Annotated in this window: 20 protein-coding genes, 2 tRNA genes and 2 rRNA genes (2 of these 24 only partly in view); 8 read left to right on the top strand and 16 right to left on the bottom strand. The window is 48.8% G+C overall.

Annotated elements, in window-relative coordinates:
• The 3 genes from K7B67_RS17940 to K7B67_RS17930 all read left to right on the top strand — a co-directional run.
• Positions 1-1,429, top strand: a 23S ribosomal RNA gene (locus K7B67_RS17940); it begins 1,618 nt to the left of the window's first position.
• A 215-nt stretch (positions 1,430-1,644) separates the two neighbouring features.
• Positions 1,645-1,760: ribosomal RNA gene (gene rrf, locus K7B67_RS17935) — 5S ribosomal RNA — on the top strand.
• A gap of 485 nt (positions 1,761-2,245) precedes the next feature.
• Positions 2,246-3,628, top strand: a complete 1,383-nt coding sequence (locus K7B67_RS17930) for a transposase (RefSeq protein WP_252177243.1) — start codon at positions 2,246-2,248, stop codon at positions 3,626-3,628.
• Here the strand turns inward: K7B67_RS17930 and K7B67_RS17925 are convergent.
• The 11 genes from K7B67_RS17925 to K7B67_RS17875 form a co-directional block, all read right to left on the bottom strand.
• The gene (locus tag K7B67_RS17925; protein ID WP_252177242.1) at positions 3,609-7,286 is read right to left on the bottom strand and encodes a hypothetical protein; all 3,678 of its coding nucleotides are present in this window, start codon (positions 7,284-7,286) and stop codon (positions 3,609-3,611) included. The genes K7B67_RS17930 and K7B67_RS17925 overlap by 20 nt on opposite strands.
• A 53-nt stretch (positions 7,287-7,339) precedes the next feature.
• Positions 7,340-8,593 carry an ISL3 family transposase gene (locus tag K7B67_RS17920; protein WP_252176868.1) on the bottom strand — a complete coding sequence of 418 codons (1,254 nt, stop codon included), beginning with the start codon at positions 8,591-8,593 and terminating at the stop codon, positions 7,340-7,342.
• A gap of 205 nt (positions 8,594-8,798) precedes the next feature.
• Complete coding sequence (locus K7B67_RS17915) at positions 8,799-9,908, bottom strand: hypothetical protein (RefSeq protein ID WP_252177241.1); 1,110 nt, start codon at positions 9,906-9,908, stop codon at positions 8,799-8,801.
• An 8-nt stretch (positions 9,909-9,916) separates the two neighbouring features.
• Positions 9,917-14,467, bottom strand: coding sequence for a hypothetical protein (locus tag K7B67_RS17910; RefSeq protein WP_252177240.1), 4,551 nt, complete (start codon positions 14,465-14,467; stop codon positions 9,917-9,919).
• Positions 14,468-14,476: 9 nt separating this feature from the next.
• Complete coding sequence (locus K7B67_RS17905) at positions 14,477-20,206, bottom strand: hypothetical protein (protein WP_252177239.1); 5,730 nt, start codon at positions 20,204-20,206, stop codon at positions 14,477-14,479.
• Positions 20,207-20,215: 9 nt separating this feature from the next.
• Positions 20,216-24,649, bottom strand: coding sequence for a hypothetical protein (locus tag K7B67_RS17900; RefSeq protein WP_252177238.1), 4,434 nt, complete (start codon positions 24,647-24,649; stop codon positions 20,216-20,218).
• A gap of 164 nt (positions 24,650-24,813) precedes the next feature.
• Entirely contained in the window at positions 24,814-25,731 is a 918-nt protein-coding gene (locus K7B67_RS17895) for a hypothetical protein (RefSeq protein ID WP_252177237.1), read from the bottom strand.
• Positions 25,732-25,740: 9 nt separating this feature from the next.
• Entirely contained in the window at positions 25,741-30,702 is a 4,962-nt protein-coding gene (locus tag K7B67_RS17890; RefSeq protein WP_252177236.1) for a hypothetical protein, read from the bottom strand.
• Complete coding sequence (locus K7B67_RS17885) at positions 30,699-36,230, bottom strand: hypothetical protein (protein ID WP_252177235.1); 5,532 nt, start codon at positions 36,228-36,230, stop codon at positions 30,699-30,701. The genes K7B67_RS17890 and K7B67_RS17885 overlap by 4 nt, the downstream gene beginning before the upstream one ends.
• 207 nt (positions 36,231-36,437) lie before the next feature.
• Positions 36,438-36,941, bottom strand: coding sequence for a hypothetical protein (locus tag K7B67_RS17880; RefSeq protein WP_252177234.1), 504 nt, complete (start codon positions 36,939-36,941; stop codon positions 36,438-36,440).
• A gap of 2 nt (positions 36,942-36,943) precedes the next feature.
• Positions 36,944-39,229 carry a S8 family serine peptidase gene (locus K7B67_RS17875; RefSeq protein ID WP_252177233.1) on the bottom strand — a complete coding sequence of 762 codons (2,286 nt, stop codon included), beginning with the start codon at positions 39,227-39,229 and terminating at the stop codon, positions 36,944-36,946.
• Between the two features lie 328 nt (positions 39,230-39,557).
• Between K7B67_RS17875 and K7B67_RS17870 the strand changes: the two genes are divergently transcribed.
• On the top strand, positions 39,558-40,583 hold the full coding sequence (locus K7B67_RS17870; protein WP_252177232.1) for a hypothetical protein: 1,026 nt from the start codon (positions 39,558-39,560) through the stop codon (positions 40,581-40,583).
• Positions 40,584-40,695: 112 nt separating this feature from the next.
• Here K7B67_RS17870 and ahpF read toward each other — a convergent pair whose 3' ends face one another.
• A complete protein-coding gene (ahpF, locus tag K7B67_RS17865; protein ID WP_252177231.1) occupies positions 40,696-42,285 on the bottom strand; it encodes an alkyl hydroperoxide reductase subunit F in 1,590 nt (529 codons plus the stop codon).
• 66 nt (positions 42,286-42,351) lie between these two features.
• Positions 42,352-42,915 carry an alkyl hydroperoxide reductase subunit C gene (gene ahpC, locus K7B67_RS17860; protein ID WP_252177230.1) on the bottom strand — a complete coding sequence of 188 codons (564 nt, stop codon included), beginning with the start codon at positions 42,913-42,915 and terminating at the stop codon, positions 42,352-42,354.
• A gap of 306 nt (positions 42,916-43,221) precedes the next feature.
• On the opposite strand from ahpC, the gene rmuC reads away from it, so the two are divergent.
• The 4 genes from rmuC to K7B67_RS17840 all read left to right on the top strand — a co-directional run bounded on the left by rmuC (position 43,222) and on the right by K7B67_RS17840 (position 45,244).
• Entirely contained in the window at positions 43,222-44,577 is a 1,356-nt protein-coding gene (gene rmuC / locus K7B67_RS17855; RefSeq protein ID WP_252177229.1) for a DNA recombination protein RmuC, read from the top strand.
• A 204-nt stretch (positions 44,578-44,781) separates the two neighbouring features.
• Positions 44,782-44,869, top strand: a tRNA-Ser gene (locus tag K7B67_RS17850).
• A gap of 19 nt (positions 44,870-44,888) precedes the next feature.
• A tRNA-Arg gene (locus tag K7B67_RS17845) sits at positions 44,889-44,965 on the top strand.
• Positions 44,966-45,019: 54 nt separating this feature from the next.
• Positions 45,020-45,244, top strand: a complete 225-nt coding sequence (locus tag K7B67_RS17840) for a hypothetical protein (RefSeq protein WP_252177228.1) — start codon at positions 45,020-45,022, stop codon at positions 45,242-45,244.
• Between the two features lie 71 nt (positions 45,245-45,315).
• Here the strand turns inward: K7B67_RS17840 and K7B67_RS17835 are convergent, their stop codons facing one another.
• The 3 genes in view from K7B67_RS17835 to K7B67_RS17825 are tightly spaced (each overlapping or abutting the next) and all read right to left on the bottom strand, a layout consistent with a single transcriptional unit that may run on beyond the window.
• Positions 45,316-45,741, bottom strand: coding sequence for a hypothetical protein (locus tag K7B67_RS17835; RefSeq protein ID WP_252177227.1), 426 nt, complete (start codon positions 45,739-45,741; stop codon positions 45,316-45,318).
• Complete coding sequence (locus K7B67_RS17830) at positions 45,732-47,093, bottom strand: recombinase family protein (RefSeq protein WP_252177226.1); 1,362 nt, start codon at positions 47,091-47,093, stop codon at positions 45,732-45,734. The genes K7B67_RS17835 and K7B67_RS17830 overlap by 10 nt, the downstream gene beginning before the upstream one ends.
• Positions 47,062-47,195, bottom strand: the final stretch of a protein-coding gene (locus K7B67_RS17825) for a DUF2924 domain-containing protein (RefSeq protein WP_252177225.1). Its footprint extends 346 nt past the window's final position; 134 of the gene's 480 nt are visible here — the last part of the coding sequence; the start codon falls outside the window, past its right edge — the gene reads right to left on this strand; the stop codon is at positions 47,062-47,064. Before K7B67_RS17825 ends, K7B67_RS17830 begins: the two co-directional genes overlap by 32 nt.

Genomic DNA, 47,195 nt, shown 5'->3' with positions numbered 1-47,195 from the left:
GTCGTAGGCTGTGGACTCAGGAAAATCCGGGTTCACAAAGCCGAGAACTGATGACGAACCCACCAAGGTGGGGAAGTGGTTGATGCCAGGCTTCCAGGAAAACCTTCTAAGCATCAGGTCAAAAGGGACCGTACCCGAAACCGACACAGGTGGTCAGGTAGAGAATACCAAGGCGCTTGAGAGAACCTGGGTGAAGGAACTAGGCAAAATGGCACCGTAACTTCGGGAGAAGGTGCGCCGCTGCTGGTGAAGGGACTTGCTCCCTAAGCTGGCGGCGGTCGAAGATACCAGGTGGCTGCGACTGTTTATTAAAAACACAGCACTGTGCTAACACGTAAGTGGACGTATACGGTGTGACGCCTGCCCGGTGCTCGAAGGTTAATTGATGGGGTTATCTTCGGAGAAGCTCTTGATCGAAGCCCGAGTAAACGGCGGCCGTAACTATAACGGTCCTAAGGTAGCGAAATTCCTTGTCGGGTAAGTTCCGACCTGCACGAATGGCGTAACGATGGCCACGCTGTCTCCACCCAGGACTCAGTGAAATTGAAATCGCTGTTAAGATGCAGTGTATCCGCGGCTAGACGGAAAGACCCCGTGAACCTTTACTACAGCTTCACAGTGGATCTTGATGTTGCTTGTGTAGGATAGGTGGGAGGCTTTGAAGTGTGGACGCCAGTCTGCATGGAGCCAACCTTGAAATACCACCCTGGCAATATTGAGGTTCTAACCCAGGTCCTTTACCAGGATCGGGGACATTGTGTGGTGGGTAGTTTGACTGGGGCGGTCTCCTCCCAAAGAGTAACGGAGGAGCACGAAGGTTGGCTAAGCACGGTCGGACATCGTGCGGTTAGTGTAATGGTACAAGCCAGCTTGACTGCGAGAGGTACATCTCGAGCAGGTACGAAAGTAGGTCATAGTGATCCGGTGGTTCTGAATGGAAGGGCCATCGCTCAACGGATAAAAGGTACTCCGGGGATAACAGGCTGATACCGCCCAAGAGTTCACATCGACGGCGGTGTTTGGCACCTCGATGTCGGCTCATCACATCCTGGGGCTGAAGCCGGTCCCAAGGGTATGGCTGTTCGCCATTTAAAGTGGTACGCGAGCTGGGTTTAGAACGTCGTGAGACAGTTCGGTCCCTATCTGCCGTGGACGTTGGAAGTTTGAGGAGAGCTGCTCCTAGTACGAGAGGACCGGAGTGGACGAACCACTGGTGTTCGGGTTGTGTCGCCAGACGCATTGCCCGGTAGCTAAGTTCGGACGGGATAACCGCTGAAAGCATCTAAGCGGGAAGCCCCCTTCAAGATGAGACTTCCCTGGCCTTAAGGCCCATAAGAGACGTTGAAGACTACGACGTTGATAGGCGGGGTGTGTAAGCGTTGTGAGGCGTTGAGCTAACCCGTACTAATGACTCGAGAGGCTTGACCATATAACGCCAAAGCGATTTGCGCAGCGCAGCGAAGCTGCGGGTTTTAAGGCTTTAAAGCTGTAAGGCTGTAAGGTTTTAAGACAAGCCATACATGAAGAGTGTGAAGCAAGAAAAAGCTTATTTAGACAGGATTCCAGAACCGGATTGAAATAAACTTTAAAGCCTTAAAGCCTTAAAGCCTTACGGCTTTGAACCTCCGGTTCAAACCAGTTTTGCCTGGTGACCATAGAGCGTTGGAACCACCCGATCCCATCCCGAACTCGGTAGTGAAACGACGCATCGCCGATGGTAGTGTGGGGTTTCCCCATGTGAGAGTAGGTCATCGCCAGGCATTGAATACAGCAGAACCCCAGTTGAGAGATCGACTGGGGTTTTTGTTTATTCCTTGCTTATTTTTCATTCTACTACCTCAAAGCTCGCTGGAAGGCTTGATCGAAATGCTGGCGCAAACCCGTTCCTTCAGGGGCGGGTCTAGCCAGCGCAAGGTGTTAGCCTTGCTGTGACAGTCGCTTAGAAGTTTTAACAGACTTTTCTGAAGGCGGTGTTTTCTGGCTTTCTCCAGAAGTGTTTCCCCCATAACATCGGCTTTATGTGCTCCCAGTATTCACGCCTTAATGTATAAGACGACTTTCCCTTTGGCTTGCCTACCATTTCCCTGCTGAACTCGTTTCTACGGTATTTAGTAACAAATACTAGATGTACGTTATTCCTAAATACACATGATCTACCGATCTCCATTCGTACATAAAAACCTCATATTTGACAGATATTTCTAGCCAGACTAGCATGAAGCCATTCAATTCAACAGGTTATGTAATGCTGCAAGGTATCCGACTCAAAGCCAATCCAACAGATCAGCAAAAGTTGGTTCTGTCTCAGTGGATGGGTTGCGCTCGGTTTATCTGGAATGCGAAATGTGATGAACATCGTTATTACAGCACTTACGCAAAAAAATACTGCCCCATAGGTACGCATGCCCCTGTTGACACAAAGGCAGCCCAATTCAAAAGCGAAGAGTTATCACCCTGGTTATCCGATTGTCCCAGTCAGATAATCAGAAACTCGGCTACCAACTGGTATAAGACCTACCGGAAGTACATGAATGGCTTGTGCGGTAATCCAAAGAAAAAAGCCAAGACAGACAAGGGTAGCATTTACCTCACCAATGAAGTGTTCCGGTTCGATATCTGTGAAGATGGTGTAACCCGTCTTTTCATTGGTACAAAGACCAATAATATTGGTTATTTGTCGTTTAAAACTCACCGTCCATTCAGCGAACCAAAATCCATTTACATTAGAAAAGAGGCTGGTCAGTACTCTGTTTCTTTCTGTTATGACGATGGATCAGAAGAACCAGCAACAGAAAAAGAGCATTTGGAATACCTCAAAGGTGCTTCCAAAGTGTGGCTGGAAGCGCATGTTATCGGCGTCGATCGAGGTGTTGTTATACCTGTTCATACTGGCGTTAAGCCTTACGACTTTACAGAAAACCAGACAAAGAGCATGGATAAGCGCAAGCGATACCTGAAGAGGTTTCAGCGCCGTTTGTCTCGCCAAACCAAAGGCTCTAACCGTCGTCAGAAAACAAAGAACAGGATTAGCAGGCAGCACAAGAAAGTAGCCAACATTCGGCAAGATTTCTGTCACAAAACCAGCCGTAAAATGGTTGACAGCAAGGCCAGGGTCATTGTTTTCGAAGATCTGAAAACCTCAAAAATGACTCGCAGGCCAAAGGCAAAAAAAGATCAAAACGGAAAGTTCATCTCCAACAAGGCGAAACAAAAAGCCGGACTGAACAAGGCCATTCTCAACGTAGGATGGCACTTCTTGGAGACCTACACCCGATATAAAGCAGCAAAAGCAGGCAAAGCAGTCTTCAAAGTGCCTGCACCCTTTACGAGTCAAGAGTGTGCTAATTGCGGTCACACTCACCCCGACAACCGCAAGACACAAGAACGGTTTCTTTGCGGTCAATGTGGACACTTTGACAACGCTGACAGAAACGCCAGCATCGTAATCAAGAAACGAGCAATTAAGTTTTTCATGGACTCTGGAACGGAGTTGGTTGGCAAAGGAATTCCTGTGCTGACTAAAGGACGTGGAGCGAAATGTAAGTCGGAAAAGGGCAAGCCCTCTTCCGCAGCTCGCAGTGAAACGTCAAAAAAGAAAAGAACGGTAACTACTCCGGTAGTTGCTTAGTATTGGAAGCTTGCTCCTTTAGGGGCGAGTAGTTCACTGGGGGCGGATTGTTTTTATCATCGGCCCGTTCCGATTGGTAGAAAAGCCCAGCAGTGTAGGTGTAAGGAACACTTTCTGCGTGGGAGAACGACCATTTAGGGACATTGTTTTTAAAGTACTGCTCCCAGCCATTCTCATAGAGTTTCATGGTGCGATCACGGCGTTCGCGGAATTGCAGGTAATTTTCGTGCCGCGTCCAGCCAGGTATTATGTTGCTGACTTTCACACGGTCGGCATAGGCTTCATCGGTTTCATTGAAGCCTTGAGGCGTGGCAACAGCGGTACGTTTCAGATAGTCATGGTTCGTTTCCCCCGCACCCCGCCAGCGGTTAATCCTGTCAAGACTTCGACCCAAAGGTCCACCCAGCCATTGAGTGAGCAGCTTGTTGTCGTTCATAAAGAAGTCGAACGTGAGACTCGACGCCAGGGCAAAGCCTAAGGTTTGGGCGTAGGTAAACCCGGATATAAGACCGTGGGCGTATGCTCCGACAGTGGCAATGGGGCCCAGCATCAGGCCGGTCGTGGCAGAGGCCAGTGTTTTTGCTGTTTGTGGTGTCACCCGGTGTAGCAGTGGTATTTGAATCCCTCGTCTGTAACCCATGGATTTCACCATTTCTGGCACCAGACGGGCAATGCTGCGATACATCCGGGGGTTGGCATTGTACTGTCTGGTAAACAGTTCGGAGCCGGTTTTCAGCAGAATCGCCGAGGAAGCGGCCTTGCCCAATGGCATGGCCAGCCCGCCCACTTCAGCGATTTGTTCAATTCCGCTGTGGAAGTCATACTGTTCGGTTCGGTTGCTATTAACACCATAGTACTCCAGCCAGTGCTGGAACGGTGTGAGCATCCGGTGCAGATAATCACCCCGGTTGGTCAGGTCCAGATAATAGAGACAGGCCATGTGCTCGAGGGAATGCTCGGCAGCCTGCCAGGCAGTATGGATCGCCAGCAGAGGTCTGTAATGGGAGTAGTACCAGGTGAAGGCCTGTACCAGAGAGGCAGAAGGTTTGATCCAGTAATCGAACAACTGTCGTCCAAAATCTGCGACATGAGCTTGCATCAATGTGTCGTGGATAACCATGATAAATTCTGACTCAGATATTCCCGCAGCATTGGCATAAGGTGTCAGGGTGTCCTGAAGATTGCTCAGGAAGGCTGCCGTCCTGCGACCGTTGTCAAAGGCAATATCATCAAGGACAAAGTTGGCGATGATCGCCGCTGCGTACTCTTTCAGGCCGACAACGGATTCTTTCATGCCTGCCGGACCGGTTGCAGTGACAGTCACTGGCGTAAAGGCACTTTGCATGAATGCCCCTGCACCTTCATCGGACAGCATCCGGACAGCCTTCTTGAACTCAGGCATCCGGACGCCGTGTTTATCACCAAGGAAGTGTTTAAATTCAGCCACTGTCTGATAACCGTCTGCACCTCTGATGGCCTTGATGTAGTGCTCAAGTTCAACCTTGCTGATCAGACCTTCACGCAGCAGAGTTATGATCTTGTTACCGGTGGCAGAATGGGTATCGAAGTATTCCGAGAAGCTTTTTAAGTCCTCTGGTTGATGCTCGACGAAGGCTGAGCCCATGCGGCAAATTTCATCGTCGTATTCTTGTGCCCCTTTTTCTATGTAAATCCATGCTCTGGCCGCCAGAATTTCGACTGTAGTAATGATATCCCGGGGATCAGCTTCTTCAGACGTAGAGGGTTCCGGGTAGGCCGCCTCCAAGCTCTTGAAAGTTTCTACAATCTGGCTGGTCTGTTCAAACGTCAGTTTGCCTCCTATTCGTGCCTGCAAGCGAATCGGTGCCAATTCATTGTCAAAATCGAAAAACATAAGGAGTAGTGTTCCCTTACCGCTTTTCACTGCTGCTTTTTTCAGGCCAATGGTGGCTTCCAGAGCTTGTCTTTTGAGAGGGTGTAGCGTGAATTTGTGAATATCTTTCAGAACTTCTGCCTGTTCCGGCGTGTACTGGAAGGAACCACCGTCCTTTTTGACGGCTTCTTCGGCAGCCTGCCGGGCTTCCCTCATGATCTCAATGTTCGCTTCCCCGCTTGCAATCTCCTCTTGCAGATCGCGCTGTTCCCACATCAGTTGCCGGGTCTTAGGGTCAGTAAAATAAGAATCGCTTGTTTGTTGCAGCTGCTTGTTTATCAGGGCAGTAACCCGTTGTTCATGAGTGTCAGAAGGGGCAGGTTTAAGGCCCAGGGCTTTTTCAGCAGCGTCGATAACCGACTCCTGCTCGTCTTCAGCTCCTTTCTCTGCCCGTCTGGCTGCGGCCAGCTCACGATCAAGAATGTATCGGGGTTTAGGTCCCAGACGGTCCATTTGCCTGTCAAGCTTATCTTCAATGACTGTGGTACGATCATATATTAGAGGCCGACCCGCAAAGTCAACCTCTTCATCCAGCTCCCTGAGTACTTCTTCAATATGTTCGACCTGATCATCTACAGAAGCATCACTCTCATAGTCCTCAATGCCAAGTTGACGAGCAATTTCATTGTTTGTCTCTCTAGTGAAATGATCATTGTCACAGAGGTCGTTTACTCTTCCTATTAATGCCTGAATTTTGCCTCTCAGGGCATTCTTCTGGTCATTGAGACTGGTACCTTTTTCAAAGTCTACTTCCAGACACGAAGACAGTTTGGTAATAAGATCTACACCTTTTTTTCTGGCATAAGGGTTTTCACTGATGTCGATGTTCAGCTCGTTCTCTACCGTTTCAAGCATCCTTCTCACGTGTCTTGGGACAAGCATCGATGGGTTTTTGATCAATAAGTTAAGACGCCTCGGGAGCCTTCTGAGTTCTATTTTCCTTGTTGCTTTGCTAATAACCGGGAGCTCTTTTTTCAAGAGGGCATGCTCTACCGTAGCCAGTACCGATTCTGAGGGGTCATCGCTTCTAAGTTTTCCAAGAACCCTGTCAAGCCTTGCTGCTTTGTGATCATCTTTATCGACTTCCATTCCGAGCGACTTTTCTATTGTTTCCAGTATTTCCAGAGCCTCTTTCTCTGCCTCCAGTCTGGCTACCTTTATGCTGTAAGTCTTAATTTTCATGGAGATGGCGTTACGACGGTAATACGCATCCTGCTCGCTATCGACGAGGTCATCCATCTTCAGGGCTTTTGCCACGGCATTCAGTTTCTCAAGGACTTCAGGCCTGGCTTCGTCGGCGGGTGTTTTGATGTAATCAATTTCTTCTTGCAGGTCTGCAATGGTCTTAGCTTGTTGACGTAGGCGTGTTTCCTGATCAGCCACCGTTTTAATGTATAAAACATCGGTTTCGGCGACAACGGGTGCATGATTCAGAATATTCTGAACAAAATCCTGATCAGCCATAAACTTTCTAAGTACGGGTTTAAAGCTGAACTGCGCTTCGAGTTGATGATGCATCCAGGCTGGCGTGACGGTGGACGAAGCGGCTCTGATGTGTTCCAGTGTGAACTCAAATTCATGGGCTCCGTACATTCTATCTGGAATCATGCTGGCCAATGCCTGATGGAGAGACTCGTAATAGGCAAGCGCACGCACTGCCTGTTTATCCTGGTTTGCAAGCGTCGCCGGTTGCTCTTTGTTAACGCCAGCATTGTGCCGTGCAACAAACTCTTCCAGCACTGCCATCTGCCTGCTTCGAATGACGTACTGGTAGCTTTTGATCTTATATTTTTGCCTCGTCAGTAAAATCTGTGGGTCATTTCTGGTTCAGGCAGATGGCCCAGTGCATGATATAAAGCAATTTCTGCACATTTGTAGGTCCTAAAACCGTACGATTTTCTCGTAGTGAGTTTTACCTTGGTGTTCAGACCTTCAACAATTCCGCTGGAAAATGCCTTTTTTGCCTTGAACCAATTCAGAATCAACGGCCTGTGTCGTCGAACAGTTTTGGCTACTTTCTTCATGGGTTCTATCTTTGACCTCATGACTCTTGTGCACCACCGATCCAGATACTTCCCTGCCCAGTGTGGTGATATGTAGTCCCAGAACACTTGAAACTCTTCCTTGAGCAGATAAGCCCTGACACTTTTGAGGTTATACTGGAGTACCGTATTTAACTTGATCTCCTCTTTCTCGGTCAGGTTCTCCTTCCGTTTGAGGAGACACCAACGAGTCTTCTTCAAAACAGGCTCATAACCATCAGCCTGAAGCTGTTTTTGTTCTGATGCCCTGACCTCATCGATAGCTTTGTTCAGCATGGAGACAATATGAAATCGATCCAGAATATGCAGCGCCTGACTGGCAAACTCAGTGATTGCTTTTACGTAGGGCTTCCACATGTCAGAGCAGACATACTCCAATCGCTCACTACGTTCGGGGCCAAAGAAAGAGAAAAAGCTACGAATCGTCGCTTCTGTACGGTCCTTACCAACCCACAACAGCCGGGTACAACCACGATCAATCTGGTAAACCACTGTCAGGTATTTGTGCCCAACCTGGTAAGACACTTCATCAACCCCAATAGCCTTGATATGGTCGAGTGAGCGATTTGCTTTGCCCCACTCAACCATGTACTCCACAGCATGAAATACTTTTTCCCACGAAGTATTGAAAGTACTGGCAACCTCCTTCCAGGAAAGTTTTCTGGCCCAGTTTGCCAGGAATTGCATGTAGACTTTGGTCAGTTCCTTTTTACCTTCAGCCCATGGAACTTGCTCAACCTTTACGCCGCATGTCTTACATTCCACTCGGCGCATTCTATAGAGCAAGAAAACTCTGATTCCCCAGAGGGGAACAAACTCGAAACGGCGTTCAGTAAGGTGATCATAGCCTGGTGCTGGTTTTTGGCAGCCAGAGCAGAGAGCCCGACTGTTCTTCCTTGGAACCACGGTGACATTGAACACATCTTCACCCTGATAATTGCCGAATTGGACATCCTGATAAACAAATGACTTGAGTTTATGCACTTTATTTAGGATAGTTTTTATTAGCATCAGCGGTCTCTTCTGTTTTTTTGTCTGCTAACAAAAAACTACCAGAAATCAGCCGCTGGTGCTTCTACCTTTAAGTTTGATCATTCTTACCCGCGGATACCTCTTAAGAACTGGTTTGCTAACCTCAGGGCGCTGATAGCGTTGCAAACTGGTTTGCAGAGTCAGCGGTTTCCAATCCTTCATGTGCCGACTATTTGTTTCCAACTTAGAGGTTACTCTGTAGCTTTATCCTCACAGGCTGGCTGGTTTTACCCACAGATATCCCTGAAGAGCCATATTTTTTAACCTGTGCTACTACTGTCGGGGTGGGGTTAATACCTTCAGCTTCTTGCCAGAGGCTATGGAGGGTTTCTACAAAAGCGATATCATGGGGATTCTGCATCTGACCATGGAAAACAATCACCTCCCCCGGCGCTTGCGCTACTGCCAGTTTTGGATAACCCGCAGGTACAAGATAAGTGTCGTCTTCGGCGTGTACAACGTAGCCGACGGGTTTGCTGTGCGCTAACAGATCATTAAGAGCCTGCTGCTGTAACTCTTCTCCCAGAACATGAACCTGGATATAGGCCGAGGTGGCCGCTGCCAGAAGTGCCTCATCGTTGACGAAAAGCGATTTACCCAGGTGCGTCAGCTCAGGAGGCTGGTCACCCCCTGAGATAAGACGCATAAAGGTACGGTCATTCACTTCAACCTTGTCTACTTCAATGGTGGCAAGGGCAACATAGTCACCAGTTGTGCCGAGGTTTCCTGCTCTTTTATCGACAGTTTCCAGCAGCCCGAACAGCTGATCGGGTCTGGCGATTTTCGTTAATGGTTCTAATGACAGTATGACAGACCATTGAGCACGAATAGCCTTAACTAAATCCCGATGGGTCATTCCGTCTCTGACTTCAATGACCAGTTGCTTTTCTGCAAGGTCATGGGTGAACCTGAAGACGCTCTTATCACCCACCTTCACGACTTTAGTGTATTTCCGGGCAACGTTATTCTCGCCTGTTTCAAACAGATCAACACTGGTAACGTCACTATCAATACTATAAAGAATGTCTGTAAAGCCCATAGAAGGAGAGGCACAGGTCAAAACATCTTGAGCCTTATAGGTGGTGGTAAAGGAGTTGGGTATTGGCTGTTGGTCATCATCTAAAGTGGGCTGAACCGTGACCTCACTGTGAATAAACTCCACCTGTTCATTGTCCCCAACATCGACAGGCCTTATTTGCAGCCTGCGCTCAGCCAGTACCTGAGTAGCAATGACGGAAGAGCCGATGGCAATAGCCACTGCAAGGCTTAATGCATTGGGGTTAACATTTCTCATTGTACTGCTTAAAGCTCGGTAGAAGGCTTGATTGGGGGCACCTTGTACTTATTATGATTGTTATGACTGTGAACTTTTTTATCGTCGCCCCGTTGCGATTGGTAGAAAAGCCCAACAGTGTAGGTGTAAGGAACACTTTCTGCGTGGGAGAACGACCATTTAGGGACATTGTTTTTAAAGTACTGCTCCCAGCCATTCTCATAGAGTTTCATGGTGCGATCACGACGTTCGCGGAATTGCAGGTAATTTTCGTGCCGTGTCCAGCCAGGTATTATGTTGCTGACTTTAACACGGTCGGCATAGGCTTCATCGGTTTCATTGAAGCCCTGAGGCGTGGCAACAGCGGTACGTTTCAGATAGTCATGGTTCGTTTCCCCCGCACCCCGCCAGCGGTTAATCCTGTCAAGACTTCGACCCAGAGGTCCACCCAGCCATTGAGTGAGCAGCTTGTTGTCGTTCATAAAGAAGTCGAACGTGAGACTCGACGCCAGGGTAAAGCCTAAGATTTGGGCGTAGGTAAACCCGGATATAAGACCGTAGACGTATGCTCCGACAGTGGCAATGGGGCCCAGCATCAGGCCAGTCGTGGCAGAAGCCAGCGTTTTTACTGTTTGTGGTGTCACCCGGTGCAGCAGTGGTACCTGAATCCCTTGTCTGTAACCCATGGATTTCACCATTTCTGGCACCAGACGGGCAATGCTGCGATACATCCGGGGGTTGGCATTGTACTGTCTGGTAAACAGTTCGGAGCCGGTTTTCAGCAGAATCGCCGAGGAAGCGGCCTTGCCCAATGGCATGGCCAGCCCGCCTATTTCAGCGATTTGTTCAATTCCGCTGTGGTAGTCATACTGATCGGTTCGGTCAGTATCAACACCACAGTGTTCCAGCCAGTGCTGGAAAGGTGTCAACATCCGGTGCAGATAATCGCCCCGATTGGTCAGATCCAGAAGATAGAAATCCGCCATGTTGGCGAGGGACTGGTCGGTAGCCTGTTGGGCAGTACGGGTCGCCAGCAGAGGTTTGTAACTGGCGTAGTACCAGGTGACGGCCTGTACCAAAGAGGCGGAAGGTTTGATCCAGTAATCAAACAACTGTCGTGCAAAAGCTGCGACATGGGCCTGCATCAATGTGTCATGGATAGCCATGATAAATTCTGACTCAGTTATTCCCGCAACATTGGCATAAGGTGTCAGGGTGTCCTGAAGATTGCTCAGGAAGGCTGCCGTCCTGCGACCGTTGTCAAAGGCAATGTCGTCAAGAAAATAGTTGGCGATGATTGCCGTCGTGTACTCTTTCAGGCCAGTCACCGATTCTTGCATGCCTGCCGGATCGGTTGCAGTGACAGTCACGGGCGTAAAGGCACTTTGCATGAATGCCTCTGCACTTTCATCGGACAGCTTCTGGATAGCCTCCTTGAACTCAGCCACCTTGACGCCGTGTTTATTACCAAGGAAGTGTTTAAATTCAGCCACTGTCTGATAACCGTCTACACCTCTGATGGCCTTGATGTAGTGCTCAAGTTCAACCTTGCTGATCTGACCTTCACGCAGCAGAGTTATGATCTTGTTACCGGTGGCATGTAGCGTGAATGTGTGTATATCTTTCAGAACCGCTTCTTGTTCCGGCGTGTACTGGGAGGAACCACCGTCCTTTTCGACGGCTTCTTCAGCAGCCTGCCGGGCTTCCCTCATTATCTCAATGTTTGTTTCCTCGTTTGCTTCTTGTTCCGACGTGTACTGGGAGGAACCACCGTCCTTTTCGACGGCTTCTTCGGCAGCCTGCCGGGCTTCCCTCATTATCTCAATGTTTGTTTCCCCGTTTGCTTCTTGTTCCGACGTGTACTGGAAGGAACCACCATCCTTTTCGACGGCTTCTTCGGCAGCCTGCCGGGCTTCCCTCATTATCTCAATGTTTGTTTCCCCGTTTGCAATCTCCTCTTGCAGATCGCGATATTCCAGCATCAGTTGCCGGGTCTTAGGGTCAGTAAAATAAGAACCGATTGTTTGTTGCAGCTGCTTGTTTGACAGGGCAGTAGCCCGTTGTTTATGAGTGTCAGAAGGGGCAGGTTTAAGGCCCAGGGCTTTTTCAGCAGCGTCGATAAGCGACTCCTGCTTGTCTTCAGCCTCTTTCTCTGCCCGTCTGGCTGTGGCCAGCTCACGATCAAGAATGTATGGGGGTTTAGGTCCCAGACGGTCCATTTCCCTGTCAAGCTTACTTTCAATGACTGTGGTACGATGATGTATTTCAGGTTGACCGGCAGAGTCAACGTCTTCATCCAGGTACCTGAGTTCATTTTCAATAAGTTCGACCTGATCTTCTACAGAGGCATCACTGTCATACTCAATGCAAAGTTGACGAGCAATTTCATTGTTTGTCGCTTTGTTGACTTTATAATTGTCACAGCGGTCGTTTACTTTTTCCCTAAATGCCTGAATTTTGCCTCTCAGGACATTCTTCTGGTCATTGAGGCTGGTACCTTTTTTAAAGTCTACTTCCAGATACGAAGACAGTTCGGTAATCAGATCTACACCTTTTTTTCTGGCATAAGGGTTTTCACTGGTGTCGATGTTCAGCTCGCTCTCTACCGCTTCAAGCATCCTTTTCACGTGTCTTGGGACAAGCGACGATGGGTTTTTGATAAATAAGTCAACACGCCCCGGGAGCCTTTTGAGTTTTGTTTTCCTTTTCTCTTTGTTAATAATTGGGAGCTCTTCTTTCAAGAAGGCATTTTCTATCGTAGCCAGTACCGATTCTGAGGGGTCATCGCTTCTAAGTTTTCTAACAACCCTGTTAATCCTTGATGCTGTGTAATCATCTTTATCGACTTCCATTCCGAGCGACTCTTCTATTGTTTCCAGTATTGCCAGAGCCTCTTTCTCTGCCTCCAGTCTGGCTACCGTTATGCTGTAAGTCTTAATTTTCATGGAGATGGCGTTACGACGGTAATACACATCCTGCTCGCTATCGACGAGGTCATCCATCTTCAGGGCTTTTGCCACGGCATTCAGTTTCTCAAGGACTTTAGGCATGGCTTCGTCGGCGGGTGTTTTGATGTAATCAATTTCTTCTTGCAGGTCTGCAATGGTCTTGGATTGTTGACGTAGGCGTGTTTCCTGATCAGTCACTATCTTAGTGTAAAAAACATCGGTTTCGGTGACGACGGGTGCATGATTCAGAATACTCTGAACAAAATGCTGATCAGCCATAAACTTTCTAAGTACGGGTTTAAAGCTGAACTGCGTTTCGAGTTGATGATGCATCCAGGCTGGCGTGACGATCGACGAAGCTTCTCTGATGCGTTCCAGTGTCAACTCAAATTCATGGGCTCCGTACATTCTATCTGGAATCATGCCGACCAATGCCTGATGGAGAGACTCGTAATAGGCAAGCGCACGCACTGCCTGTTTATCCTGGTTTGCAAGCGTCGCCGGTTGCTCTTTGTTAACGCCAGCATTGTGCCGTGCAACAAACTCTTCCAGCACTGCCATCTGTCTGCTTCGAATGACGTACTGGTAGCTTTTGATCTTATATTTTTTAACCTGTGCTACTACTGTCGGGGTGGGGTTAATACCTTCAGCTTCTTGCCAGAGGTTATGGAGGGTTTCTACAAAAGCGATATCATGGGGATTCTGCATCTGACCATGGAAAACAATCACCTCCCCCGGCGCTTGCGCTACTGCCAGTTTTGGATAACCCACAGGTACAGGATAAGTGTCGTCTTCGGCGTGTACAACGTAGCCGACGGGTTTGCTGTGCGCTAACAGATCATTAAGAGCCTGCTGCTGTAAATCTTCTCCCAGGACATGAACCTGGATATAGGCCGAGGTGGCCGCTGCCAGAAGTGCCTCATCGTTGACGAAGAGCGATTGACCCAGGTGCGTCAGCTCAGGAGGCTGGTCACCCCCTGAGATAAGACGCATAAAAGTACGGTCATTCACTTCAACCTTGTCTACTTCAATGGTGGCAAGAGCCACATAGTCATCACTTGTGCCGAGGTTTCCTGCTCTTTTATCGACAGTTTCCAGCAGCCCGAACAGCTGATCGGGTCTGGCGATTTTCGTTAATGGTTCTAATGACAGTATGCCAGTCCATTGAGCACGAACAGAATTAACTAAATCCCGATGGGTCATTCCGTCTCTGACTTCAATGACCAGTTGCTTTTCTGCAAGGTCATGGGTGAACCTGAAGACGCTCTTATCGCCCACCTTCAGGACTTTAGTGTATTTCCGGGCAACGTTATTCTCGCCTGTTTCAAACAGATCAACACTGGTAACGTCACTATCAATATTATAAAGAACGCCTGTAAAGCCCGTAGAAGGAGGGGCACAGGTCAGAACATCTTGAGCCTTATAGGTGGTGGTAAAGGAGTTGGGTATTGGCTGTTGGTCATCATCTAAAGTGGGCTGAACCGTGGCCTCACTGTGAATAAACTCCACCTGTTCATTGTCCCCAACATTGACAGGCCTTATTTGCAGCCTGCGCTCGGCCAGTACCGGAGTAGCAATGACGGAAGAGCCGATGGCAATAGCCACTGCAAGGCTTAATGCATTGTTTCTCATTGTACTGCCTCAAAGCTCGGTAGAAGACTTGATTGGGGGTACATTGTACTTATTATGACTGTGAACTTTTTTATCGTCGCCCCGTTGCGATTGGTAAAAAAGCCCAACAGTGTAGGTGTAAGGAACACTTTCTGCGTGGGAGAACGACCATTTAGGGACATTGTTTTTAAAGTACTGCTCCCAGCCATTCTCATACAGTTTCATGGTGCGATCACGGCGTTCACGGAACTGCAGGTAATTTTCGTGCCGTGTCCAGCCGTACATCTTGTTGCTGGCTTTCACACGGTCGGCATAGGCTTCATCGGTTTCATTGAAGCCTTGAGGCGAGGCAACAGCCGTACGTTTCACATAGTCATGGTTCGTTTCGCCCAGGCCCCGCCAGCGGTTAATCCTGTCAAGACTTCGGCCCAGGGGGCCACCCAGCCATTGAGTGAGCAGCTTGTTGTCGTTCATAAAGAAGTCGAACGCGAGACTCGACGTCAGGGTAAATCCCAGGGTTTGGGCGAAAGTAAGCCCGGATATAAGACCGTGGGCGTATGCTCCGACAGTGGTAATCGGGCCCAGCACCAGACCGGTCGTGGCAGAGGCCAGCGTTTTCACTGTTCGTGGTGTCACCCGGTGCAGCACTGGTACCTGAATCCCTTGTCTGGAACCCATGGATTGCACCATTTCAGGCACCAGACGGGAAATGCTGCGATACATCCGGGGGTTGGCGTTGTATTGTCTGGTAAACAGTTCGGAGCCGGTTTTCAGCAGAATCGCCGAGGAAGCAGCCCTACCCAATGGCATGGCCAGCCCGCCCACTTCAGCGATTTGTTCAATTGTGCTGTGTTCGGCATACCGATCGGTTCGGTCAGTATCAACACCATAGTGTTCGAACCAGTGCTGGAAAGGTATGAACAACCGGTGCAGATAATCGCCCCGGTTGGTCAGATCCAGAAGATAGAAATACTCCATGTTGGCGAGGGACTGCCAGGTAGCCTGCCAGGCAGTACGGGTCGCCAGCAGAGGCTTGTAACTGGTGTAGTACCAGGTGACAGCCTGTACCAGAGAGGCGGAAGGTTTGATCCAGTAATCAAACAACTGTCGTGCAAAAGCAGCGACATGGGCCTGCATCAAGGTGTCATGGATAGCCATGATAAATTCTGACTCAGTTATTCCCGCAACATTGGCATAAGGTGTCAGGGTGTCCTGAAGATTGCTCAGGAAGGCTGCCGTCCTGCGACCGTTGTCAAAGGCAATGTCGTCAAGAACATAGTTGGCGATGATTGCCGTCGTGTACTCTTTCAGGCCAGCCACCGATTCTTGCATGCCTGCCGGATCGGTTGTCGTGACCGTCACTGGCGTAAAGGCGCTTTGCATGAATGCCTCTGCACTTTCATCAGACAGCTTCTGGATAGCCTCCTTGAACTCAGCCACCTTGACGCCGTGCTTATCACCAAGGAAGTGTTCAAATTCAGCCATTTTCTGATAACGGTCTATACCTTTGACGGCCTTTATGTAGTGCTCAAGTTCAACCTTGTTGATCAGACCTTCACGCAGCAGAGTTATGATCTTGTTACCGGTGGCAGAACGGGTTTCGAAGTATTCCGAGAAGCTTTTCAAGTCCTCTGGTTGATGCTCGACGAAGTGAAGGCCATCCGAACGCATTCGGAGAATTTCTTCGTTGTATTCTTGTGGCCCTTGGTTTAAGAAACTCCATGCCCTGTCCGCCAGATGTTCGACTTCTGTGATGATATTCCCAGGATAAGATGGATGTGTAGAGGTTTCCGGGAAGGTCGTCTTCAGGCCCTTGAAAACTTCCACAGCCCCGCTGGCCTGTTTAAACGTCAATTTGTGTCCCACTTCTGCCTGCAAGTGAATCGGTGCCAAGTCATCGTCAAAATCGAAAGTGGCAAGGGATAGTCCTTTTAACTTACCGCTTTTCGCTGCTGTTTGTTTCAGGGCAATTGAGGCTTTCAGAGCTTGTTTTTTGAGAGGGTGCTGGGTGAATGCGTAAATGTCTTTCAGGACTTTTTCTTGTTGCAGCGTGTACTGGAAGGAACCTCCGTCCTTTTTGATCGCTTCTTCGGCAACCTGCAGGGCTTCCCTTATTTTCTCATGGTCTGTTAGTCTGGTTTCAATCTTGCCTTTCAAACGGGCCTGTTTCTCAGTCAGTTGCGCATCGCCCAGTTGCAGCCACTTGTTTCTCAGGGCGGTAACCCGTTGTTCATGAGTGTCAGAAGGGGCAGATTTAAGGTCCACGTCTTTTTCAGCATCGCCAAGAAGCCACTTCAGCCAGCATTCATCTCTCTTTACTGCCTGTCTGGCAATGGCCGCTTCACGATCAAGCACGAATCGGGGTTTAGGCCCCAGACGGGCCACTTGTCTGTCAAGCTCATCATTAATGGTTGTAACACGCTCATTAATGTTGGGATCAGATGCTTTGAAAACGTCCTGATCCAGTTGTTGGAGTTTTGCTTCAATCAGGCGATTCTGGTCGTTGATCGTGGCATCGTCTTTATAGTCTTCAATGTTGAGTTGATGAGCCATTTGTTGGTTCCAGACTCTCCTAGCCTGTTCATCTTCATAGGTTTTGTCTACTTCATTCCGAAGTTCCTGAATTTTGTTTCTTAGCGCATCGGACTGTTCAGGCAGGTCGGCGTCGTCTTCAAGTGCTATCTGCAGATCACCGGCCAGCTGAGCTATGAACCTTTTGCCTCTTTCTATAGCGGCAGGGTTTTCATAAGGGTTGATATTCAGCACATCTTCTATAGCCTCGAGACGCTCTGTCTTTTGTTTTCTGACCCACTGGTCCCGTTCGCCAAGTCCTGTAGCTTTGTCACCCCCTTCCTCTGACTCTTTGATGTTTATCCTCAAGTAGCTAGAAATGGCTCGATGATGGAGGTACACATCGTCCTCTGTATCAAACCAATCTCCCATCAGAAAAGCTCTCACGGCACGAAGTTTGCTCGCTACTTCAGTCATGGCTTTGGGGTGCCCCGGCGTCCTGATGTCTTCCAGTTCTGATTTCAGCTCTTCAAGCTCGTAGCGCTGTTCAGCTGCCTTTATATATTGTCTGTCGAGCTGATGACTCACTGTCTTAAGTTGTTGATCCAGACCTTCTTTTTGAGCAATCACTGTGTTAATGGTTTCAAGCAGGCGTTGTTGCTGAATCTCAAGATCTGCATCGCTATTAAAACCATCAAGGTTTAAGTGTGTGGCAATGGTTGCAAAGCGAGCTTTGGTTGCCGCTATTTTTTCAGCTTCTGTTCTGATGTCCAGTTGCTGAAGGTATTCTTGCTTGACCTGAGCTATCTCTTGCCTCAGGTGCCGTTTAAGGGCGTATTGACGGTATCCCAGGTGATAATTGTTATCCGAAAGTTCGAGCTGACTTTCAAACTCAGCCACTTTGTCGCGGATGACCTCCTCGATCACAACTGTCTCTTGTTCCATTTGCTGTTTCAGGCACTGCTGAATGGACTGAAATCGGGCAGCCAGATCGTTTTCATTGTCTGGAGTAATATCGTGCTTGCTTTCAATAGAGGCCAGTACGTTTTTTACAGCCTCATTTACCGCCTCATTCGGAGGCTGGCCCGGTCTGCTGATTTTATGAATTTTCTTTTCGATGAGTTCGGTGGGTGTGAGTCCTTCATCTGAAGAATCGACCCCATTCCAGTCGTCAATATCAAGCACATGGGCCAGTTGGTTGTTGTAATTTCCTATGGTTTTCCGTATAGGACCAAGAACGTCTTCTCTCAGCCTTAGCGTTCGATCGATTTGCTGCTCAAGTTCCTGCAACCAGTTTTTGCGTTTTTCCAGCTTTTGCAGATGCTCGAGATGATGTAGTCGGGCTTCAGGGTTAGCCAGTTTGTTCCAGATGGCCTTATCGGTTAATTCTTCTTCTTGTTGCAGATGCGGCTCTGGTTCTTCTGTTATGACAGCGGCTCTGACGTTTTTAATTAACGTTTTTTTGATGCGTGCGGCTTGCTCTTCTTCTGGCAGGGTATCATCCCAGTCATTTATGCCAAGCCTTGTTGCTCTTTCAGAATTGTAAACATTTCTGGCATTACTGAACTGTTGTTCCAGGCTCGGAATGCTTTTGCTCTCCTCCTGAAGTTGTTGTTCCTGGTTTTCCAGGATTTCCTGCCTGGCACGAAGCGTTGCAAGCTCATCTTCGATTTGTTGGGCGGCCTCTGTAGCCGTTGTTTGCGGCAACTGATTTTTAATGTGGAGGAGTTTGGCTTCTTCTATCTGTAAATCTTCCAGCCTTTTGTACATTTCAGGTAGCTGTTCGGCCATGTCGCTGATGACTTTGGCGGTAAACTGTCCTTCGTCCTCAAGATCCCCAAAATGATTGACACTGGTTGCGCTGATAATAGTGTTGGTGACAGATCTTAGCGTCTCAACAAAGCGTTGATTGGTCAGAAGGTTTTTTATTACGGGGTTGAAACTGAAGTGTCTTTCGAGTTGAAACTGTAACCAGGTGGGCGTGATAACAGTCGCAGCTGCTCTGATGTGTCCTATTGTGAATTCAAATTTATAGACGCCATCCAGAGTCGCACTGGTTAATGCTTGGTAAAGATATTCATAGTATACAATCTTTGCCAGTGTATCGAATTTAAATTCAGTTTTGTGCTGTTGGTAATAGGCCGCTGACTCCTCCAGCAGTGCCATCTGCCTGCTCCGAAGGACGCACCGGTAGCTTGGGGTGTCATAGCTTACAACCTTTGTTTTTACTGTATTAGCCGGTTTAACAGTCAGCGATTTTTGCCAGAGATCATGGAGGCTTTCTATAAAAGCGACATCAGGCGTATACTGTATCTGGCCACGAAAAACAATCACCTCCCCCGGAGCTTCTGTTACCTCCAGCTTTGGATAGCCCTCGGGCACAGGGTAAATTTGCGTGTCATCTTCGACGTGCACAACATACCCGACCGGTTTGCTGTGCGCTAATAGTTTATTAAGCGCCTGCTGTTGTATATCCCGTTCCAGAACATGAACCTGAAAATAGGCAGAGGTGGCTGCTGTCAACAGCGCCTCATCATTAACAAAGAGCGATTGGCCCAGCTGCTTGAGTTCAGGAGGTTGGTCGCCCCCTGAAATAAGACGCATGAAGGTACGCCCCTTTACTTCAATCTTGTCTACATCAAGGGTGGCAAGGGCAATATAGTCATCACTTGCGCCGAGTTTTCCTGCTCTGTCTCTGGCAAGTTTGAGCACCTCGTCGAATATACCACTGGGTTTGGCAATTTCTGATAAGGGTTCCAGTATGTCCATGCTGGTTTCGTCACGCAAAGCTTCAAGCGCATCCTGATCGGTCATTGCGGCCCTGACTTCAATAACCAGTTCTTCTTGTTCGAGGTTATGGCTGAACCTGAAGACGCCCTCATCACCCACTTTCAGGATTTTGGTGTATTTCCGGGCAGCGTCATTCTCGTCTGTTTCAAACAGATCAACAATGGAAACGGCAGCGTTGGTGGACATAATGTCTATGAAAGTAGGAAAACTAAAGTGCGCGCTGTCTGGAGCTCGTTCAGGGTAAGTGGTGGTAAAGGATTTAGGTATTGGCTGCTGGTTATCATCCAGAGTCGGCTTAACTACGGCCTCACTCTGGAAAAGCTCCGTTTGTTTATTGTTCCCAATACCGGCAAACTTTGTCTGAAGCCTGCGCTCGGCCAGTGCCTGTGTACTGATGAAGGAAGCGCTGATGGCAATGGCCACTGCAAGGCCTAATGCGTTGGGGCGAGCGTTTGTCATTCCACCACCTCAGAGTTCAGTAGAAAGCTTGATTGAGGGGGCATTGTTCTTGTTGTGAACTGTTTGATCATCGCCCCGTTGCGATTGGTAGAGAAACCCGAGAGTGTAGGTGTAAGGAACACTTTCTGCGTGGGAGAACGACCATTTAGGTACATTGTTTTTAAAGTATTGCTCCCAGCCCTTCTCATACAGTTTCATGGTGCGATCACGGCGTTCGCGGAACTGCAGGTAATTCTCGTGTCGTGTCCAGCCGTACATCTTGTTGCTGGCTTTCACACGGTTGGCATAGGCTTCATCGGTTTCATTGAAGCCTTGAGGACTGGCAATCGCCGTGCGTTTCACATAGTCATCGTCCGTTTCACCTACGCCCCGCCAGCGGTTAATCCTGTCAAGACTTCGGCCCAGGGGGCCAGCCAGCCATTGAGTGAGCAGCTTGTTGTCGTTCATAAAGAAGTCGAAAGCGAGACTTGAGGTCAGGGCAAAGCCGAAAGTTTGGGCGTAGGTAAACCCGGATATAAGACCGTGGGCGTATGCTCCGACAGTGACTACCGGGCCCAGCACCAGACCGGCCGTGGCAGAGGCCAGGGTTTTTACTGTTCGTGGTGTCACCCGGTGCAGCAGTGGTACTTGCACTCCTTGTCCGAAATCCATGGAATTCAGCATTTCTGGCACCAGACGGAAAATGCTGCGATACATCTGGGGGTTAGCGTTGTATTGTCTGGTAAACAGTTCGGAAGCGGTTTTCAGCAGAATCGCCGAGGAAGCGGCCTTGCCCAATGGCATGGCCAGCCCACCCACTTCAGCGATTTGTTCAACGGCTCTGTGGTAGGCATATTGCCCGGTTCGGTCAGTATCAACACCATAGTGTTCCAGCCAATGCTGGAAAGGTGTCAACATCCGGTGCAGATAATCACCCCGGTTGGTTAGATCCAGAAGATAGAGATGCGCCATGTTCGCGAAAGCCTGGTTGGTAGCCTGCTGGGCATTACGGGTCGCCAGCAGGGGTCTGTAATTGGAGTAGTACCAGGTAACGGCCTGTACCAGAGAGGCGGAAGGTTTGAGCCAGTAATCGAACAACTGTCGTCCAAAAGCTGCGACATGGGCTTGCATCAAGGTGTTATGGATAGCCATGATAAATTCTGACTCAGAGATTCCCGCAGCATTGGCATAAGGTGTCAGGGTGTCCTGAAGATGGGTCAGGAAGGCGGCCGTCTTGCGACCATTTTCAAAGGCAATGTCGTCAAGAACATAGTTGGCGATGATCGCCGCTGCGTACTCTTTCATGCCAGCAACCGATTCTTCCATGCCTGCCGGACCGGTTGCAGTAACGGTCACTGGCGTAAAGGCACTTTGCATGAATGCCTCAGCGCTTTTATCGGGCAGATCCCGGAGAGCACCCTTGAACTTAGGCACTTTGATGCCGTGTTTATCGCGAAGGAAGTATTCAAATTCAGCCACTATCTGATAACCGTTTTTACCTCTGACTGCCTTTATGTAGTGCTCAAGTTCGACCTTGCTGATCAGACCTTCACGCAGCAGAGTTATGATCTTGTTACCGGTGGCAGAATGGGTTTCGAAGTATTCCGAGAAGCTTTTCAAGTCCCTCGGTTGATGCTCGAGGAAGGCTGAGCCCATGTCGAGAATTTTTTTGTCGTATTCTTCTGGCCCGTCATTTGTGTACTGCAATGCTGTTTCCGCCAGATGTGTGGCTGTTTTGATGGGGGGATCAGCTTCTTCAAACACAGAGGGGTCCGGGGGGACCGTCTTCAGGCTTCTGAAAACTTCCACAATCCGGCTGGTCTGTTCAAGCGTCAGTGTGTTTTCCATTCGCGCATGGAAGTGAACCGGTGCCCATTCATCATCAAAATCGGTATAGATAATGACGGGTGCTGCCTTACCGTTTTCTCTTGCTGTTTTTATCAGGCCAATGGCGGCTTGCAGAGCTTGTTCTTTGAGAGGGTGCTGCGTGAATGTGTGAATTTCGTTCAGAACTTGTACTTGTTTCGGCGTGTACCGGAAGGAGCCACCGTCCTTTTTGACGGCTTCTTCGACAGTCTCTAGGTCATCCTTTATTCTATCAATGTTCTCCAGCCTGGCTGTAATCTTCTTCATCCAATGGGTATATTTCTCTAACGGGTACCCGGGCTCGCCGTTGGTAAGACCAGGAGCGAGCATTTGCGGCCATTTTTTTATCAGGGCAATAACCCGTTCTTTAGTAGTGTCAGAAGGAGCAGGTGTAAGGCCAAAGTCTTTTTCAGTAGTGCCAAGATCCGACTCCAGATAGCTTTCAGCTTCTTTTAATGCCTGCCTGGCTTGGGCCTCCTCACGATCAAGAACGAATCGGGGTTTAGGTCCCAGACGGGCTACTTGTCGGTCAAGCTCATTATCAATGGCTGCCTTACGCTTATTAACGTCAGGGTTTTGAGGCTCGATATTCAGCTCGTGCTCTATAGCCAGAAGATATTCTGTCTGTTTTTCTCTGGCTCGCTGATCCGATTCTTCGACTTTATAGGTAAGACGTGCACGAATCCTGTCTTTTCCCTGAAGATCCTTTGTAGCTGGACTGTCATCTTTCCAAAGTTTTCTATCGCTATCGTACAACAGGTAGTTAGAGAAACCGTAGTAATCAAGTTTTGCACGAACTGCACGAAGTCTTGTCGCTTTGTCATATGCTCCATTGGTGTTGACCGTGAAAAATCGTTCTAAAACTCCCAGTGTTTCCAGAGCCTCTTCCTCTGCCCGCTGTCTGGCTTCTACGATGTGTGTCTGCATGAGGCTGGAAATAACCTGACGACGGAGGTACACATCGTCATTTTCATCAAACCCCCCTGCCTTCAGAGCATTTGCCACGGCACGAAGTTTGCCCAATACTTCAGGCATGATTTTGGGGTGCCCCGGTGTTCTCATGTCTTCCAGTTCTGATTTCAGCTCTGCAAGCTCGGAGAGCTGTTCAGCTGTCTTTACATTCTCCCTGTCGAGCTTATGAGTCACTGTCTTAACTTGTTGGTCCAGACTGTCTTTTTCAGCCATCATTGCGTGAATTGTTTCAAGCAGGAGTTTTTGCTGAGTCTCAAAATCTGCATCGCTATTAAAACCCTTAAGGTTTAAGTGTGTGGCAATGGTTGCAAAGCGATCTTGGGTTGCAGCTATTTTTTCAGCTTCCGTTCTGCTGCCCAGTTGCTGAAAATACTCTTGCTCGACCTGAGCTATCTGTTTTCTCAGGTGCTGTTTAAGAGCGTATTGACGGTGTTCCAGGTGATCATTGTTATCCAGAAGGTCGAGCTGACTTTCAAAGTCAGCCAGTCTGTTGAGGATGTACTCCTCGACCAGAGCTGTCTTTTGTTTCAGGTGCTGCTGAATGGACTGAAATCGAGCAGCCAGATCGTTTTCATTGTCTGGAGTAATATCGTGCTTGCTTTCAATGGACGCCAGTATGTCTTTTACAGCCTCATTCGGAGGCTGCCCTGGTCTGCTGATTTCATGAATTTTCTTTCTGATAAGTTCGGTTTGTTGTTCAATTGGATAATCGGTCTCGTCCCAGTCCTCAATATTAAGCGCCTTTGCCAGTTGATCTTTGTACTCTTCTATGGTTTTCCCCAGGGGATCATGAATCTCTTCTCTCAGCTTTAGCGTTCGATCAATTTCCTGCTCAAGTTCCTGCAACCATTTTTTACGTTTTTCCAGTTTTTGCAGATGCTTGAGATGATGTTGCCGGGCATCAGGATTAGCCAGTTTGTTCCAGATGGCCTTATCGGTTAATTTTTCCTGTTGTTGCAGATGCGGCTCTGGCTCTTCTGTTCTTGTTGCTCTTTTAGAATGGTAAAGATTTCTGGCATTAAGGAATGGTTCTTTCAGGCCCGGAATTCTTTTGCTCTCCTCCTGAAGTTGTTGTTCCTGGTTTTCCAGGATTTCCTGCCTGGCACGAAGCGTTGCAAGCTCATCTTCGATTTGTTGGGCGGCCTCTGTAGCCGTTGTTTGCGGCAACTGATTTTTAATGTGGAGGAGTTTGGCTTCTTCTATCTGTAAATCTTCCAGCCTTTTGTACATTTCAGGTAGCTGTTCGGCCATGTCGCTGATGACTTTGGCGGTAAACTGTCCTTCGTCCTCAAGATCCCCAAAATGATTGACACTGGTTGCGCTGATAATAGTGTTGGTGACAGATCTTAGCGTCTCAACAAAGCGTTGATTGGTCAGAAGGTTTTTTATTACGGGGTTGAAACTGAAGTGTCTTTCGAGTTGAAACTGTAACCAGGTGGGCGTGATAACAGTCGCAGCTGCTCTGATGTGTCCTATTGTGAATTCAAATTTATAGACGCCATCCAGAGTCGCACTGGTTAATGCTTGGTAAAGATATTCATAGTATACAATCTTTGCCAGTGTATCGAATTTAAATTCAGTTTTGTGCTGTTGGTAATAGGCCGCTGACTCCTCCAGCAGTGCCATCTGCCTGCTCCGAAGGACGCACCGGTAGCTTGGGGTGTCATAGCTTACAACCTTTGTTTTTACTGTATTAGCCGGTTTAACAGTCAGCGATTTTTGCCAGAGATCATGGAGGCTTTCTATAAAAGCGACATCAGGCGTATACTGTATCTGGCCACGAAAAACAATCACCTCCCCGGAGCTTCTGTTACCTCCAGCTTTGGATAGCCCTCGGGCACAGGGTAAATTTGCGTGTCATCTTCGACGTGCACAACATACCCGACCGGTTTGCTGTGCGCTAATAGTTTATTAAGCGCCTGCTGTTGTATATCCCGTTCCAGAACATGAACCTGAAAATAGGCAGAGGTGGCTGCTGTCAACAGCGCCTCATCATTAACAAAGAGCGATTGGCCCAGCTGCTTGAGTTCAGGAGGTTGGTCGCCCCCTGAAATAAGACGCATGAAGGTACGCCCCTTTACTTCAATCTTGTCTACATCAAGGGTGGCAAGGGCAATATAGTCATCACTTGCGCCGAGTTTTCCTGCTCTGTCTCTGGCAAGTTTGAGCACCTCGTCGAATATACCACTGGGTTTGGCAATTTCTGATAAGGGTTCCAGTATGTCCATGCTGGTTTCGTCACGCAAAGCTTCAAGCGCATCCTGATCGGTCATTGCGGCCCTGACTTCAATAACCAGTTCTTCTTGTTCGAGGTTATGGCTGAACCTGAAGACGCCCTCATCACCCACTTTCAGGATTTTGGTGTATTTCCGGGCAGCGTCATTCTCGTCTGTTTCAAACAGATCAACAATGGAAACGGCAGCGTTGGTGGACATAATGTCTATGAAAGTAGGAAAACTAAAGTGCGCGCTGTCTGGAGCTCGTTCAGGGTAAGTGGTGGTAAAGGATTTAGGTATTGGCTGCTGGTTATCATCCAGAGTCGGCTTAACTACGGCCTCACTCTGGAAAAGCTCCGTTTGTTTATTGTTCCCAATACCGGCAAACTTTGTCTGAAGCCTGCGCTCGGCCAGTGCCTGTGTACTGATGAAGGAAGCGCTGATGGCAATGGCCACTGCAAGGCCTAATGCGTTGGGGCGAGCGTTTGTCATTCCACCACCTCAGAGTTCAGTAGAAAGCTTGATTGAGGGGGCATTGTTCTTGTTGTGAACTGTTTGATCATCGCCCCGTTGCGATTGGTAGAGAAACCCGAGAGTGTAGGTGTAAGGAACACTTTCTGCGTGGGAGAACGACCATTTAGGTACATTGTTTTTAAAGTATTGCTCCCAGCCCTTCTCATACAGTTTCATGGTGCGATCACGGCGTTCGCGGAACTGCAGGTAATTCTCGTGTCGTGTCCAGCCGTACATCTTGTTGCTGGCTTTCACACGGTTGGCATAGGCTTCATCGGTTTCATTGAAGCCTTGAGGACTGGCAATCGCCGTGCGTTTCACATAGTCATCGTCCGTTTCACCTACGCCCCGCCAGCGGTTAATCCTGTCAAGACTTCGGCCCAGGGGGCCACCCAGCCATTGAGTGAGCAGCTTGTTGTCGTTCATAAAGAAGTCGAACGCGAGACTTGACGTCAGGGTAAATCCTAAGGTTTGGGCGAAAGTAAACCCGGATATAACACCGTGGGCGTATGCTCCGACAGTGGCAATGGGGCCCAGCATCAGGCCGGTCGTGGCAGAGGCCAGCGTTTTCACTGTTTTTGGTGTCACCCGGTGCAGCAGTGGTACTTGAATCCCTTGTCTGGAGCCCATGGATTTCACCATTTCAGGCACCAGACGGGAAATGCTGCGATACATCCGGGGGTTGGCATTGTACTGTCTGGTAAACAGTTCGGAGCCGGTTTTCAGCAGAATCGCCGAGGAAGCAGCTTTGCCCAATGGCATGGCCAGCCCACCCACTTCAGCGATTTGCTCAATTCTGCTGTGTTCGGCATACCGATCGGTTCGGTCAGTATCAACACCATAGTGTTCGAGCCAGTGCTGGAAAGGTATCAACATCCGGTGCAGATAATCGCCCCGGTTGGTCAGATCCAGAAGATAGAAATACGCCATGTTGGCGAGGGACTGCCAGGTAGCCTCCAGGGCATTACGGGTCGCCAGCAGAGGTTTGTAACTGGCGTAGTACCAGGTGACGGCCTGTACCAGAGAGGCGGAAGGTTTGATCCAGTAATCAAACAACTGTCGTCCAAAAGCGGTGCCATGGGCTTGCATCAAGGTGTCATGGATAGCCATGATAAATTCTGACTCAGAGATTCCCGCAGCATTGGCATAAGGTGTCAGGGTGTCCTGAAGATTGCTCAGGAAGGCTGCCGTCCTGCGACCGTTGTCAAAGGCAATGTCGTCAAGAAAATAGTTGGCGATGATTGCCGTCGTGTACTCTTTCAGGCCAGCCACCGATTCTTGCATGCCTGCCGGACCGGTTGCCGTGACCGCCACGGGCGTAAAGGCACTTTGCATGAATGCCTCTGCACTTTCATCGGACAGCTTCTGGATAGCCTCCTTGAACTCAGCCACATTGACGCCGTGTTTATTACCAAGGAAGTGTTTAAATTCAGCCACTGTCTGATCACCGTCTACACCTCTGATGGCCTTGATGTAGTGCTCAAGTTCAACCTTGCTGATCAGACCTTCACGCAGCAGAGTTATGATCTTGTTTCCGGTGGCAGAGTGGGTTTCGAAGTATTCCGAGAAGCTTTTTAGGTCCCCTGGTTGATGTTTGAGGAAGTGAAGGCCATCCGAGCCCATGCGGTGAATTTCCTGGTCGTATTCTTCTGGCCCATCGTCTAAGAAAATCCATGCTTTTGTCGCCAGATGTTCGACTTCTCTGATGATCTTATGGGAATAATATTGATACGTAGAGGTTTCCGGGAAGGTCGTCTTCAGGCCCTTGAAAAATTCCACAGCCTCGCTGGCCTGTTTAAACGTCAATGTGTCTCCCATTCGTGCCTGCAAGTGAATCGGTGCCAAGTCATCGTCAAAATCGAGATTGGCAAAGGCTGGCATGTTCTTATTGTTTTCCACTGCTGCTTTTATCAGACCAATGGTAATTTCCAGAGCTTGATTTTTGAGAGGGTGCTTCGTGAATGCGTAAATGTTTTTCAGGACTTTTGCTTGTTGCAGCGTGTATTGGTAGGAACCACCGTCCTTTTCGATGGCTTCTTCGGCAGCCTGCAGGGCTTCCCTCGCTTGCTCAAATTGTATTAGTCTGGTTTCAATAATGTCTTTCACATGGGCCTGTTTCTTAGTCAGTTGCGCATCGCCCAGTTGCAGCCACTTGTTTCTCAGGGCAGTAACCCGTTGTTCATGAGTGTCAGAAGAGGCAGATTTAAGGTCCATGTCTTCTTCAGTAACGTCAAGCAGCTTCTTCAGCCAGCGTTCAGTTCGCTTTGCTGTCTGCCTGGCTCCGGCCGCCTCACGATCAAGAACGAATCGGGGTTTAGGCCCCGGGCGGGCAATTTGTCTGTCAAGCTCATTAGTAATGGCTGCGACACGCTCATTAATGTTGGGATAAGGATAAGATGCTTTGAAAACGTTCCGACCCAGTTTTTGGAGTTTTGCTTCAATCAGACGATTCTGGTCGTCGATCGTGGCATCGTCTCTATAGTCTTCAATGTTGAGTTGATGAGCCATTTGTTGGTTCCAGACTCTCCTGGCCTGTTCATCTTCATAGGTTTTGTCTACTTCATTCTGTAGTTCCTCAATTTTGATTCTTAGCGCATCGGACTGTTCAGGCAGGTCGGCGTCGTCTTTAAGCGCTATCTGCAGATCACCGGCCAGCTGAGCCATCAACTTTTTGCCTCTTTCTATAGTGGCAGGGTTTTCAAAAGGGTTGATATTCAGCACCTCTTCTATAGCATCGAGGCGCTCTGTCTTTTGTTTTCTGACCCACTGGTCCCGTTCGCCAAGTCCTGTCGCTTTGTCACCCTCTTCCTCTGACGGCTGTGTGGCTTCTCTGATGTATATCCTCAAGTAGTTAGAAATGGCCCGATGATTGCGGTACACATCGTCCTCTGGATAAAACCACTCCGGCATCAGAATAGCTCCCACGGCACGAAGTTTGCTCGCTATTTCAGGCATGGCTTTGGGGTGCCCTGGTGTCCTGATGTCTTCCAGTTCTGATTCCAGCTCTTCAAGCTCGTAGAGCTGTTTAGACATCTTTGTATATTGCGTGCCGAGCTGACGATGCACTGCCTTAAGTTGTTGATCCAGACTTTCTTTTTCAGCAATCACTGTGTTAATGGTTTCAAGCAGGCGTTGTTGCTGAATCTCAAGATCTGCATCGCTATCAAAACCATCAAGCTTTAAGTGTCTGGCAATGGTTGCAAAGCGAGCTTTGGTTGCCGCTATTTTTTCAGTTTCTGTTCTGATGTCCAGTTGCTGAAGGTATTCTTGCCTGGTCTGAGCTATCTCTTGCCGCAGGTGCTGTTTAAGGGCGCATTTACGGTATCCCAGGTGATAATTGTTATTCGAAAGTTCGAGCTGACTTTCAAACTCAGCCACTTTGTCGCGGATGACCTCCTCAATCAGAGCTGTCTCTTGTTCCATTTGCTGTTTCAGGCACTGCCGAATGGACTGAAATCGGGCAGCCAGATCGTTTTCATTGTCTGGAGTAATATCGTGCTTGCTTTCAATAGAGGCCAGTGCGTTTTTTACAGCCTCATTTACAGCCTCATTTACCGCCTCATTCGGAGGCTGGCCCGGTCTGTTGATTTCATGAATTTTCTCTCCGATGAGGTCGATGAGTTCTTCATCTGAATAATCGGTCTCATGCCAGTGGTCCATATTAAGCGCATCGACCAGTTGCTCGTTGTACTTTCCTATGGTTTTCCATATAGGATCACGAACGTCTTCTCTCAGCCTTAGCGTTCGATGGATTTGCTGCTCAAGTTCCTGCAACCATTTTTTACGTTTTTCCAGCTTTTGCAGATGCTCAAGATGATGTAGTCGGGCTTCAGGGTTAGCCAGTTTGTTCCAGATGTCCTTATTGGTTAATTCTTCCTGTTGTTGCAGGTCCGGCTCTGGCTCTTCTGTTCTTGTTGCTCCTTTAGAATTGTAAAGATTTCTGGCATTACGGAATGGTTCTTCCAGGCCCGGAATTCTTTTGCTCTCCTCCTGAACATCGGGCGGATACTGTATCTGGCCACGGAAAACAATCACCTCCCCCGTAGCTTCTGTTACTTCCAGTTTTGGATAGCCCTCGGGCACAGGGTAAATTTGCGTGTCATCTTCGACGTGCACAACATACCCGACCGGTTTGCTGTGTGCTAACAGTCTATTAAGAGCCTGCTGTTGTATATCCTGTTCCAGAACATGAACCTGAAAATAGGCAGAGTTGGCTGCTGCCAGCAGCGCCTCATCATTGACAAAGAGCGATTGGCCCAGTCGTTTGAGTTCAGGAGGTTGGTCACCCCCTGAGATAAGACGCATGAAGGTACGCCCCTTGACTTCAATCTTGTCTACATCAAGGGTGGCAAGGGCGATATAGTCATCACTTGCGCCGAGTTTTCCTGCTCTGTCTTTGGCAAGTTTGAGTACTTCGTGGAATACAGCATCGGGTCTGGCAATTTCTGATAAGGGTTCCAGTGTGTCCATGCTGGTTTCGTCACGCAAAGCCTCAACCGAATCCTGATCGGTCATTCCGGCCCTGACTTCAATGACCAGTTCTTCTTGTTCGAGGTTATGGCTGAACCTGAAGACGCCCTCATCACCCACTTTCAGGATTTTGGTGTATTTCAGGGCAGCGTCATTCTCGTCTGTTTCAAACAGGTCAACAATGGAAACGCCAGCGTTGTTGGACATAATGTCTATGAAAATAGGAAAACTATGGTGTTCACTGTATGGATCCCGGACAGGGTAAGTGGTGGTAAAGGATTTAGGTATTGGCTGCTGGTTATCATCCAGAGTCGGCTTAACTACGGCCTCACTCTGGAAAAGCTCCGTTTGTTTATTGTTCCCAATACCGGCAAACTTTGTCTGAAGCCTGCGCTCGGCCAGTGCCTGTGTACTGATGAAGGAAGCGCTGATGGCAATGGCCACTGCAAGGCCTAATGCGTTGGGGCAAGCATTGGTCATTCCACTACCTCAGAGTTCAGTAGAAAGCTTGATTGGGCATTGTTCTTATTGTGAACGGTTTGATCATCGCCCTGTTGCTGTTTGTAGAAAATCCCAAGAGTGTAGGAGTAAGGAATACTTTTTGCGTGTGAGAACGACCATTTAGGTACATTGTTTTTAAAGTATTGCTCCCAGCCATTCTCATACAGTTTCATGGTGCGATCACGGCGTTCGCGGAACTGCAGGTAATTTTCGTGCCGTGTCCAGCCGTACATCTTGTTGCTGGCTTTCACACGGTTGGCATAGGCTTCATCGGTTTCATTGAAGCCTTGAGGACTGGCAATCGCCGTGCGTTTCACATAGTCATCGTCCGTTTCACCTACGCCCCGCCAGCGGTTAATCCTGTCAAGACTTCGGCCCAGGGGGCCAGCCAGCCATTGAGTGAGCAGCTTGTTGTCGTTCATAAAGAAGTCGAAAGCGAGACTTGAGGTCAGGGCAAAGCCGAAGGTTTGGGCGTAGGTAAACCCGGATATAAGACCGTGGGCGTATGCTCCGACAGTGACTACCGGGCCCAGCACCTGACCGGCCATGGCAGAGGCCAGGGTTTTTACTGTTCGTGGTGTCACCCGGTGCAGCAGTGGTACTTGCACTCCTTGTCCGAAATCCATGGAATTCAGCATTTCTGGCACCAGACGGAAAATGCTGCGATACATCTGGGGGTTAGCGTTGTATTGTCTGGTAAACAGTTCGGAAGCGGTTTTCAACAGAATCGCCGAGGAGGCGGCCTTGCCCAATGGCATGGCCAGCCCTCCCACTTCAGCGATTTGTTCAATTCTGCTGTGGTAGGCATATTGCCCGGTTCGGTCAGTATCAACACCATAGTGTTCCAGCCAGTGCTGGAAAGGTGTCAACATCCGGTGCAGATAATCACCCCGGTTGGTCAGATCCAGAAGATAGAGATACGCCATGTTCACGAGGGACTGCTCGGTAGCCTGCTGGGCATTACGGGTCGCCAGCAGGGGTCTGTAATTGGAGTAGTACCAGGTAACGGCCTGTACCAGAGAAGCGGAAGGTTTGAGCCAGTAATCAAACAACTGTCGTCCAAAAGCTGCGACATGGGCTTGCATCAAGGTGTCATGGATAGCCATGATAAATTCTGACTCAGAGATTCCCGCAACATTGGCATAAGGTGTCAGGGTGTCCTGAAGATGGGTCAGGAAGGTGGCCGTCTTGCGACCGTTTTCAAAGGCAATGTCGTCAAGAACATAGTTGGCGATGATCGCCGCTGCGTACTCTTTCATGCCAGCAACGGATTCTTCCATGCCTGCCGGACCGATTGCCGTGACAGTCACTGGCGCAAAGGCACTTTGCATGAATGCCTCAGCGCTTTCATCCGGCAGATCCCGGAGAACATCCTTGAACTCAGCCACCTTGACGCCGTGTTTATCACCAAGGAAGTGTTCAAATTCAGCCACTATCTGATAACCGTCTATACCTCTGACGGCCTTTATGTAGTGCTCAAGTTCAACCTTGCTGATCAGACCTTCACGCAGCAGAGTTATGATCTTGTTACCGGTGGCAGAATGGGTTTCGAAGTATTCCGAGAAGCTTTTCAAGTCCCATGGTTGATGCTCGAAGAAGACTGAGCCCATGCCGAGAATTTTTTCGTTGTATTCTTTTGGCCCCTCGTCTAGGTACTTCAATGCTCTTTCCGCCAGATGTCTGGCTGTTTTGATGAGATTCTGGGGGTCAGCTTCTTTAAACACAGAGGGATCCGGGGGAACCGTCTTCAGGCTCCTGAAAACTTCCACAATCCGGCTGGTCTGTTCAAGCGTCAGTGTGTTTTCCATTCGCGCATGGAAGTGAACCGGTGCCCATTCATCGTCAAAATAGCTAATGGATGGTACTCCTAATTCACTGTTTTCCTCTAATGCTTTTAACAGGCCAATGGTGGCTTGCAGAGCTTGTTTTTTAAGAGGGTGCTGTGTGAATGCGTGAATTTCTTTCAGAACTTGTACTTGTTTCGGCGGGTACTGGAAGGAGCCACCGTCCTTTTTGACGGCTTCTTCGGCAGTCTGTAGGTCTTTCTTTATTCTATCAATGTTCTCCAGCCTGGCTGTAATCTTCTTCATCCAACGGGAATATTGCTTAACCAGTTGGTCGGACTCGTCCTCGCCGATGGTAAGGTCAGGACTGGCCATTTTCGACCATTTTTGTAACACGGCAATAAACCGTTGCCTATGAGTGTCAGAAGGAGCGGATTTAAGGCCAAGGTCTTTTTCAGCAATATCAAGATCCTCCTCCAGATAGCTTTCCGCGCCTTTTAATGCCTGCCTGGCTTGGGCCACCTCACGATCAAGAACGAATCGGGGTTTAGGCCCCAAGCGGGCTACTTGTCGGTCAAGTTCATTATCAATGACTGCCTTACGCTTATTAGCGTCAAGGCTTTGAGGCTCGATATTCAGCTCGTGTTCTATAGCCAGAAGATATTCAGTCTGTTTTTCTATGGCTCGCTGATCCGATTCTTCGACTTTATAGGTGAGGCGTGCACGAATCCTGTCTTCCCCCTGAAGATCCTTCATAGCTGGACTGTCATCTTTCCAAAGCTTTTTATTGCTATCGTCCATCAGGTATTTAGAGAAACTGTGGTAATCAAGCTTTGTACGAACTGCACGAAGTCTTGTCGCTTTGTCATCCCCTTTATTGATTTTGACTTTGAAATATCGTTCAAAGTCTTTAAGAGTTTCCAGAGCCTCACGTTCTGACCGCTGTCTGGCTTCTACGATGTGTGTCTGCAAGAGGTTGGAAATGACCTGACGACGGAGGTATACATCGTCATCGTTATCAAAGTCCACTGTCTTCAGAATACTTGCCACGGCACTAAGTTTGCCCAATACTTCAGACATGATTTTGGGGTGCCCCGGTGTTCTCATGTCTTCCAGTTCTGATTTCAGCTCTGCAAGCTCGGAGAACCATTCGGTTGTCTTTAAATTCTCCCTGTCTAGCTCATGAGTCATTGTCTTAATTTGTTGGTCCACACTGTCTTTTTCAGCCATCATTGCGTTGATTGTTTCAAGCAGGAGTTCTTGCTGAATCTCAAAATCTGCATCGCTATTAAAACCCTTAAGGTTTAAGTGTTTGGCAATGATTGCAAAGCGATCTTGGGTTGCAGCTATTTTTTCAGCTTCCGTTCTGCTGCCCAGTTGCTGAAAATGCTCTTGCTCGACCTGAGCTATCTGTTTCCTCAGGTGCTGTTTAAGGATGTGTTGACGGTATTCCAGGTGCTCATTGTTATCCGGAAGGTCGAGCTGGCTTTCAAATTCAGCCAGTCTGTTGAGGATGGCCCCCTCGACCAGGGCTATCTTTTGTTCCAGATGCTGCTGAATGGACTGAAATCGGGCAGCCAGGTCGTTTTCATTGTCTGGAGTAATATCGTGCTTGCTTTCAATGGACGCCAGTATGCTTTTTACAGCCTCATTCGGAGGCTGCCTCGGTTTGCTGATTTCCTCCATTTTCATTCCGATGAATTCAGTTCCTGCTTCAATTGAATAATCGGTCTCATCCCAGTCGTCAATATTAAGCGCCTTTGCCAATTGATCGTTGTACTTTCCTATGGTTGCCTCTATAGGATCACTAACCTCTTCTCTCAGTTTTAGCGTTCCATCGATTTCCTGCTCAAGTTCCTGCAACCATTTTTTACGTTTTTCCAGCTTTTGCAGATGCTTGAGATGATGTTGCCGGGCATCAGGGTTAGCCAGTTTGTTCCAGATGGCCTTATCGGTTAATTCTTCCTGTTGTTGCAGGTCCGGCTCTGGCTCTTCTGTTCCTGTTGCTCTTTTAGAATGGTAAAGATTTCTGGCATTAAGGAATTGTTCTTTCAGGCCCGGAATGCTTTTGCTCTCCTCCTGAAGTTGTTGTTCCTGGTTTTTCAGGATTTCCTGCTCGGCACGAAGCGTTGCCAGCTCATCTTCGATGTGTTGGGTGGCCTCTGGAACTGCCGTTTGCTGCAACTGATTTTTAAGGCGGAGGAGTTTGGCTTCTTTTATCTGTAAATCTTCCAGCCTGTCGTACATTTCAGGCAGTTGCTCGGCCATGTCGCCCATGACTTTGGCAGTAAACTGTCCTTCGTCCGCAAGATCTCCAAAATGATTGACGCTGGTTTTGCTGGTAATCATGTTGACGGCGGACCTTAACGATTCAACAAAGCATTGATTGTTCAGAATGTTTTTGATTACGGGGTTGAAGCTGAAGTGTCTTTCGAGTTGAAACTGTAACCAGGTGGGTGTGATAACCGACGAAGCGGCTCTGATGTGTCCCAATGCGAATTTAAAGGTATAGGCATGATACGGTGTAGCACTGGTCAATGCCTGATAAAGGTATTCATAGTATGCAATCCTCCACAGTGTATAGAGTTTAAAGTAATCGTTGTGTTGGTAATAAGCCGCTGATTCTTCCAGCAGTGCCATCTGCCTGCTCCGAAGGACGTATCGGTAGCTTGTGGTGTCATAGCTTTCAACCTGTGTCTCTACTGCATCGACGGGTTCAGTATCCAACAATTTTTTCCAGAGAACATGGAGGTTTTCTATAAAAGCGACATCGGACGGATACTGTGTCTGGCCACGGAAAACAATAACTTCCCCCGGTGCTTCTGTTACTTCCAGCTTTGGATAGCCCTCGGGCACTGGGTAAATCTGAGTGTCATCTTCGACATGTACAACATATCCGACCGGTTTGCTGTGCGCTAACAGTTCATTAAGAGCCTGCTGTTGTAAGTCCTGCTTCAGGACATGAACCTGAAAATAGGCGGAGGTGGCTGCTGCCAGCAGCGCCTCATCATTGATAAAGAGCGATTGGCCCAGGCGCTTGAGTTCAGGAGGCTGGTCACCCCCTGAGATAAGACGCATGAAGGTGCGCCCATCGACTTTAACCTTGTCTACTTTAATGGTGGCAAGGGCAGTATAGTCATCATTGGTGCCGAGTTTTCCTGCTCTGTTTCTGGCCGCTGAGAGCAATTCGTCGAATATATCGGGTCTGGCAATTTTTGATAAGGGTTCCAGTGATTCCGTGAAATCCATTTCATCATCCACAGCCTCAAGAGAATCCTGACCGGTCATTCCGGTCCTGACTTCAATGACCAGCTCTTCTTGTTCAAGGTTATGGGTGAACCTGAAGATGCCCTGATTACGCACCTTCAGGATTTTGGTGTATTTCCTGGCCGCATCATTCTCGTCTGTTTCAAACAGGTCAACCATGGAAATGGCTTTGTTACTGCCAGAAAGGCTGTCTATGAAAGTAGGAATAAAATGGTTCGCGTCGTATGGAGCCCGGTCAGGGTAGGTGGTGGTAAAGGATTTAGGTATTGGCTGCTGGTTATCATCTAAAGTCGGCTTAACTACGGCCTCAGTCTGGAAAAGCTCCGTTTGTTCATCGCTGCGAATACCGACAAACGTTGTCTGAAGTATGCGATCGGCCTGTGCCTGTGTACTAATGAGAGAGGAGCCGATGGCAATGGCTACAGCAAGGCCTAATGCATTGGGGCGAGTCGTCATACCACTACCTCGGAGCTGAGTAGAAAGCTTGATTGATAGGGCATTGCTCTTATTATTGACCGTAAACTTTTTTATCATCGCCCGTTGCCGTTCGTACAAAATCCTAAAGTGTAGAAGTAGGGCGTACTTTCTGCATGGGAGAACGAGTATTTAGGTATATTTTTTTAAAGAGCCTGACTTACATCCGTCAGGCTTGGGGGGCAGCCCTTAAAGCGGCTGATTGAGGTTTTCCAGCAGTTCGATCCTTACGGAAGAAAGGCCTGACGATGCACGCAATTGTGCGTCCAAAGCCAGAAGATCTACGGAATCTGCTGCTTCAAAGATTGCCAGGCGAGAACTTCCCATCCGCTTGTGCAGGCTCAAACCGTGCTTTGCAGCGAACTCAGTAGCATCCACTCCCTTGTCCAGCAGAACCGTAAAACGTCCGGTGACCTTGACCGATTGACCGGTCAGTTTGCTGGTCAGAGTCATGCCTTTGGTGACAGCCGGTCTGGCCGTTTCAGCATTAAGCGAGAAGGTGCGAGCAACAGGAGCATTCACAACAAAGCTGCGATTGTTCAGTGTGACCAGATTCTGAGCAGCCTGCTGGCTTGAGTTCGGGGGACTCCCTGCGTTGTCCACAGGTAATTCCTTATTGGCGACTGCTGAGGTTGATACGACGCAAGTCGTTAGTAGTATCAGGCTTGTTTTCTTTATTGTTTGGATTCCCACGGTTACTTCTCCCCTACCAGTTCATGAGCAAAGTGTTCGCCATAAAAGGTGATACCCCATGTATCCAGTGTAGAGTCCACCGAGTTGTTCACAAAAGTCACTTCCGGGTTCAGCGACGGAATGTCCTTGCCGTTGGTATCAATGACGCGCAGAGTCCAGGTTCCGCCAGCACGCTCACCGTAGAAGGCGTTGCTGAGCAACATCATGTCCTTGTACATGAATGTTTCGTTCGCTGGGGTCACACCAAACACCCAGTCGTAGGAAGCAAACGTACCGGTACGAGCAGTCATCATGATGCTCTTGGTGCCAGAGGGGGAAGTCAGCTCAAAGGCGGTATCGCTACCGATTGTAGAGGCTTTTTTCAGCCCTTCTTTTTGCAGGTCTGTAATAACACTGTCGTTAGACAGGGTGACACGGATCTGAACTTCTTCAACAATACCACGCCAGTTGTTGACCCGGATGCTGTGAGTCACCCCCTTAGCATTGTTGTCGGGAACGGTTACATCGGCTTTGGCATCAATCCAGCCAGAACTGGTATAAGTACCCAGATAGTCGTCGTAAGTTTTAGCCATCTTCACAGCGGCACCGGCATTAACACGACCAAATCCAAACAGGTTATTGAAAGAATAACCGGCCGCATTGGTGACCCAGCCGTCGTGAGCCACGTAGTTACTGTTACCTACCGGTAGGACAACCTGTGGATCTTTAGGGGCAATCTGGTCGGCTGTAGAAGCAATGATGTACTTCACATCACGCCAGCTGAGATTATTGTTCGCTTCCAGAATCAGAGCGGTAACGCCCGAGGTGTTCGGTGCAGCAGAAGAGGTGCCATTGAAGGTCTGAACGTAGTTACAGCCGGGATCCAATTCAGCACTGATCTCTGAGTTGACACCATTGAGTGGGTACATTTTGCCGTATGGGTAGCCCTGGTAAACATTCAGGTAGAAGTTTTCATTTGCAGAACCACTGTAGCCGAGTTCACAGTTACTCTGGTCAGTAGTGATCATAGCAGGCTCACGGAAACCGTACTCCCCCGAGGGTGCAGAAGCCCATAGGGCAGAGCCCGCGGTAGAATAGCTGGTGTGTGTGCCGTCAGCATTGTTGGAACCTACGACCATCTGATAAGGATGGTTGTTACCTGAGTTAATAGAAGCATTAGAGCAGGTCAGGCCATTGGCATTGGCCCCGTTCACTGCACAAAGACCCAGACCCAGCCTGAAGTAACTCTCAGACAAGTCTGAGTCATTGAAACTGTTACCAGCCGATTTAACGACAACGGCACCTTTACCCTCTCTGAGATTCAGGGCTGGATAAGCATCAATGTAGCCGTCTACTTCAGTATCATGGATAACGCCGTTGGTCTGGATAAACAGAGTTGAACCCCAGCTTTTGTTGATAACGTCCTGATCAGCCCCTTCGTACATACCATGAATAGTGGCCATCGCTTCATCGGTCTGGTTTTTCAGGAAGTTCTGACCCAGCAGAGTGGCTTGCGGAGCAACACCCCGGCCACCCAGACCATTACCCGCAGAAGCAGCAATCAAGCCTCCTACACTGGTACCGTGGTCACCCATGCTGTCGTAAATATTGGTCGGATCATTGGAGTCTTTTTCAACAAAGTTGAAGGAACCTTCTGCCCGATAGTTGTCAACCAGATCTTCATGGGTACTTTCCAAGCCCGTGTCGGTTACGGCAACAACGATACCTTTACCGGTATAGCCCATGGCATGAGCAGTGGCTGCGTTTATGTCCTGGTCAGCGACGCGCAGAGCCGGGTTGAAAGTATAGCGATGCGGGTTGTTGGCAATGTATTCATCGTCAACACCGAAGTAGGCTTTGGACCATTCAATATAAGCGTCCATGCCCTCCTGATTCTGTGAGAAGGCACTTTGCCCGACATTGGTCAGATGCCACTGCTGACCATAAAGTGGATCGGTAGAAACATTAGTCACCCTCAGAGTGCCGTGATGCGTCTTTTTTCGATGGGACATTCGATGGGAAATGGTAAACGGTATCTCTACATCTTCACCGCTGGTGGAGATATAACTGTAGCGACCCTTACCCAGGCTGTATAACACCCCATGAGAAAAGACAAAGCGGTTGCCACTCTGTTGGACAGTGCCTTCGAAAGAAACGGTTTGCAGATAGGGAGGCAGGTTTGGCAGGCTGATTGAGACGGGATCTGTGACCCAGTGGTTGTTGCCATCGACGGAGAGTTCGATTTTACAACCAGCAAGTGTCAGCGCCATAACGCCCACCGCCAGAGGTTTCATTATTCTTCTTTTCATTTTTTATCCTGAAACATTACTTCCAATGTAACCCTTTAACCAACCGTATCGGGTTGTTTGAAGGGTTATTCCATTTCCAGATACAGCGCTATCCCTGATAACGACCCACATTACGATCAGATCACTGACTAAGTGCTGCCATTAAACCGACTCTGGAAGACTGATTGTTCATGAGAGAAAAATGAAAATCAAGAAGGGGTAAAGCGTTGAGGCCTACAGAACTCTACCAATTTCGAGCAGTGCGGGGTTTTACGCTCATTCGATAAAATGAACTTTTTGCCGACGAGGAACTCAGAGTAATTATTATTTGTTCAAAGGGAGTTGATAAATGGATCCACTAACAGCCACCACACAGCCACAACCGGGCCTGAGTACTGTCTCACCTGAAAATAAGCCCTCTGCTGACATTGAATCGTCAAAGTACCTTCCTGATGCCAGTAACGCAGAACCAGGCAGCCAAACAGCACTTGTATCCCGAAAAACAGAGCTGGCTCCTGAAACCCCGTCAAAGGGTACTCCTTTACCTTTGTACGTAAGTAAGTTTGCTAAAGACAATATGCTGCTTCCTGCTGTATTGAATACACCGGCGACTTCCTCCCTGCTCCGGCCACTGGTTCTGTCACAGCAAACCGGTCAGCTGCCTAAGTTGACAGCGGCTTTATCTATGGCTGGCTGGACTCCGGCCATTGCCCGCACTGTTACTCGTTATGCGATTGCCGATACGGTTCGAACCGCATCTGCCCAATTGCTTTATGGCGTGCCTTCGACAATGGAACTGCCTGAAGACACCCAGGGTAAAGCTAATTTTGCAGTCAACAGTACCACTGCCACACTCATGACCGTAGCCAGCCAGCCTTTTACAGCGATGCAAATTAAACAGCAGATGAGTGATCGCAGTGTAAAAAAAGCGCAGGGATTTAAAACTATTCTGCAACAGGATTTCAAAACAACGCTGACATCGTCTTTTCGAGGAGTGACAAGCAATTGTCTTTCCACTCTGCTGATGTTTAGCATGGATTCAATGGACAGGCAGCAGGTAAAACGACGGGATGAAGGGAAGCTTAGTGATGTCGAAATGAAGGCAACACAGTTTGGTGTGGGGGCAACGATAGGTTTGGTCAATAATATTCTTAAAACCCACGCCAATGGACGGATACTGGGTAAAACCCATCAGGAGATTTTAAGACAACTGGTTGCTACTGCCGCTAAAAACCCTAAGGTTTTTGCCGCCCAGTTAGCTTATGCAACGGCCATGGGAGGTGTCTTTAATCTGATGTGGAGCGTTACTCTTCAGGCACTGGTTGCTACCCATGAAAAGGTTGCTGAATATTACGCTTCGGAAGATCAGGAATAAATTGATTGGTACGCAGACCCTGAAATAAAACATGATGATTAAGTTGCCAGGTCAGGAAGCCCTAGGTTGGCGGTCAGACTTAAGCCTGACCCGGCGAAAAGTAATAGATTAATCAGGCCGCTTCAGCAGTATCGCCTTCAAAACTGTTTCTGATCAGGTAATCAAAAGCCCCCAGTGAAGCGTTGGCACCGCTGCCCATGGCAATAATAATTTGTTTGTAAGGTGCGGTTGTGACATCCCCGGCGGCAAAAACACCTGGAATAGACGTTTCGCCCCGGCCATCAACCACAATTTCGCCACGTGGAGTTAATTCCATGGCACCTTTAAGGAACTCGGTATTGGGTACCAGACCAATCTGAACAAAAATACCTTCCAGTTCTAAACTGATTTCGTCGTCTGTATTGCGGTCTTTGTAGGTCAGGCCATTCACTTTATGACCATCGCCCAGTACTTTTGTGGTCAGTGCGCTGGTAATAATGGTGACGTTCTTCAGGGAGCGCAGTTTACGCTGGAGTACTTCGTCTGCTCTTAACTGACTGTCAAACTCAATCAGCGTAACCTGGGAAACAATGCCTGCCAAATCAATAGCGGCTTCAACCCCTGAGTTACCACCGCCAATGACGGCAACACGTTTGCCTTTAAACAAAGGTCCGTCACAGTGTGGGCAGTAAGCAACTCCTTTGCCGCGGTATTCCTGCTCGCCGGGCACATTCATTTCTCTCCAGCGGGCACCGGTGGCCATCAGTACGGTTTTACTTTTCAGGCTGGCGCCACTTTCCAGTTGGATTTCTACCAACTCTCCGGCACTGCGGTTATTTTCAACCAGGGCGCTGGCGCGCTGGTTGGTCATGACATCTACGTCGTAGTCCAGAACGTGTTGTTCCAGGTTGGCCACCAGTTTTGGACCTTCGGTTTCCTTAACGGAGATGAAGTTTTCAATAGCCATGGTATCCATTACCTGACCGCCAAAGCGATCGGCTACCAGACCAGTACGAATGCCTTTGCGGGCGGCATAAACAGCGGCGGCCGCACCCGCCGGACCGGCACCGACAATTAACAGGTCATAAGGATCTTTTTGGTTGATAGCGTCTGCTGTACGTTTTTCAGCGTTGACGTCCAGTTTGGCAACGATTTCGGCGGTAGTCATACGACCATGACCAAATGGCTGGCCGTTAACAAATACGGCGGGGACGGCCATGATTTGTTTGTCATCCACTTCATCCTGAAACAAGGCGCCATCGATCATGGTGTGGCTGATACCAGGATTCAGGACCGCCATCAGGTTCAGAGCCTGAACAACCTCAGGGCAGTTCTGGCAGGACAGGGAGATATAGGTTTCAAAATGAAACTCGCCTTCCAGCTGTTTAATCTGCTCGATCAAACCCGCTTCCAGCTTGGCAGGATGACCGCCGCTCTGGAGAATGGCCAGTACCAATGAGTTAAATTCGTGACCCATGGGCAGACCGGCAAAACGGATGGCCGGGCGCTGGTCCTGGCCTTGAATCGCCATGGATGGTCTTCTTTCCAGGGCATTGTCGCCTTCACGTAAGGTGATCTGGCTGGACAGTGATTCAAGGTCTTTGGCCAGTGAGGCCATTTCTTCTGATTTCGCAGAGTCATCAAGGGACACAACGATCTCAACAGGTGTTTTCAGGTTCTGGAAGTAAGCTTCCAATTGTTTTTTGATGTTTGCGTCTAGCATGATTGACTCGCTTGATCTTTTTAATTAGGTTCAGGCTCCCTGCCGTCAGCAGGGAGCGCAGGCCGTTTAGATTTTGCCGACCAGGTCCAGGGAAGGTTCCAGAGTTTCTTCACCTGGTTGCCATGCAGCTGGGCATACCAGGCCAGGATGGGTTGCGATGAACTGAGCTGCCTGAATTTTGCGAACCAGGTCTTCGGCGTTACGGCCAATGCCCAGATCGTTGGTTTCAACCACTTTGATCTCACCTTCAGGGTTGATGACAAAAGAGCCACGCAGTGCCAGACCTTCTTCTTCGATCATGACTTCAAAGTTGCGAGTGATCTGGCCCGTTGGGTCACCGATCATTGGGAATTTGATCTTATTGATAGTATCAGAGCTGTCGTGCCAAGCTTTGTGAGTGAAGTGAGTGTCGGTAGAGACGGAGTACACTTCAACACCCATGGCCTGAAGTTGTTCGTAGTGGTCAGCCAGATCACCCAGTTCAGTCGGGCAAACAAAGGTGAAGTCTGCTGGGTAGAAGAAGACAACTGACCATTTACCTTTCAGGCTTTCTTCGGTCACGTCAACGAACTCGCCATTATGGAAAGCAGTTGCTTTGAACGGCTTGATTTGAGTGTTAATGAGGGACATGGCTCATTCCTTCTTGTGGGTAGTCATTCGGTTTTGTTGTCTGCCGTTTTTGGTGGCGACATGGAAATAATATGCCTGTTTGATCGGTGGGTATAATTGATCGTTCAAATACTGTCTATAGCTTTTACCTATTACTGGATGACAGGTTATATTTTCAGCCCATCGCAGTCGTTCGAAGTATGACAGAAAGCAGTTTTGGAACACGAAAATGGCGGGATAGACGATAGCCATCAGACTGTTGATTTCGATCAAAATACCGTAATGTTCATCAATAATTGTTTATTTTGTACTGATGAGAGTGCGTGCATGTCTGCAACTGAAATGGCCGTGGTCGTCCTATTGGTTTTAATCTGCTCCGGATTATCCTGGCTCTTTGCCAGACAAAGAGCGGCTGCCGGATTGGCAAAGCTGGAAACCCTCCTGAATAATGAAAAACGCAGAGTCCAGGAAAGGGAAGAGCTGCTCAAAGAAGGTCTGCGGAAACAGCAGAATGAGCAGGAAGCCCGGTTCACTGCCGAAAAGCAGGTTCGGGAATTGAAGGTCAGGCTGGAAGAGCAGCAGCTACAAAATGAAAAGTCATTGCGACAACTAGAAGACAATAAACAGGTACTCAAAGAAGAATTTGGCAATCTCGCCAATGAGATTCTGGAAGCCAAGAGCCAATCGGTTTCACAGCAGCACCAGGCGGGTCTGGAAAACCTGCTGAAACCTTTTAAGGAACAACTGGGCGAGTTTCGAAACAAGGTTGAAGAAGCCAGCAAAGCGGACAACGAAGGTCGAGCGGCCCTAAAACAGCAGCTGGAGACTCTCCATAATCTCAACCAGAAGATCACCGATGAAGCAGGCAATCTTGCCAGAGCGTTGAAGGGCGATAAGAAGTTACAGGGCAACTGGGGTGAGTTACAGGTTGAAAAGATTTTAGAAAGCAGCGGCCTGATCAAGGGACAGGAGTATGAGCGGGAAGCCAACTTCAAAGATGAGGAAGGCCAGAACAAGCGTCCTGACTTTGTCGTTTATTTACCCGAGCAAAAGCACCTGATTATTGACTCGAAAGTCTCGCTGGTGGACTACCTGAGTTACGTCAATGGCGAAACCGATGCTGAGCGTGAAGCCGCCTTGAAACGACATATACAGAGCATCCGGAACCACATCCGCAGTCTTAACGAAAAAGATTATCCTTCGTTGCCAGAGGTTAAAGCGCCGGACTTCGTCTTTATGTTTATGCCTGTTGAGCCGGCTTTTATGGTGGCCTTCCAGCATGACCAACAATTATTCAATGAAGCTTTTGAGAAGCGCATTGTGGTGGTGACACCCACCACACTTCTGGCCACACTCAGAACAGTGTCTAACCTCTGGACCATTGAAAGACAAAACGCCAATGCCCGAAAGCTGGCTGACAAGGCTCGCCAGGTGTACGACAAACTGCGTATTTTTGTTGAAAAGATGGAAAAGCTGGATCAGCAACTGACCAGTGCCAGAAGCACTTATGATGACGCTATGGGAACCTTGAAGTATGGCCGGGGCAATCTGATATCCCAGGCAGATCAGTTCTTGAATCTGGGTGTACGCGTTAAAAAAGAGCTGCCCAGGCAGACCCTGGAAACGGCTGACCTGGGGAGCGATATAGCCATTGAGTCTGATCAGCAGTTCATTCAGGAATAAAGCATTGAAAATGTGCTGGTCAGCGGCTGTTCATCCTGCATTGGTCTGGCGCTGGATTTTAAGACGTTAGTGCAGGATCGGTCGTTTGCCCGTTTAGGTAATTACTCTTAAAGTAGAAAAAAAGCGCATTTTGGCTTTGCCTTTCAGACAGTCCTGCTATAAAGTACGGCTCCGTTCGCAGCAACAGACGCGAACAGCAGCAACGGTGAGGTGTCCGAGTGGCCGAAGGAGCACGCCTGGAAAGTGTGTATACGGAAACGTATCGAGGGTTCGAATCCCTCCCTCACCGCCAGAATTGAAAAGTGAACAACGCGCTCGTAGCTCAGCTGGATAGAGTACCTGGCTACGAACCAGGCGGTCGTAGGTTCGAATCCTACCGAGCGCGCCATCTTCAGAAAGCCCTATTTTTATAGGGCTTTTTGTCGTTTTGGGGGGTGGGTTTTTGTCTTGCCTATCTCGCCTTTTGTTGTTTTTTGGTCGTTTAATTTCTGCACTGGCAAAAACCTTAAAAATGCCCATTTTTGACCATTTTGGGGCCTTTTTCTCTTTCTCTTCTCTTAAATCTGCACTTTTCAAAATTCCTGTGCGTACTTTTATTTCCTCTTTAAAAACAGTTGGTTATGAGTGGTTTCAGGTTGTTTGGACAGGCGTTTGGTTTGCACTTTAATGGCGATATGTGCCGAGGACAGTCGGCGAACGTTTTGATTAAAAATCGAGGGATAAAAAGGAGGGAGCACATCAATCCTCTGGTATCCCCAATGCCTTCTTCTGCTCTGACCACAAGAGTGGAAAAGGCTTCATAAAATCAGCCAGCACCAAACCTCCCAGGCTGCGACCATCAATAATGGCTTCCTGAATCTCTGGCGACAGGGTGGTCAGCCGGAGGATTTTCGAAGCATAGCTTTCGCTGTTGATTCCTTCCTGTTTAGCCAGCACTTTCAGATGCTGCTCTTTCCCTGTTTCCAATGCCTTCAACCACCGATGTGCCCTGACCAGAGCATTTCTCAAAGCCGGATCGACCTCTTCCAGTGCCGGACGACCGTCCGGTGTGGTGACCTGGCTCTTTCCCTTGCGGCTGATGAACTTGATGGGAATGTGCACCAGAATGCAGTTCTCGTCTTTCAGATAGGTGCGGGTTGCCTTGCCAGTTACTTTTATGGCCATGTCACTTCTCCTTTTAGCTCATGGGTGATGGTGGCTATCCCTTCCTGACGGAAGCGAATCTCGATGCCCTGCTGGTGGACATCTATGCGGTTGACCAGCAGTTTCATTAAACGGCGTTGCTCTTGAGGAAACAGCAGGTTCCAGATGTCCGACAGATCATTCAGGGCTTCCCTGACCTGATCTTCATTGAGCGTTTCCTGATCCGTCAGCATCTGCCGGGTGGTGAAAATAATCTCCGGTTGCTTCAGTAAATCCCGAAGATGCTCGACCACCAAAAACTCAATCTCCCTGGCTGCCAGGTTAGGCAGGGGCGAATGTTTGTGGCCGTGCTTGCGGGCCAAACTGCTGACGTAGTAGCGGTGCAGTTTGCCCTTTCTGCGGGTGGCTGTGGGTATCAGGGCTTCCTGCTCCGGCCCGAACAGAAAACCCCGCAGAAACGAAGGACTGTGCCTGTGTCGGCTGTCTGTTTGGCGGCCCGAGCTGTTGCTCTGGAGAATGGTCTCTACCTTCGCCCAGACCTCGGGTTTGATAAGGGCTTTATGCTCACCCGGGTACCATTCACCCTTGTGGCCAATCTCACCAATATAGAGTCGGCTCTTCAGCAGTTTGTAGATCGCGGTCCGGGTGAACTTCTTGCTTCCGGCCACTTGGCCACCTTTGCGTGGCAGCCGCTTGGTTCGAAAGCCCATCTCATTAATCCGTTCAGCGGTTTCAACCTGTGAGCGTGTTTCAATAAAAGTCTTGAAGATCTCCCGGATAATGACTGCTTCTCCCTCATTAGGGATCAGCTTGCGATCCATCACGTCATAACCCAGCGGTGGCGTCCCACCCATCCACTTGCCTTTCTTTTTGGAGAGCAGGAACTTGTCCCTGATTCGCTCGCCAGTCACTTCACGCTCAAACTGGGCAAATGACAATAGAATATTAAGCGTCAGTCGTCCCATGCTGCTGGTGGTGTTGAACTGCTGGGTGACGGCTACAAATGAAACCTGATGCTTATCAAACACCTCCACCAGCCGTGCAAAGTCAGCCAGCGACCTGGAAAGACGATCCACTTTGTAAACCACCACCACATCAATCTTGCCTGCTTCCACATCCTGCATCAGTCGCTGAAGTGCAGGCCGTTCCATATTGCCACCGGAAAAACCGCCATCGTCGTATTCGTCCGGCACCAGAACCCATCCTTCCTGTTTCTGGGAAGTGATATAAGCTTCACCGGCTTCTCGTTGGGCATGGAGTGAATTGAACTCCTGCTCCAACCCTTCTTCTGAGGATTTACGGGTATAGATCGCGCAACGTATGATGTCCTTAATCTTGCTGTTACTTTTGCCCACGGCTTTTTCCCCGCTCATGGCTGCTTCCTTTTAGTCCAAAGAACACCGGCCCCGACCAGTGACTTCCAGTAATCAGTTTGGCGATGCCTGAAAGGCTCCGGTAGATTTGGCCCCGATACT

This window comes from Endozoicomonas sp. 4G (assembly GCF_023822025.1).
Classification (GTDB): Bacteria; Pseudomonadota; Gammaproteobacteria; order Pseudomonadales; family Endozoicomonadaceae; genus Endozoicomonas_A.
The sequence above is the reverse complement of the archived record's forward strand: the minus strand, read 5'-3'. Positions and strand labels throughout refer to the sequence as shown.

Excerpts from the sequence above, each read along its gene's own strand:
- K7B67_RS17930 (WP_252177243.1), top strand. The coding sequence starts at position 2,246 with ATGCTGCAAGGTATCCGACTCAAAGCCAATCCAACAGATCAGCAAAAG.
- K7B67_RS17925 (WP_252177242.1), bottom strand. The coding sequence starts at position 7,286 with ATGGCAGTGCTGGAAGAGTTTGTTGCACGGCACAATGCTGGCGTTAAC.
- K7B67_RS17920 (WP_252176868.1), bottom strand. The coding sequence starts at position 8,593 with ATGCTAATAAAAACTATCCTAAATAAAGTGCATAAACTCAAGTCATTT.
- K7B67_RS17915 (WP_252177241.1), bottom strand. The coding sequence starts at position 9,908 with ATGAGAAATGTTAACCCCAATGCATTAAGCCTTGCAGTGGCTATTGCC.
- K7B67_RS17910 (WP_252177240.1), bottom strand. The coding sequence starts at position 14,467 with ATGAGAAACAATGCATTAAGCCTTGCAGTGGCTATTGCCATCGGCTCT.
- K7B67_RS17905 (WP_252177239.1), bottom strand. The coding sequence starts at position 20,206 with ATGACAAACGCTCGCCCCAACGCATTAGGCCTTGCAGTGGCCATTGCC.
- K7B67_RS17900 (WP_252177238.1), bottom strand. The coding sequence starts at position 24,649 with ATGGCACTGCTGGAGGAGTCAGCGGCCTATTACCAACAGCACAAAACT.
- K7B67_RS17895 (WP_252177237.1), bottom strand. The coding sequence starts at position 25,731 with ATGACAAACGCTCGCCCCAACGCATTAGGCCTTGCAGTGGCCATTGCC.
- K7B67_RS17890 (WP_252177236.1), bottom strand. The coding sequence starts at position 30,702 with ATGACCAATGCTTGCCCCAACGCATTAGGCCTTGCAGTGGCCATTGCC.
- K7B67_RS17885 (WP_252177235.1), bottom strand. The coding sequence starts at position 36,230 with ATGACGACTCGCCCCAATGCATTAGGCCTTGCTGTAGCCATTGCCATC.
- K7B67_RS17875 (WP_252177233.1), bottom strand. The coding sequence starts at position 39,229 with ATGAAAAGAAGAATAATGAAACCTCTGGCGGTGGGCGTTATGGCGCTG.
- K7B67_RS17870 (WP_252177232.1), top strand. The coding sequence starts at position 39,558 with ATGGATCCACTAACAGCCACCACACAGCCACAACCGGGCCTGAGTACT.
- ahpF (WP_252177231.1), bottom strand. The coding sequence starts at position 42,285 with ATGCTAGACGCAAACATCAAAAAACAATTGGAAGCTTACTTCCAGAAC.
- ahpC (WP_252177230.1), bottom strand. The coding sequence starts at position 42,915 with ATGTCCCTCATTAACACTCAAATCAAGCCGTTCAAAGCAACTGCTTTC.
- rmuC (WP_252177229.1), top strand. The coding sequence starts at position 43,222 with ATGTCTGCAACTGAAATGGCCGTGGTCGTCCTATTGGTTTTAATCTGC.
- K7B67_RS17835 (WP_252177227.1), bottom strand. The coding sequence starts at position 45,741 with ATGGCCATAAAAGTAACTGGCAAGGCAACCCGCACCTATCTGAAAGAC.
- K7B67_RS17830 (WP_252177226.1), bottom strand. The coding sequence starts at position 47,093 with ATGAGCGGGGAAAAAGCCGTGGGCAAAAGTAACAGCAAGATTAAGGAC.